We start from the raw sequence: 57671 nt of genomic DNA on the forward strand, positions 1-57671 counted from the left end.
GCTGAGGCAAAAAAATATAATGCTCCAATTTTGCCGGTAGATAGTGAGCATTCAGCAATCTTCCAGTCAATGAATGGAGAGAATCCGAAAAATATTGAGCGATTAATCATTACAGCTTCAGGTGGTAGTTTCCGTGATAAAACACGTGATGAATTAAAAGCTGTAACTGTGGCAGATGCACTTAATCATCCAAACTGGTCAATGGGTGCGAAAATCACAATTGATTCGGCAACAATGATGAATAAGGGATTAGAAGTCATTGAAGCGCACGTATTATTTGATATGCCTTACGATAAAATTGATGTGCTTTTGCATAGAGAAAGTATTATTCACTCTCTAGTTGAGTATCATGATACTAGTGTTATTGCACAGCTTGGTACACCGGACATGCGCGTACCGATTCAATATGCACTTAGCTATCCAGATCGTATCCCACTACATAACGGTCAGCGTCTCAATTTAGCGCAAATTGGTCAGCTTCATTTTAAAGAAATGGACTTTGAGCGTTACCCCGCACTACGTTTAGCGTACGAGGCTGGACGTATGGGTGGTACAATTCTAACAGCGATGAATGCGGCAAATGAAGCGGCAGTTGCGGCATTTTTACAAGGGAAAATTACATTCCTTGAAATTGATGAAACAATTGAGCGTGTGATGCAGGCACATAACAATATTTTAGTGCCGGATTTAGAGACGATTTTACATGTAGATAGTGAGACAAGAAAAACAGTGTTGGACATGGTAAAATAACGTAAGAAACGCGTCATCAACTATTCGCTATTGAAGGTGGGGTATTATGCAAACAGCTATTGCATTTATTTTTATATTTGGCTCGCTTGTCTTCTTCCATGAGCTAGGCCACTTCCTGTTCGCCAAACGTGCAGGAATAATGGTACGAGAATTTGCCATTGGTATGGGACCGAAAATTTTCTCTATAACAAAAGGGGAAACACTCTATACGATACGTTTACTACCTATTGGTGGGTATGTACTTATGGCTGGACAAGATATGGAAAGCACGGAATTACAACCAGGCTATCGTGTCGGACTTATTATTAATGATGATAATCTGGTTAAAAAAATTATTTTCAACCAAAATAATAGACAATTACCAGATCTTCTATTTTTAGAAGTGGAACGTGCTGATCTAGAGCGCGATTTGTTTATTGAAGGCTATGATGAAGAAGAACAACTCGTACGCTATAATGTGTCGAGAGACTGCGTGCTTGTAGAAAATGGTAGAGAAACAATCATTGCACCGTATGATCGTCAGTTTAATGCGAAGACTGTTGGTCAACGTGCGATGACAATTTTTGCAGGCCCCTTATTTAACTTTATTCTAGCATTTTTCATCTATTTACTTATCGGGTTATTAAATGGTGTTCCTACGTATGAACCAATCATTACGGAAGTCGTTAAAAATGATCCAGCAGCACAAGCGGGTATGATTGCAGGGGATAAGGTGACTGCGATTGACGGACAAGTGGTTGAAAAGTGGCAGGAATTAGCTGGAATTGTACAAGAAAGCGCTGGCGAAACGATTAATGTAACCATTGAACGAAATGGACAAACAGAAAATTTAGCGATGCTGGTGAAAGAAGTAACAATAGAAGGCAAGCGATATGGGCAAATCGGTGTCAAATATGAAAGTCCACGTGAGTTTAATCCATTAAAGGCCGTTGTCAATGGTGCGCAGGAAACTTACAATATGACTATGCGTATTTTTGAATTACTTGGGATGCTGATTACGGGTAAGTTCACGATTGACGCACTTTCAGGACCTGTGGGTATTTATAAAGCGACAGAAACAGTTGCGCAGTATGGTATTTACAATTTAATGACATGGGCAGCGATGTTAAGTATTAACCTTGGAATCATGAACTTATTGCCACTACCAGCACTTGATGGTGGACGATTGTTGTTCTTTGGTTATGAAGCGGTAAGAGGCAGACCGATTGATCGCCAAAAAGAGGGGATGATCCATTTTGTTGGGATCGTGCTACTCATGATCTTAATGGTGGTTGTTACATGGAACGATATTCAACGATTTTTCTTCTAGTGTAAAATAGCTTTGGGCGTGTATGATTCCAATCATTGCGTTCAAAGCTAAATTTGATTATGCTAGAGTATGAACTTATATATATTGAAAAAAGGTGGAACACTTAATGAAGCAAAGTAAAACATTAATCCCGACGCTACGTGAAGTACCTGCTGATGCGGATGTTAAATCTCATAAGCAATTACTACGTGCTGGATTTATCCGTCAAAATGCCAGCGGAATTTATTCATATTTACCTTTAGCTAAACGTGTATTAACAAAAATTGAGACAATTATTCGTGAAGAGATGGAAGCTATTAATTCTATCGAATTACTAATGCCTGCCCTGCAATCGGCAGAGCTATGGCAGGAATCTGGTCGTTGGGAAAAATACGGTCAAGAGCTTATGCGCTTGAAAGACCGTAATAATCGCGACTTCGCATTAGGTCCAACACATGAAGAAGTAATTACAACATTAGTACGCGATGAAATTAAATCTTACAAAAAGTTACCGTTAACGCTTTACCAAATTCAAACAAAGTTCCGTGATGAAAAACGTCCACGTTTCGGTTTATTACGTGGCCGTGAATTTATTATGAAAGATGCCTATTCATTCCATGCAACTCGCGAAAGCTTAGACGAAACTTATGATGATATGTACCGTGCATATTCAAATATTTTCTCTCGTCTTGGCTTAAACTATCGTGCAGTTATCGCAGACGCTGGTTCGATTGGTGGTAAAGGTACGCATGAATTCATGGTGCTTTCAGAAATTGGTGAAGATACAATTGCTTACTCAGATACATCAGATTATGCAGCAAATATTGAAATGGCTGAAGTAATCACTGAATACAAGGCACCTGATGCTCCATTAAAAGAGCTTGAAAAAGTAGCAACACCCGATCAAAAGACAATCGAAGAAGTATCTGCTTTCTTGAATGTGGATGCAGCGACTGTGATCAAATCATTAGTATTTGATGTAGATGGAGAGTTAGTCGTTGTACTTGCTCGTGGTGACCACGAAATTAATGATATTAAATTGAAAAATTCACTTGAAGCTGAGTCGGTAGAACTTGCAAGTGAAGCAGCAATACGCGACTTACTAGGTTGTGGTGTAGGTTCAATTGGACCGGTGAAATTACCAGTAGACGTGAAAGTTATTGCAGATAAAGCAATCAAATCAATTAGTAACGGGGTTGCTGGTGCAAACGAAGACGGCTATCACTTAGTAAACGTTAATCCAGAGCGTGACTTTGCTGTGAATGATTACTTAGATATTCGTTTCATTCAAGAGGGTGACCCTTCTCCGGATGGACAAGGTATCATCAAATTTGCAGAGGGTATTGAAGTTGGGCACATTTTCAAATTAGGCACAACTTATTCTTCAAAAATGAATGGTACGTTTTTAGATGAGCAAGGAAAAGCACAACCATTCATAATGGGTTGCTACGGTATTGGGGTTTCTCGTATTTTAGCAGCTGTTGCTGAACATTTCCAAGACGATAATGGATTTGTATGGCCAACACAATTAGCACCATACGATATTCATGTTGTGCCTGTTAATACGAAAGATGAAGCACAAGTGGGCTTAGCTGAAGAATTATATGGCTTATTAAAATCGTATCGCTATGATGTATTATTGGATGACCGAGTGGAACGTGCAGGGGTTAAATTTGCGGATGCAGATTTAATTGGTTTACCAGTACGTGTAACTGTTGGTAAAAAAGCATCTGAAGGCATCGTCGAAGTGAAAATTCGTCAAACTGGCGAAACTTTCGAATGGAAAAAAGAAGAGATTATTGATCACTTAAACGAATTTTTCCGTAAAAACTAATATTTCATGGAAGGAAGGTACACTTAGGGGTACTTTCCTTTCTTTTTCGATACTGGATTTTGAATTATATAGAAAGTAGGTGTCACCCCATTGGAACAGCAACAAGAAGCAAGGCTGCGATTTCAAATGCTCTTGCAACAGCTAGAGTTGACAGATGATGTGTATATGTCCTTTTTCGAAGGGGGCGAATTATCACGTTTAACAGTGCATAAAAAAAATAGACTATGGAATTTTTCCATTACACTCCGTGATATTTTACCTTTCTCGCTTTATCAATTATTCCGAACGCATTTATCGGAAAAATTTGCAGCCATCGCACAGGTTAATGTCACATTTGAAACGATTGAAAAAACAGTTACTGAAGAGCTTATTCAAGCGTACTGGTTAACCGTTGTCGAGCAGATTGATGATATGGCACCGACATTAAAAAGCGGTCTTATATCGCAAACGCCGACTTGGAATGGGCAGAAAATAACACTTTCTTGTATGCAAGAGATGGAGTTAATGATGCTTAAAACGAAGTATGCTGAAAAGCTTTCGGCAAGTTACGGGCAATTTGGGTTCCCTCCGATTGCGATGGATTTTATCCTACAAGAAGAGACAGATGAAATGCGTGCGGCACAAGAAGCATTTGTCGAGCAAAAACGTTTAGAGGAAATTGCACTTGCGCAGCAAGCAATGGAAGACTTCCAAAAGCGTGAGCAAGAGAAGAAAGAAAATCCCGCTGTTGCATCTCTTGGCGACCGCCCACTACAACTTGGTATGCACATTAAAGACGATGAAATTATGGAAATTAAGCGTATCGTAGAAGAAGAGCGTCGTGTGATTATCGAGGGCTTTGTATTCGATGCGGAGATTAAAGAGCTGAAAAGTGGTCGTTCTTTATTGCAAATAAAGATTACCGATTATACAGATTCAATCGTCGTAAAAATGTTCTCACGTGATAATGATGATGCTACACTCATGCAGCACTTGAAAAAGGGTATGTGGGTGAAGGTACGTGGCTCTGTCCAAACTGATACATTTATCCGCGATTTAATCGTAATGGCAAATGATATCAACGAAATTAAAAAAGAAACTCGCCAAGATTTAGCACCTGAAGGCGAAAAGCGTGTAGAACTGCATTTGCATACACCAATGAGTCAAATGGACGCTGTTACGCCAGTAGACCGCCTAGTAGCTCAAGCAGCGAAGTGGGGGCACCCGGCTGTTGCGATAACGGATCATGCTGTTGTGCAATCTTTCCCTGACGCGTATGCGGCCGGAAAAAAACATGGCATTAAAGTTATTTATGGTTTAGAGGCGTATTTAGTAAATGATGGTGTACCAATAGCTTATGCCTCTCAACATCGCTCCTTAGAAGATACGACATATGTAGTCTTTGACGTGGAAACAACAGGACTTTCAACTGCATACGATACGATAATTGAGCTGGCTGCTGTCAAAATTCAAGGTGGGCATGTCATCGATAAATATGAAAGTTTTGCAAATCCACATCATGCTCTATCCGCCACTACAATTGAATTAACAGGGATTACCGATGATATGGTGCGTAATGCACCGGAAGTGGAGCAAGTGATTAAGGAATTCCATGCATTTATTGGTGATTCGATCGTAGTTGCGCATAATGCATCATTTGATATGGGCTTCTTGTACACAGGTTATAGAAAGTTTGGCTTAGAAGGTGTCGTTCATCCAGTTATTGATACATTAGAGCTTGCACGATTACTTTACCCAACGATGAAAAACCACCGTTTAAATACGCTTTGTAAAAAATTCGGTATCGAATTAACGCAACATCACCGAGCTATTTATGATACAGAGGCGACGGGTTATTTGCTTCTTCATTTATTAAAAGAAGCGGATGAGATGGGCATCAAGTATCACGATGATTTTAATAAGCATATTGGCGGTGGCGATGCTTATAAAAAGGCTCGACCAATGCACTGTACAATTTTAGCAGTAAATAATGATGGCTTGAAAAACTTATTTAAAATTGTCACGCATGCACATACAAAGACATTTTACCGTGTGCCTCGTGTTACGCGTTCTACGTTAGAAATGTACCGTGAAGGGCTTATTATTGGATCTGGTTGTGATAAAGGTGAAGTATTTGAAACAATGATGCAAAAATCGCCTGAAGAAGCTGAAAAGGTAGCTGAATTTTATGATTATATTGAAGTTCATCCCAAACCAGTCTACGCACACTTAATTGAGCGCAATGTCGTGCGAGATGAATGGACGATTGAAGATATTATCCGTAAGCTTGTGAAACTTGGGAAGAAACTAGATAAACCTGTTGTTGCAACGGGAAATGTTCATTATCTAGACCCTACTGATGGGATGTTTAGGCAAATTTTAATCGGTTCACAAGGTGGCGCGAATATTTTAAATAAATCGAAGTTACCAGAGGTCCATTTTAGAACGACAGATGAAATGCTAGCAGAGTTCGATTTTTTAGGTCCAGATATTGCGAAGGAGATTGTTGTTACAAATACGCAAAAGGTTGCAGCGATGATTGGTGATGTGAAGCCGATTAAAGACGATTTATATACACCGAAAATCGAAGGCTCTGATGATGAAGTTACGAATTTAACATATGAAATGGCAGGCCATATTTATGGTGAGGAATTGCCGGAAATCGTTAAAGCACGGATCGAGAAGGAGTTAAAATCGATTTTAGGGCACGGATTTGGGGTTATTTATTTAATTTCGGCGAAACTCGTAAAAAAATCATTAGCAGACGGTTATTTGGTAGGTTCACGTGGTTCAGTAGGTTCTTCGCTTGTCGCAACCTTTATGGAAATTACGGAAGTAAATCCATTGCCGCCACATTATATATGCCCGAATTGTAAGCATTCCGAATTCTTTGATGACGGTTCGGTAAGTTCAGGCTTTGACTTGCCGAATAAGGACTGTACTGAGTGCGGCACACCGTATAAAAAAGATGGACAAGATATTCCGTTTGAAACATTCTTAGGTTTTAAAGGAGATAAAGTTCCCGATATCGATTTAAACTTCTCTGGTGAATATCAACCGCAGGCGCACAACTATACAAAGGTGTTGTTCGGAGAAGATTACGTATACCGTGCAGGAACAATAGGTACGGTTGCAGAAAAAACAGCATATGGTTATGTAAAAGGCTATGCAAATGACCATAATCTACATTTCCGAGGTGCTGAGGTAGACCGTTTAGTGCAGGGTTGTACAGGCGTTAAACGTACGTCAGGGCAACACCCAGGCGGGATTATCGTAGTGCCAGATTATATGGATATTTTTGACTTCTCACCTGTACAATTCCCTGCGGATGCACAGGATGCTGAGTGGCGTACAACACATTTTGATTTCCACTCTATTCACGATAATATTTTAAAACTTGATATTCTTGGCCACGATGATCCGACCGTGATTCGTATGCTACAGGATTTATCCGGTATTGATCCTAAAACGATACCTACGGATGATCCATTTGTAATGAAAATATTCAGCTCACCTGAATCACTTGGTGTGACAGAAAAGCAAATTGGCTGTAAAACAGGGACCCTTGGTATTCCTGAGTTCGGAACACGCTTTGTTCGCCAAATGTTAGAGGATACGAAGCCATCGACTTTCTCAGAACTTGTGCAAATCTCTGGCCTATCACACGGAACCGATGTATGGCTAGGTAATGCACAAGAGCTAATTCACAATGGTACATGTGTGTTAAAAGAAGTAATTGGCTGTCGTGATGATATTATGGTGTATTTAATTTATCAAGGGCTCGAACCTTCGCTGGCTTTCAAAATTATGGAGTCAGTGCGTAAAGGGAAAGGCTTATCGGATGAATTTGAAGCGGAAATGTTGGCAAATAAAGTACCAGCTTGGTATATCGATTCATGTAAAAAAATCAAATACATGTTCCCGAAAGCCCATGCTGCCGCTTACGTGTTAATGGCCGTACGTATTGCATGGTTTAAGGTGCATTTCCCAATTTTATATTACGCAGCTTATTTCACAGTGCGTGCCGACGATTTTGATTTAATCGCGATGACGCAAGGCTCACAAATGATTCGATCTAAAATCGACGAAATCAATATGAAAGGCTTGGAAGCATCGACGAAAGAGAAAAACTTATTGACTGTTATGGAATTGGCGCTTGAAATGTGTGAGCGTGGTATGAGCTTCCAAAAAGTTGATTTGTATCGCTCACAGGCGAGTGAATTTATTATTGATGGTAATTCATTAATTCCGCCATTTGATGCGATTCCTGGTCTTGGTACAAACGTAGCCAAAACAATTGTAGCTGCGCGTGCTGATGGTGAGTTTTTATCCAAAGAAGACTTACAGCAACGTGGTCGTGTATCAAAAACGTTAATTGAGTATATGGATCAGCTTGGCTGTTTAGAGGGAATGCCAGATGCGAATCAGTTATCGCTATTTTAAGTTTGATTTTTGTTAATTTATCAGTGGATGAACTTCATAAATTAGGAAGTTTGCAAATTTGCGCAAACTGTGCTATTCTTATGGTAATAATTTGTTGATAGTTTTCCAGCAAAAGAGTGGGGCATTCCCGCTCTTTTCTGTTGTTATACGTACCAAAACAAATTTTTTGAGACTAACAGCTGGTAAAACCGTCAAATTTCACCAAAATAACTGGTGGAATTTGTGTTTTATTATGCCAGAATTTGAAGAATGTCAGGAGGATACTATGAGCAAAGTACCATCTGTAATTGAAGAACTCGTTACACCAATCGTTGAAGAATTAAACCTCGAATTAGTGAATGTCGAGTTTGTTAAAGAGGGACGTGACTGGTTTTTACGTGTTTATGTAGATACACCTGAGGGTGGAATTGACATTAGCCAATGCGCTCAAGTAAGTGAACGATTAAGTTTACTATTGGATGAAAAAGATCCAATTACACAAAACTATTATTTAGAAGTATCGTCACCGGGGGCAGAACGCCCATTAAAAAAAGATACAGACTTTGAAAAAGCAATCGGGAAATTTATTTATGTGAAAACATATGAGCCCATTAAGGACATGAAAGAATTCCTAGGCTACTTAACATCGTATGATGAACATACATTAGTAATGGAAGTGCGTATTAAAACGCGCAAAATTACTGTGACAATTGAACAAAAAGAAATCGCATTGGCTCGACTTGCCATTGATTTTTCAGCATAATGCATATTTAGGAGTGAAAATAAAATGAGTAGTGATTTGTTAGATGCGCTAACTGCGCTAGAAGAACAAAAGGGAATTTCAAGAGATGTGTTAATCGAAGCAATCGAAGCTGCTTTAGTAACAGCTTACAAGCGTAACTTTAACCAAGCTCAAAATGTTCGTGTAGACTTAAACTTAGACAAAGGCTCAATGCGTGTGTTCTCACGTAAAGATGTTGTTGAAGAAGTGGACGACGAACGTTTACAAATCTCTCTTGAAGATGCAAAGGCTATCAATCCAGCATACGAACTTGAAGACATTGTGGAACAAGAAGTAACACCACGTAACTTCGGGCGTATCGCTGCACAAACTGCAAAACAAGTCGTAACACAACGCGTACGTGAAGCTGAACGTGGTATAATTTATGAGCAGTATGTAGACCGTGAAGACGATATTGTAACAGGTGTTGTAGAACGTCTAGATGCACGTAATATTTATGTTGGACTTGGGAAAGTGGAAGCGGCATTACCACAAAATGAACAAATTCAAGGTGAGACATATAACCCACACGACCGTATTAAAGTATATATTACTAAAGTAGAGCGTACGACACGTGGTCCACAAGTGATCGTGTCTCGTACACATCCAGGCTTACTTCGTCGTCTATTTGAAATGGAAGTACCTGAAATATACGAAGGCATCGTAGAGATTAAATCGATTGCTCGTGAGGCAGGAGATCGCTCTAAAATCTCTGTATTCGCACATAACGAGGAAATTGATCCAGTCGGTTCATGTGTAGGTGCAAAAGGTGCACGTGTGCAAACAATCGTCAACGAATTAAATGGCGAAAAAATCGACATTGTTGAGTGGTCAGAAGATCCAGTCGTATTTGTAGCGAATGCGCTTAGCCCTTCTAAGGTATTAGATGTGCAAGTAAATGAAGAAGAAAAATCAACAACTGTTGTCGTACCAGACTATCAATTATCATTAGCAATTGGTAAACGCGGTCAAAATGCTCGCTTAGCGGCTAAACTTACTGGCTGGAAAATTGATATTAAAAGCGAAACAGATGCACGTGAGTTAGGTATTTATCCATCTGCTACAAGCACATTCGTATTAGCTGAAGATGAAGAGAGCGACTATGAAAATGTAGCGGTTGACTTATATCAAGACGACGAAGAATAAGAAAGAAAACCAATGCTAGTAGACGAAAAAAGTATAGGGTATTTTGATTTAGCTTTTCGTCTAGCTTTAAGTGCCAACCCTTCGAGCTCGATTCACCTCTTCAATCGGAGAAAAACGTCTCTCTAACTAAGAGGCTTTAGGGTTTGTTGGGTGGGAACTGGCGCTTTTAGTATTTGTTTTTCATAAGGGAAAGGTGATTCTTATGTCGATTAATAGAAAAGTACCTCTTCGAAAATGTGTAGCAACTGGAGATATGCTACCGAAAAAAGAAATGATTCGTGTTGTTCGTTCGAAAGAGGGCGAAGTAAGCGTCGATGTTACAGGGAAAAAGCCTGGACGTGGCGCATATGTTTCAAAGTCAGAACAAGCGGTTGACATCGCACGTAAGAAAAATGTTTTAGGGTATCAACTTGATGTGAAAATTCCTGATGAAATTTATGAAGAATTATTGACATTGATTCGTAGGGAGTCAATTTTATGACGAATCAAGCAGTTTTTAATTTGCTTGGCATTGCGGCGAGAGCACGTAAAGTCACTTCAGGAGAAGAGTTAGTAGTGAGAGAAGTCAGAAACGGTAATGCTAAACTAGTACTGCTCGCAAATGATGCTTCTAAAAACTCTAGCAAAAAAATTCAAGATAAATGCACGTATTACAACGTTGAGTATCATGTGATTGGCGATCGTTATGATTTAGGACATGCTACAGGTAAAGAGGCCCGTGTGGCTTTAGCTATTACCGACCAAGGTTTTGCAAGCAAATTGTCTAGTCTACTCAACGAAAAATAATCGGGGGTGAGCAGATGACCAAAATTAGAGTTCATGAATATGCGAAACAAGTGAATAAATCGAGTAAAGAGGTTATTGAAGCACTAAGTAAAATAAATGTGAGTGTAACGAATCACATGTCGACGCTAGAAAACGACACTGTGACGAAGTTAAACCAAACATTTAAGAAACCTGCAGAAAAGCAAGAAGCTAAACAATCTACTCAAAGAGTTTCACAACAAGCTAATAAAGGGCAACAAAAACCACAGCAATCGGTGAAAAAACAAGAAGGTACTAAGCAACAACCTAATTCGTTTAAACCTCGTGCTAACAATCAACAACAAACGCAACAAAACTCAAATTCGTCTAACGAAAAATCTAAGAATGCAAAAGGTAATCAAAATAGAAATATGACACAAAATAATAATAATAACAATAATAATAACCGTAGAGGCGGCGGTTTCAATCAACGTCCAAAACCAGGAATTCATGGCGGTAAACGTCGTCATCCTAAAACACACCAACCTACATTACCAGTGAAACAAAAAGAATTACCAGAAAAAATTACTTTTGTTGAATCACTGTCTGTAGCAGAATTAGCAAAAAAATTATACCGTGAGCCATCTGAAATCATCAAAAAGTTATTCATGTTAGGTGTAATGGCTACAATTAACCAAGAGCTAGATAAGGATGCAATTGAGTTAATTTGTGCAGAATACGGTGTAGAAGTGGAAGAAGAAATTCGTGTGGATATTACGGATTTAGAAACGCACTTCGAACAAATTGAAGAAGTAAACGAAGCAGAATTATCAGAGCGTCCACCTGTAGTGACAATCATGGGGCACGTTGACCATGGTAAAACAACTTTACTTGACTCTATCCGTCATACAAAAGTTACGGCTGGTGAGGCAGGCGGTATCACACAACATATCGGTGCTTACCAAGTAACAGAAGGCGACAAAAAAATTACGTTCCTAGATACTCCTGGACACGCAGCATTTACAACAATGCGTGCACGTGGTGCAAAAGTAACGGACTTAACAATTCTAGTGGTAGCAGCTGATGATGGTGTAATGCCACAAACAGTTGAAGCGATTAACCATGCTAAAGCTGCAGAAGTACCAATTATCGTAGCAGTAAACAAAATGGATAAACCTTCAGCAAACCCTGACCGCGTTATGCAAGAATTAACAGAACATGGTCTTGTACCTGAAGCTTGGGGTGGCGAAACAATTTTCGTACCAATCTCAGCATTAAAAGGCGAAGGTATCGATACATTACTAGAAATGGTATTACTTGTAGCAGAGGTTGGAGAGCTTAAAGCAAATCCAAACCGTTTAGCACTTGGTACAGTAATCGAAGCACAGCTTGATAAAGGTCGCGGTTCAGTTGCAACACTTTTAGTACAAGATGGTACGTTGAAAGTCGGAGATCCTATCGTAGTCGGACATGCATTTGGTCGTGTACGTGCCTTAGTTAATGACAAAGGCCGTCGTGTTAAAGAAGCAGGTCCATCGACACCAGTTGAAATCACAGGTTTAAATGAAGTGCCACAAGCTGGTGACCGCTTCGTAGTATTCGAAGATGAGAAAACAGCTCGCCAAGTTGGTGAATCACGTGCGATGACAGCGATTCAAGCACAACGTTCTGAAAAACAACGTGTAACGCTTGATAACTTATTCGAACAAATGAGTCAAGGCGAAATGAAAGAATTAAACTTAATTGTCAAAGCTGACGTACAAGGTACGGTTGAAGCAATGGCTGCATCACTAATGAAAATCGACGTAGAGGGCGTAAACGTGAAGATTATTCACACAGGTGCTGGTGCAATTACAGAATCTGATATCTCACTTGCAGCTGCTTCGAATGCGATTGTTATCGGCTTTAACGTACGTCCAGATACAAATGCAAAACGTGCAGCTGAAGAAGAAGGCGTAGACATCCGTTTACACCGTGTCATTTATAAAGTAATCGAAGAAATCGAACAAGCGATGAAAGGGATGCTTGATCCAGAATTTGCAGAAAAAATTATTGGTCAAGCTGAAGTTCGTCAAACAATTAAAGTATCAAAAGTTGGTACAATTGCTGGTTCGTATGTAACAGAAGGTAAAGTAACACGCGATTCTGGCGTACGTGTCATCCGTGACAACGTCGTTATTTTCGAAGGTGAACTTGATACATTAAAACGCTTCAAAGACGAAGTGAAAGAAGTTGCAAGAGGATACGAATGTGGTATTACAATTACGAACTTTAATGATATTAAAGAGGGCGACATCATTGAAGCCTACATTATGGAAGAGATTAAACGTTCTTAATGATTGTATACGCAGAAGTTGAATTCATTATTCAAACTGCCCATTCGTTAAAGGAAAAACGCGCTGTACTGCAGCGAATGATTACCCGCACCAAGCAGAAATTTAATGTTTCGATTGCGGAAGTCGATCATCAAAATGTATGGCAACGTACGAAATTAGCGCTGGTGGCTGTTTCTTCTTCAAAAGAAGCAGCTGAGCGTGAAATCAATCATGCACTTCATTTTTTACAGTCGAATCCTGCATGGGAACAGCTTAATGTGTGGCGAGACTATTTATAGGTAGGAAAGGGTATTTGCGCTCGTCTTCGTGCGATAAATGCTTGTGGAATCCTGACAAGCGTGTAGCGCAAATATCTGGACAACGAAATTGAGGTGACTAACTATGTCTCTACGCTCAAACCGTGTTGCTGAGCAGATGAAAAAAGAGCTTGGCGATATTATTGGCCGTAAAATTAAAGACCCGCGTGTTGGTTTTGTAACTGTTACTGGTGTTGATGTAACAGGTGATTTACAACAAGCGACTATTTATATTACGTCTTTAGGTAATGAACGTGAACGTGAGGAAACATTAAAAGCTTTAGTAAAGGCTTCTGGTTTCATCCGTTCTGAAATCGGTTCACGTATCCGTTTACGTCGTACACCAGAGTTAATCTTTGAATTTGATTCATCGATTGAATATGGGAACCGAATCGATTCATTATTACGCGATTTACACAAAGAGTAAGAAAAGTGCTACAGCACCCGTCTATCCCTTTGTCGGCAAAACCGCCGCTTCCGTACGGCATTGCCGACATGACTCACATCGTGTGAGCCTCAAGCGTTAACCGCAAACACTCCACATCCTGTGGCGCTTGCGGCACTAACACATTCACCTGAGGGATTGAAACGACCTTGAGGAGATGGCGCTTTAGCCTAGACAAGAATAAGAAAAATGAAAAGTCTGCCACATGCATGTTCATGCAGGCAGACTTTTTTGTTATTAAAGAGGAGGAAAGACATGAACGGTATTTTACCACTTTGGAAAGAACGTGGCATGACAAGTCATGATTGTGTTTTTAAATTACGAAAAATTTTACGTACGAAAAAGGTGGGACATACAGGAACGCTTGATCCTGGTGTGGAAGGCGTGTTACCAATTTGTATCGGGCAAGCGACACGAATCGCTGAATACTTAACAGATTCAGGGAAGACGTATGAGGCAGTCATTTCTATCGGACGTACAACGACGACAGAAGATGCAGAAGGGGAAACAGTCGAAGAAAATACTACACGAAAGTCCTTCACTCGAACACAGCTACTTGAAGCTTTAGCGTCGTTAACAGGTGTGATTTCTCAAACACCACCAATGTTTTCAGCAGTCAAAGTAAATGGTAAACGCTTGTATGAATATGCACGAAAAGGTGAAACGGTGGAAAGGCCGACACGTCAAGTAACGATTCATTCACTTGAGCTATTAGATGATGCTGATTTATATGAAGGGCAAGAGATTACATTTCCTGTACGTATCGCATGTAGTAAAGGCACGTATATTCGTACGTTAGCCGTTCAAATTGGGGAAGCACTTGGCTACCCTGCACATATGGCAGAGCTTGTACGTACGGCGTCAGGTACATTTACGAAAGAGAACTGTTTTACATTAGCGCAAGTGGCGGAGCTTATGGAAGACGAGAACGTTGATGCCTGCATTTTACCGGTTGAATACGCGTTATCAGATTATCCGTATATCGAGATTGATAAGTCAAATGAAAAAGAAATTTTAAATGGACAAGTGCTTCCTAGCGATGCATTATTAAAGGTACATGATAAAATTGTATTTGGGATACAAGGGAAAGCATTTGCGGTTTATCAGGCTCATCCGACAAAGGAAGGGTTTATGAAGCCACATAAAATGTTCCCGACGATAGAGTAGGAGGAATTTTTGGTATGGAGGTTATTCATTTAAAATACCCACATCAATTACAGCAGCGAGATAGTATGCAGCCATACTCACTTGCACTTGGCTTTTTTGATGGTGTGCATTTAGGTCATCAGGCGGTAATTGCAGCTGCGAAGGAGGAGGGGAATAAGCGACAAATTCCAACGGCAGTCATGACGTTTGATCCGCACCCTTCATTAGTGCTAGGTGGACGCAATGAAAAAGTTTTTTACATTACGTTACTACAACAAAAACTGCAATTATTTGAAGAATTGGGTGTTGATAAGGTATTTGTCGTACATTTCACATCGGATTTTGCCAAGTTATCACCAAGTGACTTTATCGATACATTTATTCGCGCATTAAACATTCAGCATGTTACAGCGGGCTTTGACTTTTCATTTGGCGCGTTTGGAAAAGGGACAATGGAGGATATGCGAAAATTAAGCAATGGCGATTATGGTGTGACTGTTGTTGATAAAAAAGCCGATGATGTAGAAAAAATCAGCTCAACACGTATTCGCAAACTTCTACAAGAAGGCGATATGGAAGCAGCACGTATATTATTAGGCAGACCTTTTGAAATAACAGGCATGGTTGTACATGGGGATAAACGAGGTCGTACTATCGGTTTCCCAACAGCCAATGTACAAGCGCTAGAAGGGGTATTTATTCCTGCAAGTGGCGTGTATGCAGTGCGTCTAAACGTGCAAAACGAATGGTATGATGGTGTTTGTAATGTTGGTTATAAGCCGACATTTAAAGACCCAAATAACAAACAGTTATCCATCGAAGTACATATCTTAGACTTCGAAAAAAATATATATGGCGAAGAAGTAAAAGTGAGATGGTATCAACGTATTCGTAGTGAGCGTAAATTTGATGGTATTGAGGCTTTGAAGACGCAAATTGAGCTAGATAAAGAACAAGCAATCCAATATTTCAAGAACTTGAGTTAACTTTAGCCTGACGTAAAAAATGTTTTAGGTTGAGGTAAATTAGATTGCTTGCTTGACATATATTTTTATGGTAACATTCATAAGTGCATAAAGTGCTTAACCTTAGCTCGGTATATCGATGACTCCAACGTTTACTGTGCTAATGGGGATAAACAATTATTTAGGAGGTCAATAAAATGGCTATTACAAAACAACGTAAAAACGAATTAATCGCTGAGTTCCGCACTCACGAAAGTGACACTGGTTCTCCAGAAGTACAAATCGCAGTGTTAACAGCTGAAATCAATGCTTTAAACACACACTTACGTACTCACAAAAAAGATTTCCACTCTGAGCGTGGTCTTCTTAAAATGGTAGGTCGTCGTCGTCACTTACTTAAATATCTACGTGAAACTGACGTACAACGTTACCGTGAATTAATCACTCGTTTAGGCTTACGTCGCTAATTGACAAACAAAAAGCGGGATTATTCCCGCTTTTTCTTTATGCAAAAAAATGACTCCTAAATAAATTGGCAAGTATGAAAATCCAATGTATCATTAAATTAATGAAATATTTAGCATAGAACAAGCATTTTTGGTACACTTACTATTAATACATACAGATGAGTAAGTGTTTTTATAATAGAGAGGGGTTCATTGAATGAACGAAAAAAAGGTCTATTCATACGAATGGGCTGGCCGTCCACTAGTTATCGAAGTAGGACAGTTAGCAAAACAAGCAAACGGTGCAGCATTAGTACGCTATGGTGATACTTCAGTATTAGCAACAGCGACAATGTCAAAATCACCAAAACCATTAGATTTCTTCCCATTAACAGTAAACTACGAAGAACGTTTATATGCGGCGGGTAAAATTCCTGGTGGCTTTATCAAACGTGAAGGCCGTCCTTCTGAGAATGCGATTTTAACGAGCCGTTTAATTGACCGTCCAATTCGTCCAATGTTCCCAGATGGTTTCCGTAATGAAGTACAAGTTATATCTATGGTAATGTCAAATGATTCAGATTGTTCATCAGAAATGGCTGCAATGGTCGGTTCATCTTTAGCATTAGCTATTTCGGATATTCCGTTTGATGAACCAATTGCAGGTGTTCAGGTTGGCTATATCGATGGTGAGTTCGTAGTGAACCCAACTGTAGAACAGTCTCAACATTCAACTATTCAATTAACAGTAGCTGGGAATAAAGATGCAATCAACATGGTTGAAGCAGGCGCTTTAGAAGTTCCAGAAGAAACGATGCTTGAAGCAATTATGTTTGGTCATGAAGAAATTAAAAAGATTATCGCTTTCCAAGAGCAGATCGTAGCGGAAGTTGGTAAAGCGAAAAAAGAAATTACTTTATTCGAAATCGATGAAGCGATTCAAGCTGATATTAAAGCGGCATGTGAAACAGAAATGCATGATGCGATTCAAACAGTTGAAAAGCATGCACGTGAAGAAGCGATTCAAGCTGTAAAAGAACGTATTGTTGCTTCGTATGAAGAACAAGAAGCTGATGATGTAACGATGAAACAAGTACACACGATTTTAGATAAAATGGTGAAAGACGAAGTGCGTCGTCAAATTACAGAAGATAAAATTCGTCCTGATGGTCGTAAATTAGACGAAATTCGTGCACTTTCTTCTGAAACTGGTTTACTACAACGTACACACGGTTCGGCACTTTTCACACGTGGACAAACTCAAGCCCTTTCAATTTGTACACTGGGCGCATTAGGTGATGTACAAATTATTGACGGTTTAGGTATTGAAGAATCTAAACGTTTCATGCACCATTACAACTTCCCTCAATTCTCAGTAGGGGAAACTGGCCCAATTCGTGGACCAGGTCGTCGTGAAATTGGTCACGGTGCTTTAGGTGAGCGCGCATTATTAGCAGTTTTACCAGATGAAAATGCATTCCCTTACACAATCCGTTGTGTATCTGAAGTACTTGAGTCAAATGGTTCAACTTCTCAAGCGTCAATCTGTGCATCTACGCTAGCAATGATGGATGCAGGTGTTCCATTAAAAGCACCAGTTGCAGGTATCGCAATGGGTCTTATTAAAAAAGGCGAACATTACTCAATCTTAACAGATATCCAAGGTATGGAAGACCATCTTGGTGATATGGACTTTAAAGTGGCAGGTACAGCTAAAGGTGTAACAGCACTTCAAATGGACATTAAAATTGATGGTTTATCACGTAACATTTTAGAAGAAGCATTAACACAAGCGAAAATTGGTCGTATGCACATTCTAGAATCTATGCTAGCAACATTAGCACAGCCACGTGAGAAATTATCTACGTACGCACCAAAAATTGTTATTGTTAAAATTAATCCTGACAAAATCCGTGACGTTATCGGACCAGGTGGTAAACAAATTAACAAAATCATTGAAGAAACTGGCGTGAAAATTGATACAGAGCAAGATGGTACAATTTACATCTCTTCTGCAAATGAAGAAATGAACGCTCGTGCTAAACAAATCATCGAAGACATCGTACGTGAAGCAAAAGTTGGCGAGTATTACTTATCAACGGTTAAACGTATCGAGAAGTTCGGTGCATTCTGTGAAATCTTCCCTGGTAAAGATGGCTTATTACACATCTCAGAAATCCAAGAAGAGCGCACAAAACAAGTTGAAGACGTGCTAAAACTTGGCGATCAACTGTTAGTGAAAGTTATTGAAATCGACAAGCAAGGTCGTGTCAATATCTCTCGTAAGGTAGTCGTGAAAGAAGAAAAAGAACGCGCTGAGCAAGAAAAATAATTAAGTATAAACAAAAAGGCTGCGCTTTATACGCAGCCTTTTTTTATGGAAAGAGGGAGTTATTTGGTACAAGTACACACATGTCAAAATGGTGTGCGCATTGTATCCGAACAAATTGACCATGTACGATCAGTAACACTTGGGATTTTTGTGGATGCAGGCTCACGCTACGAATTACCAGAAGAAAACGGGATTACACATTTCATCGAGCATATGCTTTTTAAAGGGACAGCAACACGTTCTGCACGCCAAATTGCTGAAGCGTTTGACCGTATAGGTGGCGAGTTAAATGCCTTTACATCAAAGGAAAACACATGCTATTACGCAAAAGTACTAGATCATCATGCTGAACTAGCAATTACGATTTTAGCAGACATGTTCTTTCACTCTACATTTGCAAAGGACGAATTAGAGAAGGAACGCCAAGTCGTGCTAGAAGAAATTTTAATGAGCGAAGATGCACCAGACGATGACGTCCATGAAAAGCTTTGGCAAGTAATGTATCCAAACGATGCGCTAGGCCGTCCAATTTTGGGTACAGCAGAAACGTTAAAAACATTTACAGCCGAGACAATTCGTACATATATGGCAAAACATTATGGACCGAAGTCGGTAGTTATCTCAGTTGCGGGTAATATTTCAACAGAGCTACTGACAACAATTGAGCAACTATTTGGGCAGTATGAGGGGTCACCTTTAGCAATAGAGCCTGTGTTAACGACGCCAGAATTCAATCCAGGTGAAATTGTGAAGCTACGTGATACGGAGCAAGCACACCTAGCTATTTCTTACCCAGCAATTGGTGTGAAGGATCTAGATATGTATAGCTTTATAGCACTAAATAATATTATTGGTGGAAATATGAGCTCTCGTCTGTTCCAGGAAGTACGTGAGGAGCGCGGCCTAGCTTATAGCATCTTCTCGTACCAATCTTGCTATGCAGATGTGGGCGCATTTACGATTTATGGCAGTACGAGTCGTGAGCAATTACCACAGTTACAACATACTATTGATGCAACACTTTTAGACATCGTAGCAGGCGGTGTGACGGAAGAAGAGCTTGATAATGCCAAGGAGCAGCTAAAAGGAAGCTTTGTACTTGGTTTAGAAGGAACAGGCTCACGAATGAATCGTAATGGTACGAACGAACTTGTACATCGCAAACATCGATCAGTAGATGAGATTTTAGAAGCTATAGATGCCATTTCAATGGAATCTGTAGATCGTCTTATTGCGAAAATTTTAAAAGCCGAACCAGCGATTTCGATTATTGGACCAAAATTATAACTTTTAAGGGATTATTCACGGATATTCACGTGAATAATCCTTTTTTTACGAAAATCCTTCTCAATTAGCTATTGTCTTTCTCAATAAACTCTGATAGTATAAACGATATTGAAAATCATTATCATTTAATCGGGGGTTACTATTAATGAAGAAGTTTGCGGGTGTAGGTTTACTAGCGTTATCATTAGCGCTGTTTGGTTGTACAGAACAAGAAGTAAAGAATAAGGATTCAGTTGAAGTTGAATCTCAGGAACAAGCAGCAAAAGATCCTGTTGTAGCAGGTGAATTTGAAGATGGTGTTAACGAAGACAAGTTCCAAGAATTATTAGCATCGTTCCCAGAAATGGTACCGGACAAAATTGTTACAACTTCTGTTCCTTTAACAGAGATGCTTCACTTACTTGACATTGTACCTGTAGGCGTACCTACATCTACAAATCCGATTCCAACTGACTTTGATGCAATTACGCGTATTGGTTCACCGATGGCACCAGATTTAGAAGTAATTTCAAGCTTACAAACAGAATTAATTGTTGGTGCATCCGCTTTACAAGATACACTTGATAAGGCATTAGTAGGAATGAATTTAAAAACAGCATATTTACCAACAGAGTCATATGAAGATTTAAAACTAAGCTTTAAAGTACTAGGTACATACTTTGGAAAAGAAGAAAAAATGAATGAAGTATTGAAAAATATTGTAGCGAAAGAACAGGAGTTAGAAAAACTTGCGCAAGGAAAAGAATTACCATCTGTTATGTTGGTAATGGGTACATCTGATTCGTTTATGGTTATGAATGATAAATCTTATCTAGGAAGCTTAGTAGAGCGACTTGGTGCAGATAATATTGCAAAGTCAGCTTTAAAAACGGAATCAACGTATTCAGCGATTAACTTAGAACAAATTGTTGCTACAGATCCAGACATGATCTTTGTTTTAGCGTCAGGAGATCACGGAGCAAATGAAGATAAATTTAAACAAGAAGTTGAAAAAAATAGCGCTTGGATACAATTATCAGCGTACAAAAACGATAAAATTTATATGCTAGACTACAGTACCTTTGGCGTAACGTCAATTGCGAATGTCGATACAGCATTAACAACAATTTCAGATTATTTCTTTAACGTTAATCAGTAGTTATCTTCTCCTATATACGTAAATAGAAAAATAAAAGTTTTAGCTTTAATGCAGAGATGTTTGAACATAGAATGATTAAAGTTAAGCCTCCGGCGGATGTCACGGATTTTGAGAGGAGTTAATTATGTAGGTATAATTAAAATCCGGACGCAATTACGCTGAGGCGAAATTGATATAAAATGAGGAGCTTCACATGATAAGTACAACAAGAAGTCGCACAATTGTCATTATAACGTTTGTGCTGGCGATTATTGCAGCGATTGTAGCAATGGGATTAGGCAGTGTGCACATTTCAATTCCCGATATTTTAAAAACGATTTTTAATGGTCGTGAGGAAGGTGTCTATACAACGATAATTTGGGATATTCGCTTGCCTCGTGTTCTATTAGCACTCATTATTGGTGCAAACATAGCCATTTCAGGAGCCCTGTTACAAGCAGTAATGGGCAATCCACTTGCCGATCCTGGGTTAACTGGTGTGACGAGTGGTGCTGCAGCTTGTGTGTTACTCATTATGCTGGCAAATCCGGAATATACACATTTAATCCCAGTAGCTGCATTCGTAGGTGGATTAATAGCAGCCAGTATTGTATACGCTCTTGCTTGGCGCCGTACAGGCATTTCACCAATTGCCATTATTTTATCTGGGGTGGCCGTTAATGCCTTATGTGGCGGGGTTATTGGCTTCTTATCTATCTTATATAGTGACCGTTTACCATCGGCAGTGCAATGGTTGAATGGCAGTTTAGCTGCAAAGGGGCATGCTTCATTACAAATGATCTATGTGTATGCCATTATCGGTTGGATTTTATCAATTTTTGCGATTCGCAAAGCGAACATCATTCGTTTAGGTGACCAAGTTGCAACGAACTTAGGTGAAAATGTGACACGCATACGTATCATGCTGTCTATTTTAGCCGTATTTTTAGCAGCTATTTCTGTAGCAGCTATTGGCATGATTGGTTTTGTCGGTTTAATTGTTCCACATATGGCACGTTTACTAGTCGGCTCGGATTATAAATATATGTTACCGATGAGTATGGCAATGGGGGCAATCATCTTATTAATTGCCGATACAGGTGGTCGTACTTTGTTTGCACCGCTTGATATTCCAGCGGGGATATTAATGGCAGTCATTGGTGGGCCGTACTTTTTATACTTAATGAGAAAGAAGGCGTTTTAATGTTAAAAATTGAACAGCTATCGGTTCGTTACGAGCAAAAAGAAGTTGTCCATGATTTTTCATTTGATGTCAAAAAAGGTGAAGTATTATCGATTATCGGACCAAATGGCTCAGGTAAGTCCACGATTTTAAAAGCAGTTGCACGCATGCTGCCATATAGTGCAGGTACTGTTACATTTGACGGAGAAAATATGCGGAAATTATCGTCAAAGGAAATTGCCAAGAAAATGTGTATTTTAAGTCAGCGTAATCAAGCACCTTCAGATATTACCGTGCGTAATTTAGTATCATATGGTCGTTATCCTCATAAGAAGTGGTTTGAGCGTTTAGATGAAGATGATTATGCGATAGTTGACTGGGCACTTGAAAAAACGCAACTGACTAAGTATAAAGATCAATCGATTGCTGCATTATCAGGTGGGGAATCACAGCGTGCCTGGATTGCGATGGCATTAGCTCAGAAACCACAAATATTGTTATTAGATGAACCGACAACCTATTTAGATATTGCACATCAACATGAGGTGTTAGAACTGGTTCGCGAACTTAACCGCGATACGGGGATGACTGTTGTTATGGTGCTCCATGATTTAAATCAAGCTTCAAGTTATAGTGACCGAATTGTCGTTGTAAAAGATGGACATCGTGCACAAATTGGTACGCCTGATGATGTTATGACAGAGTATATGATACAGTCCATTTATAAAATGGAAGCAGAAATTCAGCACGTTACGTGGGATACTGCGCCACGAATTCAATTAAAAAATACAGTGAAATGTTAGGAGCTTAACTATGCAAAAAACAATTGATATTGAACAAATTAGAAAAGATTATGAGGCATTTATTCAAGGGAGAAAGAGCTTTGTGCTTAGCTTTGTAGATAAAGAAGGAATGCCATTTAGTAGTTCAGCAGCTTTTGTACAAGTAAATGGTAAGTTTTATGTATATGTTAGTCGCATTGCTGAACATCATCTGTTGCTTGATCAAGCACAAGTTGTAGATGTATTGTGTGTAGCAGATCAAGCCGTGACACAAAATCATTTTGCGACAGAACGTGCACGTTGGCAATGTAAGCCTAAAAATTTAGGCAATGAAGGGCATGAAGAAGTATATGCAGCATTTGATGAGGTACATACAGCAAACATGATGAAACTATTACGTACACTTGATTTTTCATTATTTGAGCTAACACCATTAAAAGGACGCTATGTTGTAGGATTTGGAAAAGCATTTGACATTGATTTTGCAGAAGATACGTTAACACATGTAGTGATTGATAAAAAATAGGTTGCCATTGGCAACCTATTTCAGAGTGTCGACAAACTAAATTCGTATCAAAAAGTTATCATATGTGGGCATTTAATTTTAGTTTTCTATGTTCAAACGTTTTTCCGCCCCCTTGAAAATAAAGGGTTTGGAAAATCTAAAAAGAATTGTGCTTATAGCCGCTCAATTTAAAAATAATAGACAAAGTCGAAAAAATCGACTTTGTCTACAGTCTGAAATAGGTTGCCATTGGCAACCTATTTTTTTGCGGTCTTTCGGATTAGTGATGAAAGTAGTCGTTTCCATCACTAATCCTCCTAAAAATCTTTTTTTTCGTAAATAGCAGTTGAGATTAGAGATGATAGCCATAAAATAACTAGCCCTGCAATAGGTGCGAAAAAGCTGAGGTTTTGCAATTCCAAAAATTTTGGTAAAAACTGTGCAATATGATCTTCCAGTAGCCCAACTAAAAAACCTGGTACGAAACAAGCAGCAATGAGCACCATTCGGCCTTTAACGGAGCCGAATTTAATGTAAATTGGTAGCAATAGTGCCAGCAAACAAAAAGCTGCTGTGACAATTAGACTGAAAGTTAGGAAGAAATTGATCGTTTCCCCTTTATCAGCAATATAACTAATTAGAAAGGCAAAAGGAAGAGCGATCGTTAAACCTATGAGCATAAGGGCAATGCCGAGCAAGTACTTACTAAGCACGATATCACTTTTAGTAATTGGTAAAGTATTTGCGAACTTATCCCAATTGCATAACTCATCATAAGTTAACGCGGTAATTGCTTGCGTCGCCGCTATAAATGTAATGAAAGCAAAGAGTATGGGTCCTTGTTGCATAAAAGCCGCAATGAATAAAATGATGATAAGAAAAAAAGACTGTGCCTTTAGTTGACGCTGAATCGTCATTAAATCTTTTAAAACAAGAGCCATCATTTTGCACCACCACCCTTTACATAAAATAGCATAATCTCCTCAATGGAAGGCTTACTTAACATAAACGCGTTGCTTACTTCGTTTTTTTTCACTAGGAGCTCAAGGCCGAAAGTAGATTCACGCCAGCCAATTACGGCATGTTCTGGCAATGCTTCTGCAGATTCTCTTGACCCTTTAAAAATACCGTACTCATACAGTAATACATCCTTACTCTCACTAAATAAAATTTCGCCATTATGGATAAATGTTATATAATCTGCAATCTTCTCTAAATCACTCGTAATATGTGAAGAGAATAAGATACTATGTGTTTCATCTTGCATAAATTCTAAAAATAGGTCGAGAATTTCATCACGAATAATGGGATCTAACCCACTTGTCGGCTCATCTAAAATGAGGAGCTTTGGATGGTGTGCCAGTGCCAGTGCTATAGATAGCTTCATTTTCATCCCACGTGATAGTTCTTTTACTTTTTTCTTTGTCGGCACTTTAAATTGATTAAGGCGTTCAAAATAGTATACAGAATCCCAATTCTTAAAAACCTTTGCCATAAATTTATCGAGCTGCGTGGCATTTAACACTTCTGGTACATGTAAATCATCGAAGACAACACCAATTTCACTTTTCACCTCAAGTTCATGTTTGATGTGATTTTTACCAAATAGTAAGATTTCTCCACGTTTCTTCTTTAGTAAATTGAGCACACATTTAATGGTCGTTGATTTGCCTGCACCGTTTTCACCGACAAAACCCATTACTGTTCCCTGTGGTAAAGAAAAGCTAACATCTTTGAGTGAAAAACCGTCGAAAGTTTTATGTAAATCGTGAATTTCAATGGCGTTCATTTATTATTCCTCCTCTAACATCAATGATAATAACTCCTGTAATTCCTCTTTTGCGATTCCAGCAGTTTTCGCTGTTTTTACTGCCTTTTGCAAATGTTCCTCAATCTGTCGTAGTAATTCTTCCCGTAAAAAATCCTGATTGCGTTCTGTCACGAAACTCCCTTTTCCTGCAACAGTTTCAATAAAGCCATCTCGTTCTAAATCAGCATAGGCTCTCTTAGTAGTCATGACGCTAATTTTCAACTCTTTTGCAAGTGAACGAATAGAAGGAAGTGCATCGCCTGCCAGCAATTTATTCGCTAAAATCGCTTCTTTTATTTGCGTGGTAATTTGCTCGTAGATCGGTTTATCGCTGGCATTGCTTAAATGGATATACATTATAAAATATTCACCTCACAAATAATAATTGTATATACACACTATACACAGTTGGTGAGAATAATACAAGTAATATGTCATTCTAAAGTTGGGCACGAATTGCAAAAAGGTGGCATATATTGGGGTAACGGCTCAAGGAGGGAGATGAGGCATGTTACTATCAGAAATGGTGGATAAAGAATTAATTCAAGTAGAAGGTGGCGTACACTTTGGCATCCTGGCTCATACAGAATGTCTATTAGATGTGCAAACTGGAAAAATTCATGGTTTTGAAATTTTGAAAGAAAAAGGCCCATTCCAAAAAAAGAAAATGAAAGTTAGCGAAATGATTCCGTGGCAAGAAATTATTTTAATTGGTGAAGATCGAATATTGTTCAATAAGACAACTACGGTTCAGTCAGAATTTTTAGATTGAGGTGAGCATTTGGAAAACGAGAAATGGCTTGTAATTGGAGAAGACTCGAGGCTTAAGGAATTAGCGACAATGCTGCGAAGTCCTTCACGTACTGTGTTCTATAAAAGAACAACCGTGTGGAATGAAGAATTAAATAAACTCGTGCTGGAATTCCAGCCAAATAAAATAATTTTACCGATACTTCCGTTAAAAATAGAAGTCGAGCAGTTATACGGAATATCAAGAGTAAAGTTCTATACAGGAAGACTTACAATGCATTGGAAGCAATTATTAGAAAAGAATCAAACGACTAATTATTTACAACAAGAATCGTTTATTTGGCAAAATGCGCGATTGACAGCGGAGGGATTTATCGCCACGTTTTACGGGCTCGAGCAAAAGTGTATTTACGGACAAAACTTTACAATCGCAGGCTTCGGCCGTATCGCAAAAATGCTCGCTTCTTTACTCGTGAAGATGGGCGCTAATGTTCATATTGTTGCTCGCTCTGTTGTCCAAGTGAGCGAGGCGAAGGCATATGGCTATAAAGCGACAAATTTAGATGATCGTAAGTGGTCCATTCATGACAGCATCTTTATTAATACGATTCCGGCTAAGTGGGTAACAGAATCGTTTGAAGAGCATGTACCCGCTGTAATGTATGACTTAGCATCAGAACCTGGTTGTTTAGATATAGACTCTGAACAGTTGCAGACATATGTACTATTGCCGTCATTACCTGGGAAATACTTTGCGCATGATGCGGCTGAGATTTTGTGCAAGGCAATAGAGGAGGAAGAAAATTGCTAACGGGGAAACGGATTGGTTTAGGCATTACGGCTTCACATTGTACGTATGAAGATGTTGTGCCTAAAATTCAAAATTTCATCGATGCTGGTGCAACGGTTATACCGATTATTACGCATTCGGTTTTACATGCAGCAACACGTTTTGGGACAGGTGAGGAATGGATTGCAAAAATAGAGGCATTGACGGGTGAGAAGGTCGTTTCTTCCATTAAAGAAGCGGAGCCGTTTGGACCATCAAATCCACTAGATGCAATGGTCATTGCGCCGATGACAGGCAATAGCATCAGCAAATTTGCGAATGCTGCAACTGATAGTCCGGTGTTAATGGCAGCAAAAGCAACGTTACGCAATGGTTCGCCTGTAGTATTAGGCATCTCTACAAATGATGCACTTGGTTTAAATGGGCAAAATATTATGAAGCTTATTAATTCAAAGAACATTTATTTCATTCCGTTTGGGCAAGATTCTCCTGAAGGTAAGCCGAACTCATTAATTTCTGATTTCAATCAAATGGTAGAGACCGTTCATGCAGCAATTACGCATAAAAAGCAATTACAGCCGATGTTGATACAATATTTCAAATAATTCCACTATTACACACAATTCTCAGTATTTTTGTGATACAATAGCACACATTATACAACTTGTATTCAAGGAGAGATGCCAGATGACAAAGCAGTTAACAGTTGCCGTTGTAGGTGCAACAGGTGCAGTAGGTTCAAAAATGATGGAGCAGTTAATAAAGCGTAAGTTCCCTATCGGAAATATTAAGTTTTTAGCTTCTGCTCGTTCAGCAGGTAAACCAATCGAATTTAATGGTCAGACATATACAATAGAAGAAGCAACACCAGAAGCTTTTGAAGGTGTAAATGTTGCATTATTTTCTGCAGGTGGTTCAGTATCAGCAGTACTTGCACCGGAAGCAGCAAAACGAGGGGCAGTTGTTATCGATAATACGAGTCATTTCCGTATGGATCCGGATGTACCGCTTGTAGTACCTGAAGTAAACCGCGAAGATCTTGCAAAACATAAAGGGATTATTGCTAATCCAAACTGTTCAACAATCCAAATGGTTGCTGCACTTGAGCCAATTCGTGCAGCATTTGGATTAACTAAAGTATTGGTATCCACATACCAAGCTGTTTCAGGCGCAGGTATTTCTGCAATAGAAGAATTAAAAACACAAAGTGGAAACTGGGATGCAGGTAAAAACGTAGAAGCAAACATTCTACCTTGTGGAAGCGACGAACGTCACTATCCAATCGCTCGTAATGTCATTCCGCAAATTGACAAGTTCACAGATAATGGATTTACATATGAAGAAATGAAAATGATCAACGAAACGAAGAAAATTATGCACGCACCTGAACTTTCAGTAGCAGCAACTTGTGTACGTGTACCAGTCGTTTCAGGACACTCTGAATCTGTTTATATTGAACTAGAGAAAGAATCGACAGTACAAGAGATATCTGATGTATTACGCAATGCACCTGGTATTGTGTTAGAAGATGATATCGCAACACAAACTTACCCTATGCCAATTTACGCTGAAGGGCAAGACGCTACATTTGTAGGCCGTATTCGACAAGATTTAGATAATAAAAAGGGCTTCCATCTATGGATCGTATCTGACAATCTATTAAAAGGTGCCGCACTAAATTCTATTCAAATTGCAGAAGCAATGCTTGAGGATAACTTACTATAAGAGGGGTGTAAGGATGAATATAGGTCGAATTGGAACGGCAATGATTACGCCGTTTAAAGAAGATGGTACGATAAATTATCCAGAACTTGAACGAATTATTAATCACTTAATTAATAACGGTACGGATTGTATCGTTGCTTGTGGTACAACATCTGAAAACCCAACAATGACAACAGAAGAGAAAATCGAGGTTGTTCGTTTCACAGTTGAAAAAGCGGCAGGTCGTGTACCAGTAATCGCTGGAACAGGTGATAATGAAACGGCTTATTCGATTGCCATGACACATAAAGCTGAAGAAAACGGTGCTAATGGTATTATGCTTGTAGCTCCGTATTATAATAAGCCAAACCAACGTGGGATTTATGCTCACTTTGAAAAGATTGCAAAAGAAACAAAGCTTCCAGTAATGCTGTACAATGTTCCAGGACGCACAGGTATTAACGTAACGTATGAAACATCTGTTGCGTTAAGTAAAATTCCGAATATCGCATGGATTAAAGAGGCAAGTGGTAATTTGGATCAAATGGGCGATATTATTGAGAATGTTGACGATGCAGATGATTTCTTAGTGTATAGCGGTGATGATGGATTAACATTACCATTACTAGCGATTGGTGGTGCTGGTATCATTTCAGTAGCTTCCCATGTTGTCGGTAATGACATGCAGTTAATGATTAAAGCATTTAATGAAGGTAATCATGAGCTAGCAGCAAAAATCCACCGTGCATTACTACCACTTGTACGTGCATTATTTGCACAGCCAAATCCATCGCCAATTAAATATGCGATGACAAAGCTAGGCTTTGATACATTAAATGTTCGCCTACCAATGGTAGAAATGACAGATGAAGAAAAATCTAATTTCGACCAAATTTGGGATACGTACCAAGAGAAGGCGAAGAATTATAGATAGTGTATGGGCGGGGTTGATTACTATCAACTCCGCTTTTGTTAGTTGTTGGCGAGAAAAATGACTCAAAATGACAAGGAATGCTCCTTTGGAGAGAGCAGTGATCCGGAACGTAAGGGAAAGCTCCGTTTGCAGGCAAATTCAAACATATACTAGATCTCGGCAACGTATCGAGAGATATTTCTACATAGAATCTACAACAAAATAGCAGTAGATGAAATAAAATACATGTTTCCAACGTGAAACATGTATTTTTAATTTGTGCAAAAGCTTTCCAAACCGTATAATGAAAAATAAGTGGTTGCTGTTCGGGATATTTTTTAGGAGGAAATAAATTGACAAAAAAGAAAAATGAAATGATTCGTATCATTCCACTTGGTGGTGTGGGCGAAATCGGAAAAGCAATGTACGTTGTAGAAATCGATGAAGAGCTCTTCGTTGTGGATAGTGGTTTAATGTTCCCAGAAGACGAAATGCTTGGTATAGACATCGTGATTCCTGATATTACGTACCTAGAAGAAAATAAAGAGCGTGTGAAAGGGATTTTCTTAACACATGGACATGAAGATGCAATTGGTTCAATTGCATATGTTTTACAAAAAATTAAAGCGCCAGTGTATGGATCGAAGTTGACAATTGCACTTGCAAAAGAACATTTAAAAGAATTACCTGCACCACATCAGGTAAAATTCTTTGAAGTAACAAATCGAAGCCGTATGAATTTCAACTCGACGTATGTGACATTCTTCCATACAACACATAGTATTCCCGACGCATTAGGGGTTGTGTTCCATACTTCTGAGGGTGCGATAGTGCATACAGGCGAATTCAAATTTGACCAATCAGCTACAGGTAAATTCAAACCGGATTTAGCGAAAATGGCGCAATTAGGTGAAGATGGCGTGTTCATTTTACTATCTGAGTCATGCGAAGCAGAGCGTCCAGGTCATACAACATCTGAAACTGTTATTGAAGAACAATTATCAAAAACATTCCATTCCGCACCAGGGCGTATTTTAGTAGCTGTATATGCATCGAACTTTATTCGAATTCAACAAGTGTTTACACAAGCGCAAAATTCATTCCGTAAAGTAGCAATTGTAGGGAAACCTTTAGAAAAAGCAGTTGATTTAGGTGTGCAACTAGGCTACTTATCAGTAGAAGAAGATTCGATTATCTCAATTTCAGATATGCATAAATATCAAGAAGATGAAATCATTATTATCGCGACAGGTAACAAAGGTGAACCACTTGATGCACTGGAAAAAATCGTGCGTAAACATCATCGTGATATTAAAGTGAAAAAAGATGATACAGTGCTTATTACATTTACACCGTCGCCAGGTATGGAAGTACAAATGGCGAATACGATGAATCAGCTTGCAAAAGCAGGAGCTGAAATTTTAACTTCAAGCAAAAATGTCCATGTTTCAGGGCATGGTAGTCAAGAAGATTTGAAATTAATGTTAAACTTAATGCAACCGAAATATTTTGTTCCTGTACAAGGTGAATATCGTATGCTGATTGCGCACTCTAAGCTTGCTCAGCAACTTGGAATGCAAAAATCTCAAATTTTCATCGCTGATAAGGGCGATATCGTCGAATACAAAAACGGAAAAATGCGTATGAGTGGTCGTGTACAAGCTGGTAACATCTTAATTGATGGTATTGGAGTTGGCGATGTAGGTAATATTGTGTTACGTGACAGAAAACTATTATCTCAAGATGGTATTTTCATTGTCGTTGTGACATTAAATCGTGCACAAAAGAAAATTGCCTCAGGTCCAGAGATTTTATCTCGTGGTTTCGTATATGTACGTGAATCAGAAGCGTTAATGACTGAAGCGTCAGAAATCGCAAAAACAGTTATTGAAAAATACGTAGGTAAAGACACGTTTGAATGGACAAACATTAAACAAGAAATTCGTGATACATTAAATACGTATTTATTCCAAAAAACAAAGCGCCGTCCAATGATTATCCCAATCATTATGGAATATTAAAGGAAAAGCTCCAAACGCCCGTAGTGGTGAAGCAATGCATGAAAAAGGATTTTCTAACCGAGAGTTACGGTAGAAAGTCCTTTTTTTTGAAAGAAAACGGTTCTACATGTTATTATTCGCTACATATATAAGAATGGATTGCAAAAGAAGGTGAAGAGATGGCTAGTAGCAAAAGGAAGAGCACAAATAAAGCAAAATCAACTAGTGATAAAAAAGAAATGCACCCACTTATGTACGAAATTTTAGGGGTAGTCTTTATTGCCGCTGCAATTATTATGATTTTTGAATATGGAATGATTGGGCGTATTTTACAAACGATGGCGATGTTCCTTTTGGGCAATTTACATTTTGCCGTTCCGTTTATGTTAATTTTCATCGCTGTGTTATTGATGATTGGACGTAAAAAGGTGTCATTAAGAGATCGACTTATTGTCGGTATGATGTTGATTGTTAGCAGTTTAACGATTTTTAGTCATAGCATCCTATTTGAACAATTATCAAAATCGAGCGGTCTTTTATCTGAATCGGTCCTGAGAGAATCGTGGCGTATTTTAATTGAAGCGGAAGGAGTAGTCGGCCGTAGCAATATGCTTGGAGGCGGGATGCTAGGAGCTTTACTCTTTAGTGCACTCCATGTATTATTTGAAGCAACTGGCGCAAAGGTCGTCGCATGGGTAGTTTTATTTATCGGCTTAATTTTAGTAACTGGAAAAGCACTTGTACCGTTCCTAGTTGAAAAAACGCCCACTCTATTTGGAAAGTGGCAAAAAAAGCGACAAGAAAAGAAAAAAAGTAATCCGAAAAAACCAAAAAGTAGTCGTCGTTCAAGAGTAGATGGAGCAGATGAAGTTGCTGCAGACAGTGATACTATCCCCACCCAACAGGAAGAGGAGTCGTATGAACCGATAATTTCTGCATTTACACAAAATGTTACACATCAATATGAAGAAACGTTTACTAATTCACCAAGCGGGGAAATGGAAGAAGTAGAGTTAACAGATGATGTACACATTGAGAGCACGACAACGGTCGAAAATGCAGATTATCAACTTCCTACATTTAATCTTTTACAATTACCACCACAGCACGATCAGAGTGGTGAATATTCTGTTATTCAAGCAAATGCGAAAAAGCTAGAGCAAACATTACAAAGTTTTGGTGTAAAAGCGAAGGTTACGGAAGTTCACTTAGGACCAGCAGTAACGAAATATGAAATACTGCCAGATATCGGTGTGAAAGTAAGTAAAATAGTGAACTTGCAAGATGACTTAGCGTTAGCACTAGCTGCAAAAGATATTCGTATGGAGGCGCCTATTCCAGGGAAATCTGCGATTGGTATTGAAGTGCCAAATAGTGAAGTGGCCATTGTGACATTAAGAGAAGTATTAGAATCAAAAGAAGGCGTGAAGCAAAATGCATTGTTGCAGGTAGCGTTGGGTCGAGATATAACGGGACAAGCCGTACTAGCTGAGCTCAATAAAATGCCCCATTTACTTGTGGCCGGTTCTACAGGTAGTGGGAAAAGCGTATGTATAAACGGAATTGTTGTATCAATACTAATGCGTACAAAGCCACATGAAGTAAAACTCATGATGATTGACCCGAAAATGGTCGAGCTAAATGTTTACAATGGTATTCCACATTTACTTGCGCCAGTTGTGACAGATGCTAGAAAAGCCTCACAGGCACTCAAAAAAGTCGTGTCTGAAATGGAACGACGCTATGACTTATTCTCGCATACAGGGACAAGAAATATTGAAGGTTATAATGCCCATGTGAGGAGAGTCAATGAGGAATCAGCAGAGAAACATCCAAAACTACCATATATAGTAGTTATCGTAGATGAATTGGCAGATTTGATGATGGTTGCGTCAAGTGATGTAGAGGACTCCATAACCCGCTTAGCACAAATGGCTCGTGCGGCAGGCATTCACTTAATTATTGCGACGCAGCGACCGAGTGTAGATGTGATTACAGGTGTCATAAAGGCAAATATTCCTTCACGGATTGCTTTTGCGGTTTCATCTGCAATCGACTCCAGGACAATTTTAGATATGGGCGGAGCAGAGCGACTTCTTGGACGAGGTGACATGTTGTTTTTACCAGCAGGTGCTTCGAAGCCAACGCGAGTACAAGGAGCATTTTTGTCGGATGGAGAAGTTGAAGCGATAGTTGATTTTGTTATAGAACAGCAGAAAGTTCAATATCAAGAAGAAATGATACCGACAGAGGAACCAGAAATATTAGAAGAAACAGATGATCTATTTGATGAAGCTGTGCAATTAGTAGTCAGTATGCAAACCGCATCGGTATCGATGTTACAAAGACGTTTCCGAATTGGCTATTCCCGTGCGGCTCGAATCGTTGATCAGATGGAACAGCGCGGAATTGTTGGACCACCAGAAGGTAGTAAACCTCGACAAGTATTGGTACATGAGTATGATCATTAAAAAATCCATTTATAAAAAGTGATAGTATTTTGATGAATTTTTCGAAATGAATGAAAATAAATGTCTATTCTACAACAGATTTAAGCAAAACTATTTATTTAACTATTTAAAAATGTTATATTAATGAACGATTAGTAGGAATGTTGTACATCAGATGTCTGATCTCTAAGTTTGGTGGTGATTGTAAGTGACTATTAAAACTGATCATCGTCATCTCTATCTTCAAGTAATTGATCGTTTGAAATCGGATATAGAAGCGGGTATTTTCAAAGAAAATGAAAAATTACCTTCTGAATTTGAATTATCAAAATCACTTGGAGTCAGTCGGGCGACGCTAAGAGAGGCGCTTCGATTGTTGGAAGAGGAAAATGTCATAGTACGTCGACATGGGGTAGGGACTTTTGTTAATCCTAAGCCATTGTTTACATCCGGCATTGAACATTTATCAAGCATTTCTTCAATGATTGAAATGGCAGGTATGGAACCGGGCTCACGCTTTTTAAAAGCAACTGAGTCCGTACCTTCTGAAGAAGAAATAAAACGCTTCCAATGTGATGATGAAGATAAAATACTCACGATTGAACGTGTCAGAACAGCGGACGATGAGCCAGTAGTTTATTGTATTGATAAGCTTCCAGCGAAATCCCTGCCTACTGACTTTGTAAACAATAAAGAAGTTTCACTTTTTTCTGCACTTGAACAATCGGGCAAAATTCACGTTGAATATGCTGTGACCTACATAGATCCAGTAGGGTATCATGAGCAAGCATCACCGATTTTAAATTGTGGACGTGAGACGGCACTTTTAGTATTAACACAATTGCATTACGATGATCACGATCAAGTAGTGCTCTATTCGAAAAATTATTTCCGAGCTGATAAATTCAGCTTTCATGTAGTACGAAAACGGGTGTAGAACATTTCTAAAGAATTTCCTGCTAATTACAATATCTTTTGGGGGGACCAAAAATGAGAAAACGTAAATTTGGTTTAGTATTATCATCAGTATTAGCTGCAGGCGCTATTTTAGGTGCTTGTGGTACGAAAGATGAAGAACCTAAAAAAGAAAACGAAAACGCTTCATCGGGCGAAACAAGTAATGAAGATGCATTCTCAATTGCAATGGTAACAGATGTTGGTGGTATCGACGATAAATCATTCAATCAATCTGCATGGGAAGGTGTCAAAGCTTACGGTAAAGAACACGGTCTAACAGAAGGTAACGGTGGTTTTGCCTACTTACAATCAAAAGATCACGCTGACTATGATCCAAACTTAAACGCATTATTACGTCGTGACTTTAACTTAATTTTTGGTGTTGGCTATATGATGGCTGATGCTATTGAAGCTATAGCTTTAGATAATCCAGAAGCTAAATTTGCATTAATTGATCATGAAGTAAAAGCTGATAACGTTGTTTCTGTAAAGTTTAAAGAGCAAGAAGGCGCATTCTTAGCAGGTGTTGCTGCTGCAAAAATGTCTAAATCAGGAATTATTGGCTTCGTAGGTGGAGGCGATATTCCAGTAATCAATCGTTTTGAAGCTGGTTTCGTTGAAGGTGCTAAAGCTGTTAATCCAGACATTAAAATTCAACGTAAATACACAGGTTTTTTTGATAAAGCTGATTTAGGAAAAATCACAGCGAATAGCATGTACTCTTCAGGTGCAGACGTTATCTTCCATGCTGCAGGTCAAACTGGTAACGGTGTATTTTCTGAAGCAAAAGAACGTAAGAAAAAAGACCCGAATGCAAATGTATGGGTAATCGGTGTTGACGCTGACCAATATGAAGAAGGAAAAGTAGATGATACTACAAATGTTACGTTAACGTCAATGTTAAAAGGTGTTAATACTGCAGTAATAGAAATTTCTAACAAAGCGAAAAATGGTAAATTCCCTGGTGGAGAAACACTAACTTATGGTTTAGCTGAAGATGGTGTAAAACTGGCTGATTCTCGTGGTGCGATCCCAGAAGATGTTCAAGCAGTAATTGATGAATATAAAGAAAAAATTGTTAGCGGTGAAATCGTAGTTCCTGAAAAAGTGGGAAAATAATTCATCTCTTAATCATCATAAGGGCCTTCCCTAAGACCCTTATGATGATTTTTCTAATCTATCGTTATTTTCAGATAATTTATAATTATCTGTGTATATATAATGTAGACGAGTTTGACTTGTCAAATACATATAGAAGCAGTTTTATATGAAAATATCGTAAGTTTAAGATAAAGAAAGAGCAAGTTAGTAGATGAAAGGTTTCTAACGATGACTTTTCATGTATTAATTTTTTATTACAAATAGTGCCTAAGGGAGTGAATATATTGGAATACGTGATTGAGATGCTTGGAATCCGTAAAGAATTCGGTGATTTCGTAGCTAATAATAACATCACCCTCCAGCTAAAGAAGGGCGAAATCCACGCGCTGTTAGGAGAAAACGGTGCTGGGAAATCGACTTTGATGAACGTACTTTTTGGTTTATATCAACCAGAAGGCGGCGAAATTCGTGTTCGAGGGAAGGCTGTGAAAATAACTGACCCGAATGTTGCCAATGATTTAGGGATTGGGATGGTGCATCAGCACTTTATGCTTGTGGAAAACTTCACAGTGACAGAAAACATCATTTTAGGCTCAGAGCCTACAAAAATGGGTGTCGTCAACATTAAAGATGCGGCAAAGAAAGTAGCGGAGCTTTCAGAAAAGTATGGGCTTGATGTAGATCCATATGCAAAAATTGAAGACATCACAGTTGGAATGCAACAACGGGTAGAGATTTTGAAAACGCTTTATCGTGGTGCGGAAATTTTAATCTTTGACGAACCGACTGCCTCATTAACACCACAAGAGATTTCGGAGTTAATCCAAATCATGAAACGTCTGATCGCTGAAGGAAAGTCAATTGTGCTAATTACGCATAAATTAAAAGAAATCATGGAAGTATCGGATCGTGTGACAATCATTCGTAAAGGGGAAGGCGTTGGAACAGTCGTGACGGCTGAAACAAATCCTGACCAATTAGCCGAATTAATGGTTGGACGTCAAGTGGAGTTCAAAACAGTTAAAACAGAAGCACATCCAACAGAGGAAGTATTGTCAGTCGAAAGTTTAGTTGTGACGGATTACCGTAACATTGATAAAGTGAAAGGTTTGAACTTAAACGTTCGCAGAGGCGAAATTGTTGGTATTGCCGGTATCGATGGAAATGGTCAAACAGAATTAATCGAGGCGATTACAGGTCTTAGAAAAGTAAAAAGTGGTACTGTGAAGTTGAACGGTAAAGATGTCACAAACATGAAACCGCGAAAAATTACAGAAGAAGGCGTTGGGCATATCCCACAAGACCGTCATAAGCATGGTCTTGTACTTGATTTCCCAATTGGTCACAATATTGTCCTTCAAACGTATTACCAATCACCAATCGCAAAAGGCTTTGTCATGGATTACAAGAAAATATCAGAAAAAGCTCGTCATATCATTGAAGAATTTGATGTGCGTACTGGGAATGGTGAAATGACACCAGCTCGTGCCCTATCAGGTGGTAACCAACAAAAGGCTATTATCGGTCGTGAAATTGATCGTAACCCAGATTTATTGATTGCAGCTCTGCCTACACGCGGTCTTGACGTAGGGGCGATTGAATTCATTCACTCAAGATTAATCGAACAACGAGATAATGGAAAAGCGGTCCTGTTGATTTCATTTGAGTTAGATGAAGTTATGAACGTTTCTGACCGAATTGCAGTTATTTATGATGGTCAAATCGTAGACGAGTTAAATCCAAAAGAAACAACAGAGCAAGAGCTTGGTTTATTAATGGCTGGGCAAAGTAAAAAAGGAAACGCGAAATTATCGAAGGAGGGGAACGGCTAATGTCGAATCGTGTCATTAATATACTCGTTCCTATCATCTCCATTATTATCGGTCTGATTGTTGGAGCTATCGTTATGTTAGTCAGTGGTTATGACCCTGTGGAGGGTTATCTAGCATTATGGACAGGTATTTTTGGAGATTCATATTCAATCGGGAACACAATCCGCCAAATTACACCATATATTTTGGCTGGTCTAGCAGTAGCATTTGCTTTCAGAACAGGATTATTCAACATCGGGGTTGAAGGTCAGCTAATTATGGGTTGGCTAGCAGCTGCATGGGTAGGGTATGCATTTGAACTACCTAAAATTATACACTTACCTTTAGCATTATTTGCAGCTGCGGCGGCAGGTGCAATATGGGCCTTTATTGCAGGTTTCTTAAAAGCGAAATTTAAAGTGCATGAAGTAATTGCGACAATTATGTTAAACTACACAGCGCTTTACATTACGAACGCTGTGATTAAAGAATTGTCAGACGGCAGCTTTAAAACAGAACGTATTCATGAGACAGCTTCACTACGTTCTCCGTTTTTAAGAGAGCTTACAGATAATTCAAGCCTTCACTATGGAATCATTGTTGCGCTAATTATGGTAGCAGTAATGTGGTTCATTTTAGAAAAAACAACACGTGGTTATGAATTAAAAGCTGTTGGTTTCAATCAACATGCAGCTGAATATTCAGGTATGAGCGTCAATAAAAACATTATTTTAGCGATGACAATTTCAGGTATGTTTGCAGGTCTTGGTGGGGCAATGGAAGCACTTGGTACATTCCAAAATGCAGCGATACAATCAGGCTTCACAGGTATAGGTTTTGACGGGATTGCGGTTGCCTTACTTGGTGCGAACACGCCACTTGGAGTCATATTCGGAGCGTCATTGTTTGGTTCACTAAAATACGGTGCACTAAATATGCCAAATGCTGCAGGTATCCCAGAGGAAATTGTGTCGATTATTATCGCATTAATTATCTTCTTCGTAGCATCAGGCTATATTATTCGCGTAGGTTTACAAAAGTTACGTAAGAAAAAGGAGGGACAATAACATGAGCTTTTTAGAAATGTTATACTTCATCATCCCTTCTGCGATTCTTTATGCAACACCATTAATATTCACAGCAATTGGTGGGGTATTCTCTGAACGTTCAGGTGTTGTGAATATTGGTTTAGAAGGTTTAATGATTGTTGGAGCATTCGTCGGCATTTATGTGAACTTAGAGTATGCAGCTACATTTGGGGCTGCGACAATTTGGATAGCTATGCTTGCGGCTGTAATTGTAGGTGGGATTTTCTCTCTTTTACATGCTGTGGCATCGATTTCCTTCCGTGCCGATCAAACGGTATCTGGGGTTGCCATTAACTTATTAGGATTGGCTGTGTCGGTATTCTTAGTAAAGCTGATTTATGGTAAAGGGCAAACAGATATGATTACCCGTCCGATTGAGCGTTTTGCGATTCCTTATTTAGAAGATATACCGTTCTTTGGTCCATTACTATTCAAAGATGTTTACAGTGCATCCATTTTGGCCTTTGCTGTTGCAATTGGTGCATGGTTTATTATTTTTAAAACACCGTTCGGCTTACGTCTTCGTGCAGTGGGGGAACACCCAATGGCGGCAGATACTATGGGGATATCCGTAAATAAAATGCGCTATATCGCTGTTGTTATATCTGGTGCACTTGGTGGTCTTGGCGGTGCGGTTTATGCACAAATAATTACACGTGATTTCTCACATGCTACGATTGCTGGTCAAGGTTTCATGGCGCTTGCGGCAATGATTTTCGGGAAATGGCATCCAATTGGTGCACTCGGTGCAGCGTTATTCTTCGGTTTAGCGCAAACATTAAGTATTACCGGGGATCAAATTCCATACGTGCAAGACATTCCAGCTGTATACCTACAAATTCTTCCGTATGTCTTAACAATTTTTGCGTTAGCAGGATTTATTGGAAAGGCAAATGCACCAAAAGCAAGTGGGCAACCATATATTAAAGGGAAGCGTTAATCGCCTTTGCTTTTGATGTATGTAGCGAAAAAATAAATGGCCGGGCCTTGTGCTCGGCCTTTTTGGTACATATATGTAATTCTTTTTGCAATTGTAGATAGTAGACATGTATAGTATTTGTAGAACATTGTTATATTAAGAAAGATAGGAGGGTTCCATATGTTTAAAACAATACCTTTTGCCAAAGGTGTCAACCTGCATATACGACAAACGACCCAATTTAAAACTGTGAATTTTTCAATTAAATGGAGAAGCCCATTAACAGCCGAGAGCGCATCTGAGCGTACGGTGTTAACAAATGTTTTACAACATAGCAATGCAAAATATACGACAACAGCCGCATTTCGTAGTTTTTTAGATGATTTATTTGGCACAGTTCTTTATTTTGATACATCAAAACGTGGTAATGAACATACAGTGCTCATGAACGTAGAAACGGTGAATGATCAATATTTAGCAAATAGCAATGTGTTAAGTGAAGTGTTGGATTTATTACACACAGCTATTTTTGAACCGAATTTAGAAAATGGTGTGTTTAAGGAATCGATTGTGTCACGTGAAAAGCAAATGGTTATTCAACGTATTGAATCCATTTTTGACGATAAGTCACGTTTTGCCCAACAACGACTTCAACAAATCTTACGTCCAAATGAACCTGCTTCAATCTCGGCAAATGGTACGGTGGAGGATATCAACAAAATTACTCCGTCATCACTATTTGCAGGTTACGAAGCAATGATGGCAAATGATAAGATCGATATTTATGTAGCTGGTGACGTCAATGAGGATGAAATAGTAGCAAAATTAAAACAGGTGCTACCATTTAAAGATCGTACACCTGAAGAAATACCAGCTGTTTTACCGCAGCAACATCCAAAAGATGACTATGTCCGCGAGCAACAAGACATGAAGCAAGGGAAACTACACATTGGCTTTAGTACACCCGTACGTTTTGGTGATGCTGATTTTGCGAAAATGCAAATTTTTAACGGCGTATTTGGTGGTTATCCGCATGCCAAATTATTTATGAATGTTCGTGAAAAGGAAAGCTTAGCATATTATGCATCAAGCTCATACGCATCGCATTACGGCTTAGTATTCGTTGTGTCGGGGATTGAAGCGAAAAACGAAGAAAAAGCCCTTACTCTTATTAAAGAGCAATTAGCTGTCATGCAAGCAGGCGATATTTCAGATTTAGAATTAGAACAAACAAAAGCGATGCTTACGAATCAGTTAAAAGAGGCGTTGGATTCTGCACGCGGTCAAATTGAGATTTTTGATCAATATAAAGATTTACCTGAGAATTTTTCTGTAGAAGCTTGGGCAAATAGATGGAAAGCTGTAACGAAAGAAGATGTCATTGAAATGGCGAAACAAGTTAAACTTGAAGCGGTCTATTTCTTATGTGGGAAGGAGCAAGCCGCACAATGAAAACAATTGAATTTAAACAGTTAGATGAAACACTTTACTATGAAAAATTAGAAAATGGTTTAGATGTCTATATATTACCGAAAAAAGGGTTTTCAAAAACGTTTGTGACGTTTACGACAAAGTATGGATCAATAGATCGTACTTTTGTGCCAATCGGTGAAACAGAAGCAATTACTGTACCAGATGGTATTGCCCACTTTTTAGAACATAAAATGTTTGAAAAAGAGGACGGCGATGTATTCCAAAAGTTTAGTGAGTACGGTGCTTCAGCAAATGCATTCACGTCATTTACACGTACAGCGTATTTATTTTCTTCAACAGACCATATTTATAAAAGTACAGAAACATTATTGAACTTCGTGCAAGAGCCATATTTCACTGAGGCGACGGTCAATAAGGAAAAAGGAATAATTGGTCAAGAGATTACAATGTATGATGATCAACCGGACTGGCGTTTATATTTCGGAACGATTGCGAATATGTATCACAATCATCCCGTAAAGATCGATATTGCTGGGACAATCGAGTCTATAGATGGCATTACTGCTGATCATTTATACACTTGCTATAATACGTTCTACCACCCATCAAACATGCTTCTTTTTGCAATTGGTGCAGTTGATCCAGAAGAAATGATGACGTATATTCGTGAAAATCAAGCGAAAAAACAATTCGAAGCACCAACACCGTTGCAACGCTTTTTTGATGAAGAACCGTCAGACGTCGCTGTCAAAGAAGATTCGTTGTATATGGATGTTCAAAAGCCAAAGGTATATGTAGGCCTTAAAGCGAAGGAAACGGATCTTTCAGGTAGTGCAATGCTAAAACATGAGCTAGCGGTGCAAATCGCATTAGAGCTTATTTTTGGTCGTACTTCTGAGTTCTATACGCATGTGTATGATGAGGGCTTGATCGATGAAACGTATGCCTTTGATTTTACGCTTGAAAAAGGCTTTGGTTTTGCGATGATTGGTTCAGATACGACGGAACCAGATGTTCTTGAAAAAGCGATTAAGGCTGAACTTGCTAAATATGAAGGTAAATCATCATTTATCAGTGCTGATTTAGAACGCATCAAGCGTAAAAAAATTGGTTTCTTCTTACGTGCCTTAAATTCCATTGAATTTATTGCAAATCAATTTACGCGTTATTCTTTTAACGACATGAATTTATTTGATGTTGTACCGGAATTAGAAGCTTTAACAGTTGAAGATATAACTGAGGCTTTCAAAACAATTCAGGGCGAATCACAGCAAACTGTTTTTAAAATTTTGCCGACAGAGAAGAATGCATAATGAAAAAGTTTGCACTTGTGCTAGGAGCTTCGGGGGAAATTGGTCGTACTATTTGCCGAAGCCTAGCAGAGGATGGTTGGTCCCTTTATTTACACTTTACGCATAACGAGAAAGCTATGAATGATTTATATCATTCGCTTTCTTTCGATTTTCCAACACAGGAATTTATGATTGTACAGGCTGATTTTACTGATAACATGGCTGCAGAAAAACTCGCGTCGCAAATTTTTAGTTTGCAGGCGCTTGTTTTTGCAAGTGGGCAAGCACATTATGCATTACTCGAAGATACAACTACAGCTGACATGGAAGCGTTATGGCGCGTTCATGTACAAAATCCTATGCGCCTTACAGCTTTACTTTCAAGCAAGCTACGTGTACATAAAGTTAGTTATGTGCTCTTTATTGGGTCAATTTGGGGTGAAGCAGGCTCAGCAGGTGAATCCTTATATGCAACCGTTAAAGGTGCTCAACACGCGTTTGTGAAGTCCTATGCAAAAGAAGCTGCATTATCAGGTATTCGTGTAAATGCGATTGCACCAGGTTTAATAAATACGTCGATGAATGGCCATTTAAGCGATGAAGAACTTAGCTATATTTTAGATGAGATTCCACTTGGAACAGTTGGACAAACGAAGGATGTTGCAGAAATGGTCCGCTTTTACTTATCAGGGCATGCAGATTATGTGACTGGGCAAATTATAAGATTAAACGGTGGCTGGTACATATAATTTCTCTTTAAGCACATACTAGGTGTGAAAAGGAGGAGAAGTTATGAGCATTTTAGACAACTGGCAAAAATGGACTTCTTTTTTAGGACAAAATGTGACACAGGCAGAATCAAATGGGATGCCAAAGAAAGTGATTCAGGAGGCAGCTGTTCAAATTGGTGAATATTTGGCGACAAATGTTGATCCGAAAAATGAACAAGAGCGAGTTCTTTCTGATTTATGGGCTGTTGCATCCGATGATGAGAAGCATGCACTTGCTAATTGTGTTGTGAAGCTTGTTCAAAATAAGCATGTGCAGTAAGATTGGAGCAGCTGTTCGATAAGTCAAGTTGACTTATCGAACGGTTGCTTTTTTATATAAAAGGAATATATATCCTTTATTAGGATAATAAGTGGTTTTGTGTGGTGTTATAATTTGCTCTTTTAAAAAAAATACAAGTATTTTATAAATAACCCTAGAAATCGTTGCATTCTAACTTTCCATTACATAAAAAATCCGCTATGATGGAACTTATAAAGGTTTTTTTACGTTAACTAATAAGAAGGGGACGATTACATTTGAGCGATTGGTACTTTGAATATGAAATTCAGGTGAATCGTCCAGGATTATTGGGGGATATTGCTTCACTTTTAGGGATGCTTCGTGTCAATATTATATCAATCAATGGTGTCGATGAAGAACGTCGTGGAATGTTAGTGCATACAGACAATGATGAAGCAATTGAGCGCTTTCGAACAATTGTTTCGACAATGGAACATATCCATGTTACGAAATTTCGACAACCTAAACTACGTGACCGTTTAGCCATCAGACATGGTCACTATATTCCTCGAGATGCAGATGAAAAAAATACATTCCGTTTTGTACGTGATGAACTAGGTATTTTGGTTGACTTCATGGCTGAATTATTCAAAAAGGACGGCCATAAATTAATTGGAATACGTGGAATGCCTCGTGTTGGTAAAACCGAATCGATTGTAGCTGCGAGTGTTTGTGCCAATAAAAAATGGATTTTTTTATCATCGACAATGATTAAGCAAACAGTAAGAAATAAACTAGCTGGAGATGAGTTCAGTAACAATAATATTTTTATATTAGATGGTATTGTAACCCGCCGCTCGACAGATGAACGTCATTTGCAGCTTGTTCGAGAGATAATGCGAATGTCTTCAATTAAGGTAGTAGAGCACCCAGACATGTTTGTACAGCATTCAGAGTATAAGATTGAGGATTTCGATTACATTATTGAATTACGTCATGACCCGAATGAAGAAATTACTTACGAAATAATGGAAAAAAATCAAATGATGTCCGAGTCCAATTCGTTTGGTGGATTTAATTTTTAATTTTATTCAGTGGTATCTCCTCATATATTGGATAAAAGATAAATGCAATTATTGTAAAAGGTTCAGTAGACTTAATAAATGTCAACTGAAGAAATTTAAAGCCTCTGGCAGATGCCATAAATTTTCATAGGAGATAATGGTGCAAGCATGATTAAAAATGGAGCATCAAATGAAGCCAAGGTGAATTTGATATTAAAGTAGGTGTTAATTGTGACTGAATTAGGTACTCGACTGAAAGAGGCGAGACTGTCCAAAGGCTATAGTTTGGATGATTTACAAGAAATAACGAAAATTCAAAAACGTTATTTAATGGGTATTGAAGAAGGCAACTATTCAATGATGCCAGGTACATTTTATGTGCGTGCATTTATAAAACAATATGCGGAAGCTGTTGATTTAAACGCTGAAGAGTTATTAGAAACATACAAAGGTGACGTGCCAGGTGCTCCAAACGAGCAGGTGTCACAATCAATATCACAGATACCGAGTAGACGTAAGCTAACTAAGGGTCCTTCCAATAGAATGATGGAATCGATGCCAAAAATAATTGCCGCTCTATTTATTATCGTGATTATTGTAATAATGTGGATTTTATGGCAGTCTAAAAGCAATGCGGGTACACCGGTGGTGGAAGATAAACCACCGGTGATGGAATATGATAAAAATCCTCAACCAATTGATAGTGACAAAGAACAACAAGATAAAGAAAAACTAGATAAAGAAAATGCATCAAAAGAAGATACTGATAAAGAAGAGGATAAACCGGAAGAAGATGTCGAAGATGTTAAACAAGCCATTTCTCCTGGTACAATCGAAGCTGATGGTGAAACAACTTCGTATACATTAACTGGTACAGATGTATTTAAACTTCGTATTGAAGTATCAGGTCCAACCTGGGTCGGTATTCGTGATCAAAGCAAAACAGAATTACTAGCAGATACGCGAGCATATAATGCAGGAGAAGTTGTGGAATTTGATGCAACGGCTCAAAATTATGTACGTATTCGTCTAGGGAATTCAGCAAATGCAAAAGTATATATTAATGACGAGCTTTTAACGTATGCACAACAAAGAGTAACGCAAAACATCGTCATCAATTTCAATAAAGAACAGTAGTCACCTAATGGTGACTACTTTCTTTCATCATGAAAGGTGTTAGTGAAATGAATATTCCAAATAAAATTACCATCTCTCGTATTTTACTTATCCCGTTTTTTGTCATTGTAATGATGTATGACTTTGGATGGGGGACAATGTCGTTATTTGGCGCAGAAATGCCTGTTCATCATTTTATAGGTGCCCTTATTTTTATTATTGCTTCTACAACGGACTGGGTAGATGGATATTATGCGCGTAAATATAATCTTGTCACAACGTTCGGGAAATTTTTAGATCCACTTGCGGATAAATTACTTGTTTCTGCGGCGTTTATTTTAATGGTAGAGCTTGATATGGCATCAGCTTGGATTATTATTATCATTATTAGTAGAGAGTTTGCTGTAACAGGATTACGCCTAATTTTAGCAGGTGGTGGTGAAGTCGTAGCGGCAAACCAACTTGGTAAAATTAAAACATGGGCACAAATTGTTGCGATTGCAGCAGCACTCTTACACAATACAATTTTCACATTAATTGGTATTCCATTTGATACAATCATGTTATATATTGCATTATTCTTTACACTTTGGTCAGGATGGGATTATTTCTATATAAATCGTCGTGTGTTACTTGAGTCTAAATAAGAGGGGTCTTGTGGGTCATGAATGCTGAAATTATTGCGGTTGGTTCAGAGTTGCTTTTAGGTCAAATTACGAATACCAATGCGAAATTTATTTCCAGTCAATTATCTGAGCTTGGGATAAACGTGTTTTATCATACAGTAGTTGGAGATAATTCGAATCGTCTAGTGGAGGCGATTACGGTAGCTGAATCGAGAGCGGATTGTATTATTTTTTCTGGTGGTCTTGGTCCAACGAAAGATGATTTAACGAAAGAAACAATTGCACGACATTTAAATCTCGATTTGGAATTTGATAAAGCTGCTTTAACATCGATAGAACATTTTTTTTCAAAACGTGGTCGGCCAATGACAGACAATAATCGAAAGCAGGCACTTGTGTTAGCAGGTAGTGATGTACTAGCAAACCACCATGGCATGGCTCCTGGGATGATTCTCTCGAAGGCTGGGCGTACATATATTTTACTACCTGGTCCTCCGAAAGAGTTGGAGCCAATGTTCCAATATGAAGCAAAACCAAAACTGGTTGCTTTGTTAAATGCTGGTGGGGTTATCATATCTCATGTAATGCGCTTTTATGGCATTGGTGAGGCTGAGTTAGAGGATCGTGTGCAAGATATTTTAGATGCGCAAACAAACCCAACAGTTGCACCGTTAGCATCTGATGGAGAAGTGACATTACGTGTGACGGCAAAGGCAGAAACAGAGGTTGAAGCACAGCAGCTCATTGCGGCGAAAGTGACTGAAATTCAAGCAATTGTAGGCGATTACCAATATGGTATCGACGATGATTCTCTGGCATCTAAAACAGTAGAAATGCTGTTAGATAATAATCTCACAATTTCTGCAGCAGAAAGCTTAACTGCAGGTTTATTTCAATCAGAGCTTGCAGAAATTCCAGGTGTAGGAGGCACGCTCATTGGCGGGGTTGTCACTTATACAGAGGATACAAAGGTTAAGCAACTTGGCATTTCGAAAGAATTACTTGATACCTATGGAATTGTCAGTAGTGAATGTGCATCAGCAATGGCTAGTGCCGTTCGCGCTAAGTTCAATACGAATATTGGCATCGGTCTTACTGGTGCAGCAGGGCCAACAGCTCATGACCATCAGCCTGTAGGTACTGTTTGGATAGGCATTGCTATTGATGATGAAGAACCAATTACGTACCTACTACATTTATCGGGCATGCGTAATACAAATCGTTTACGTGCGGTGAAGTTTACATGTCATTATTTAATGCAATTGCTCGGGGACCGTGGTTTTTCAAAACGATAATGAAATAGTTGAAAATGAGAATTTGGATAGGGAGAACTTATCCAAATTTTTATTTTGAAGAAAAATCGAATAAACGTTCGCTTTTTTCTTGCGTGTTTTCTCAAAAACAAGTATAGTAGAGATAGACAAAAACAGTGAACGTTTTCAAAGGAGGAAATACATTGAGTGATCGTAAAGCAGCCTTAGAACAGGCGTTAAAACAAATTGAAAAGAATTTCGGTAAAGGGTCAATTATGAAACTTGGCGAAAAAACAGATTTAGAAATCGCAACATCTTCAAGTGGTTCATTAGCACTTGACGCAGCATTAGGTGTTGGTGGTTATCCTCGTGGACGTATTATCGAAGTGTACGGTCCAGAATCTTCTGGTAAAACAACAGTAGCACTTCATGCGATTGCTGAAGTACAAGCAAATGGTGGCCAGGCTGCATTTATCGATGCAGAGCACGCACTTGATCCAATCTATGCACAAAAATTAGGTGTCAATATTGACGAGTTACTGCTTTCTCAGCCAGATACTGGTGAACAAGCGCTTGAGATTGCTGAAGCATTAGTACGTAGTGGTGCCATTGATATTATTGTCATCGACTCTGTAGCAGCACTTGTACCAAAGGCTGAAATTGAGGGTGATATGGGTGATTCGCACGTTGGTTTACAAGCACGTTTAATGTCACAAGCATTACGTAAGCTATCAGGTGCTATTAATAAATCAAAAACAATCGCTATTTTCATTAACCAAATTCGTGAAAAAATCGGTGTAATGTTCGGGAATCCAGAAACAACTCCTGGTGGTCGTGCCCTTAAATTCTACAGTTCAGTACGATTAGAAGTTCGTCGTGCAGAAGCGATTAAACAAGGAAATGACATTATGGGTAACCGTACAAAAATTAAAATCGTGAAAAATAAAGTAGCACCGCCATTTAGAACTGCAGAAGTCGATATTATGTATGGTGAAGGTATTTCTAAAGAAGGCGAAACTGTAGATTTAGGTGTTGAATTAGACATCGTACAAAAAAGTGGTTCTTGGTATGCATATGGTGACGAACGTCTAGGACAAGGCCGCGAAAATGCCAAGCAGTATTTAAAAGAGAACACTGCTGTATTAGAGGAAATCGCCAATAAGATCCGTGCATCTTATGGTATTGCGGCTTCATCTTACACAATCGCAGCACATGATGAGGAAGAAGAGGACGAAGAATTACTACTTCTTTTAGAGGAAGATAAATAAAAATTTTGAAAACACCCATCGCGATGATGGGTGTTTTTGTGTCTAAATTTATTTATAAATCTATACATACACTTTTTGTGAGAAACATATAAGTAATTAATGGTTTTGTGTTTGATATTTTTTGCTTTTTTTGTTTTTACTGATAAAACCAAAAAAGAAGGTGATGCAAATTATGTTAAAGAATATCCCAATGTCGCTTTCACCAGAGTTATTAAAAGTGTTAATGGAAATGGGACATGGTGATGAAATTGTGTTAGCCGACGGAAATTTTCCAACATACTCACACACAAACAAAGCAATTCCGTTATCTGGTGTGTCAATTCCTACTGTGCTGGAAGATATATTAACACTGTTCCCTTTAGACTCCTATGCTGACTTTGCCGTTGTGTATATGATGCATGGACCAGAAGTAGAAACACCAGAAATTTGGTCAACCTACGCAAAAATACTAGAGAAGACTGATAATAATCAATTTTTACCGTACAAACTAGGACGCTTAGCATTTTATGAAAGAGCTAAAAAAGCATATGCCATAGTAGCGACGAGCGAAGCCGCAATTTATGCGAATGTAATTTTAAAAAAGGGCATTATTGCAAAGGAGCCTAAGCGCGTTGATAGAAATGAGGAAGATATATGTTAGCAATTGAAAGACAAAAGCAAATTATATATAAGGTGAACAAGCAACAAAATGTCAAAGTATCGGCGTTAAGTAAGCTTTTTCAAGTTACAGAGGAAACGATTCGTAGGGATTTAGAAAAGCTTGAAGCAGAAGGGAAGTTAGCAAGAACACATGGTGGGGCAGTTTCCGTGGAAGCTGATGAATTCGAACTGCCTTTTGTACAACGAGAAATACTGTTTCAGCAAGAGAAAGATGCAATTGCAACAGCAGCCGTTCAGTTAATCCAAGAAAATGACATATTATTTTTAGATGCTAGTTCAACAGCTTTATATATGGCAAAAAAACTCCCTAACATCTCATTAATCGTATTAACGAATGCGCTATCGATTGCTATCGAGCTAGGGAGGCATTCAAATATTCAAGTCACAGTTCTAGGAGGGACCTTGTCAAAAACATCACCTGCATTATTCGGTCCTCAAACAATTGAAGCAATTGAAAAGTATCATGTCGATAAAATGTTCTTTTCATGTGAGGGATTAGATGAAAAGTGGGGAATAAGTGACTCCAATGAACAGCAAGCAATGATAAAACGAAGAATGGCCCTAAATGCAAATGAAAAAATATTATTAATGGATCACAGTAAGTTAAACAAAAAAGCATTTTCCTGTATTGGTAGCCATCAACTCATTACAAAAGTTGTAGTTGATGAAGCGGCCAATAAGCAAATACTAGAGACCCTATTAAAAGGAAGAGAAGTTATATATGCAAAGATGCAATAGTAGATGTTTTGGATAGATGAAAAAAGAATTTCAAAATTCCTTTACAGAGAAACCAACATGCATACAAAGCGAGGTGGTAAAGTGGAGCCCATACTGAAAATTGAAAACGTTTCCAAGTCATTTCCGGGTGTCAAGGCATTGTCAAATGTACATTTAACGCTTCATGCGGGAGAAGTATTAGCGTTGGTCGGTGAGAATGGTGCAGGAAAATCCACATTAATGAAGATTTTATCTGGCATCTATAAAAAAGATGAGGGCAGTATTCAATATTTAGGGAAAGAAATTGAGGTGCTTTCTCCTAAGCATGCACAAAAATTAGGGATATCGATTATTCATCAAGAGTTGAACTTAATGAAAGATTTAACGATTGCTCAAAATATTTTTATCGGGCGAGAGCCGAAGAGCGCCAATTTATTTGTGAAAGATAAAAAACTAAATCAAGATACGAAAGAGTTATTTGAAAGATTGGGGATTCAGTTAGATCCAAAGATGAAGGTGCAACATTTATCCGTGGCAAAACAACAAATGGTGGAAATTGCGAAAGCGCTATCATTGGATGCGAAAATTATTGTGATGGATGAACCGACAACTGCTTTAACAGATGCGGAGATTGATGCCTTATTCAATATAATTGAAGATTTAAAGCGGAAGGGCGTCGGTATTATTTATATTTCCCATCGGATGGATGAACTCAAAAGAATATCTGACCGAGTCATGATTATGCGGGATGGTTGTTATATCGATACGCTTGAAATGAAAGGTATTGATATGAATCATGTTATTAAGTTGATGGTTGGTCGAGAGGTTTATATTGAATCTAAGCCTCAAACAGATAGTAATACAGAGGAGAAGATTTTAGAAGTTCGCAATATTTCGACGAAATCTCATTTAAAAAATGTTTCTTTCGAATTACATAAAGGTGAGATTTTGGGCTTTTCGGGATTGATGGGGGCAGGACGAACTGAAATCGCACGCGTTATTTTTGGTGCGGATAAATGCTCCGAGGGTGAAATTTATATGCATGGCAAGAAAGTGAAAATAAAATCACCATCGGATGCAGTGAAATTAGGAATTGGCTATTTATCAGAAGATCGTAAACAATACGGGCTACTTGTGAACATGGACGTAAAATCGAATATGGTCTTGCCAACCATTAGAAACTTTCAATCGAAACTTGGCTTTATTAACAATCATAAAATAAAATCCATTTCGAAGGATTTTGTAAAGCGGCTCAATATTAAAACACCATCTATTGATCAGGAAATTAGGCTGTTATCGGGTGGGAATCAGCAAAAGGTCGTAATAGCAAAATGGCTTTATCGTAACTGCGACATACTTATTTTCGATGAACCGACAAGAGGCATTGATGTTGGAGCAAAAGGGGAAATTTATAAACTATTAGATGAACTAGCTTCAGAGGGAAAGGCGATAATTATGATTTCTTCGGAGCTACCAGAAATTTTACGGATGAGTCATCGCATTATGGTGATGGCAGAGGGAGAAATTCGTGCAGTTATAAATGCTGAAGAGGCAACGCAAGAACTGATTATGAGCTATGCAACGAACTTAACTTAATTCAGTAGAAAATCGTGATTTTTATAGTCTGTGAAAGAAATGTAGGTTTTGACTTTACTTAGTGAGCGTTCAAACACCGACTGAATAAAGTCAAAGCCCCCAGCGAATATCACAGATTTAACAGGTAACTTAGATAAAAAGCGTAAGGAGGAGTGAGTATGACCAATCCGATTGCAGTCACGACGAATACAGAAAAGAAGAAAATGATTCCTGTTGGTGCTCTTCAGCAAACATTAGCATTTGCTAGTTTAATAGCATTAATACTATTTTTTTCGATTGCTTCGAGTAACTTTTTACAGTGGAGTAATATCATCGGTATTTTACTATCGACCGCTGTAATAGGCATTCTCGCATTAGGTGCAACATTCGTCATTATTACAGGTGGTATTGATTTGTCTGTAGGTACAGTGATGACGTTGTCTTCTGTTATGACAGGCGTACTTGTTGTTAACAGTGGTTTACCAATTATTATCGGTGTTATGGGTGGTATTGCTACAGGCGCATTTTGTGGATTGCTGTGTGGTGTGATGATTACCAAGTTAAAAATCCCACCTTTTATTTCTACTTTGGCTATGATGATGGTCGCGAAGGGGCTAGCATTAGTGATTTCAAATGCAGCACCCATCTACTTCTTAGAGTATGAATGGTTTACGAAAATAGCATTGGGTTCAATTATTCCTGGTGTTAATATTCCAAATGCTGTTCTTATATTTTTCATAATGGCTATTATAGGTAGCGTTATTTTATCAAAAACAATTTTAGGGCGGTACAACTTTGCGATTGGAAGTAATGAAGAAGCAACTAGACTTTCAGGCGTAAACGTCAACTTTTGGAAGATCGCTATTTATACATTAGCGGGTGCATTTACAGGAATTGCAGGGGTGTTAATGGCAGCCCGTTTAAATTCTGCACAACCGGCATTGGGGCAAGGCTATGAGCTAGAAGCTATTGCAGCAGTCGTGATTGGCGGCACATCTTTAAGTGGAGGAAAGGGTTCTATTGTGGGAACAGTTATCGGAGCTCTTATTATGAGTGTGCTGACAAATGGTTTACGTATATTATCGATTCCGCAAGAATGGCAAACCGTTGTCGTAGGTTTAGTAATCATATTAGCTGTTTTTATTGATGTTGTAAGAAGAAGAAATGAATAAATAAAGAGTATTAGGTCTATTTGACATCAAAATAAAAAAGTTAAAGGGGTAGAGTGGATGAAGAAAAAGTTTTGGTTGGTAGGTGTACTGTTCGTCATGGTTTTGGCATTGGTGGCGTGTAATACTTCAACTGAAGATACAGCAGAAAATGGGGATAAAGAAGGTACAGATACAAATGATGCGACAGTTGAAACAAGCAGTGAAAAGCCATATGTTGCTATCGTCTCCAAGGGTTTTCAGCATCAGTTTTGGCAAGCGGTAAAGCAGGGAGCAGAGAAAGCTGCGGATGAATTTGATGTTACGATTACATTTGAAGGACCTGAAACGGAGTCTCAAGTAGATAAACAAATTGAAATGTTACAAGCTGTGCTTGATAAAAAGCCAGCAGCATTAGGTTTTGCTGCACTAGATTCAAAAGCAGCAATTCCCTTACTAACAGATGCTGATGCGAAAAATATTCCTATTATTGCGTTCGACTCAGGGGTAGATAGTGATTTACCGTTAGCAACAGCTTCTACTGATAATACAGCTGCGGCAGCATTAGCGGCCGATAAAATGGCTGAAGCAATTGGGAATAAAGGAAAAATTGCATTAATCGTGCATGACCAAGTATCTGTTACTGGTGCAGGACGACGAGATGGCTTTAAAAATCAAATAGAATCAAAGTATCCAGATATTGAAATCGTGGATATTCAGTATGGTGGCGGGGATCACTTAAAATCAACCGACTTAGCAAAGGCTATTATGCAAGCACATCCAGATTTAAAAGGTATTTTCGGCTCAAACGAAGGTTCAGCGATTGGTGTTGTGAATGCTGTTCAAGAATTAAACAAAACAGGTGAAATTGTTGTGGTCGGATTTGACTCAGGCAAACAACAAATTGATGCCATTAAGAGTGGCTTAATGGTTGGAGCTGTGACGCAAAATCCAGTAGGTATTGGCTATGAAACGGTGAAAGCAGCAGTTGCAGCAATAAAAGGCGAGTCCGTTGAGAAAGTAATTGATACTGGTTTCTACTGGTATGACAAAGATAATATCGATTCTGCAGAAATTAAAGCTGCTATTTATGAATAATTAATAAAAGTGGAGGCGGAATTTTGTGCCTCCCTTTTTTACAAACGGAGTGTGATGATATGGTGCAGAATATTGAAGAGCTGAAAAAATATGCTCATAAATTAGTAGTAGGTGGATTAGTAGTAGGTGCAGGCGGAAATTTGAGTTTGCGTGAGGGTGATTATATGTATATTTCACCTAGTGGTTATGATTTACAAGAAATTGAGGATCATCAATGGGTGAAGGTGCATATTGCAACGGGCAAAGTAAAGGGGGATTTAAGACCATCCTCAGAAGTGCTCATGCATTTAGCGTGCTTTCGAAAAAATCCACATATAAATGCTGTATTACATGCACACCCAACATATTCAGTTGCTGTTTCATCAGCTGGTAAAGAGATTCCACCGATGTTTCCAGATTTTCCGGCGATGGTCAACAGTGTTGGTTATTTGGACTACATTATTCCAACAACCGAATTATTGGCAGATGCAGTGGGTGAAATAATTACTGAACATGAGGTCATAGTAATGCGCAATCACGGCGTATTAACAGTAGGTAAAACGCTGAAAGAAGCGTACTTTTATATGCAATTAACGGAGGAATCTGCAAAGGTTTTAACGATTAGTACATTATTTGGGGGACCACGCATATTAACAAACGAAGAATGTAAGGAATTACGAAATCTTTCCGCAGAGCGTTATCGCTCGAAATTGTTGCAGGAGTAGGAGGGCGAACCATGCGGACTGTTTTAGCTTTTGACTTAGGTGCTTCAAGTGGTCGATTAGTTGCCAACCATTTTGATGGACGAATCATCACTAGTGAGGAGATCCATCGTTTCTCTAATAAACCTGTTCATATAGGATCTCATTTTTATTGGGATGATCAATTTATCATCAGACAAATGAAGCAAGCACTTGAGCAGGCACCTTCTAATGCTTGTACAGTTGGTATTGATACGTGGGGTGTAGATTTTGGTTTATTGGGAAAGAACAATCAGCTTTTAGCGCAGCCATTTTCTTATCGAGATCCACATACCGAAGTAATGGTGAACACACTGCAACAACATATGACACCATTTGAATTGTTTCAACGAACAGGCAATGAAGTGGCTTCAATCAATACATTATTTCAGCTAATGGCAATTCAAGAAGATCAACCGCAGTTATTAAAGGAAGTAACTGAAATTTTACTCTTGCCTAACTTATTTTCGTATTACTTAACGGGCATCAAAAACAATGAATTTACGATTGCTTCAACTACGCAATTGATGAATCCTTCGACTAAAGCTTGGGATCGTGCATTAATACAAGATATTTTTGGGCAGGATTTGCCGTTATGCGATATTGTACAGCCTCATCAAATAATAGGACCACTGGATCAGTTTCCTACGCTACAAATGGTTGCTGTACCTGGACATGATACAGCAAGTGCATTATCAGCGCTACCCATCGAGGAGAGCGAGGCGCTATTTATGAGCCTTGGTACTTGGGGGTTAGTCGGTAAAGAGGTGCAGGAGCCAATAGTTAGTATTGAAGCATTTAACGGAGGATTTACTAACGAAGGAACGAGTGAAGGCACATATCGTTTTCAAAAAAATGCAATGGGCTTTTGGTTACTCCATCGTTTGCGTGAAGAATGGCAACAACAACAGATTACGCTGAGCTATGAGGATGAAAAAAGATTATTTTATGAAAATGAAAATTTTTCGACGTTCATTGATCCGAATGATGAAAGCTTCTTTAATCCAGCGAATATGCAACAGGCTATTCAACACTATTGTAGAATGACCAATCAGCAAGCTCCTGAGACGGTTGGTCAGTATATTCGGTGTATTACACTGAGTCTGGCACTGAGCTATGCCACGATTGCTGAACAAATTGAGCAAATGACGGCAAATGAAAAAGGTACGATTTATATAGGGGGCGGTGGTGCAGAGAATGAGCAACTTTGCCAAATGCTTGCCAATATAAGTGGGAAACAAATTAGTGCGGGACCAACTGAAGCAAGTTCATTAGGCAATGGTCTGTCGCAACTAAGAGCTTTAGGTGAAATTCATTCATTGCAGGAAGGAAGAGACATAATTAAAGCCTCTTATCTTGTAAAACGTTATGAACCACAAGTAATGGAGCAAAAGGAATTATACTTGGAGAAATTTCGCCAGTTATTTCGCCCATATAAACATTCATAAAAAGGGGATAGATATATGCTACAACATCGATTTATCGGCAATTTACCGAAAATAGGTATTCGTCCAACGATTGACGGCAGAAGAAATGGTGTGCGCGAATCGCTAGAAGAAACGACGATGAGTTTAGCTCAAAATGTCGCACAGTTTTTATCAGAAAACCTTCGATATTTTACAGGTGAGCCAGTAGAGTGCGTCATTGCGGATACGTGTATTGGCGGAGTAGCAGAAGCGGCTCAAGCTGCAGAAAAATTTAAGCGTGAAGGCGTAGGGATTTCTATTACAGTAACACCTTGTTGGTGCTATGGGAGCGAAACGATGGATATGGATCCACATATACCAAAGGCCGTTTGGGGATTTAATGGTACAGAAAGACCAGGTGCAGTATATTTAGCGGCTGTGCTTGCTGGATATGCACAAAAGGGTTTACCGGCTTTCGGTATTTATGGACGTGATGTGCAAGATTTAACAGATAGCTCAATTCCTGAGGATGTACAAGAGAAATTATTGAAGTTTACAAAAGCGGCACTAGCGGTAGCGACAATGAAAGACAAATCGTATTTATCGATGGGTTCCGTATCGATGGGCATTGCAGGCAGTATCGTGAAGGATGATTTTTTTCAAGAATACTTAGGGATGCGTAATGAATATATCGATTTAAGTGAGTTTATTCGCCGAATGGATTTGAAAATTTTCGATGAAGAAGAATTTGCGAAGGCACTTGAGTGGGCAAATGAAAAGCTAATCCGAGGGGAGGATAATAATAAAGAAGCGTTTAAGCGAACTGATGAAGAAAAGGAAAGTGATTGGCAACGTTCTATTCAAATGACGTTGATTGCAAGAGATTTAATGATTGGGAATGAAAAACTTGCCGGAAAGGGCTACGAAGAAGAAGCACTTGGACGTAATGCACTTATTGCTGGTTTTCAAGGGCAGCGTCAATGGACGGACCATTTTCCAAATGGGGATTTTTTAGAGGCGATTTTAAATTCATCATTTGATTGGAATGGTAAGAGAGCGCCCTATATTATTGCTACTGAAAATGATTATTTAAATGGTGTATCTATGGCATTTGGGCACTTATTAACGAATACAGCGCAAATATTTGCAGATGTGCGTACGTATTGGAGCCCAGAAGCAGTAGAACGAGTAACAGGAAAAGCACCAG

53 protein-coding genes (2 of these 53 running past the window's edge) are annotated in these 57671 nt (G+C 38.7%); 49 read left to right on the forward strand and 4 right to left on the reverse strand.

Annotation, left to right across the window (positions count from 1 at the left end):
• The 20 genes from dxr to ACIQZG_RS03510 all read left to right on the forward strand — a co-directional run.
• A protein-coding gene (dxr, locus tag ACIQZG_RS03415) for a 1-deoxy-D-xylulose-5-phosphate reductoisomerase (RefSeq protein ID WP_402753762.1) crosses the window boundary here: on the forward strand, positions 1 to 750 show its 3' portion. 396 nt of this gene lie to the left of the window's left edge; only the last 750 of its 1146 coding nucleotides appear in the window; the start codon falls outside the window, past its left edge; its stop codon occupies positions 748 to 750.
• Between the two features lie 46 nt (positions 751 to 796).
• Entirely contained in the window at positions 797 to 2059 is a 1263-nt protein-coding gene (gene rseP / locus ACIQZG_RS03420; RefSeq protein WP_402753763.1) for an RIP metalloprotease RseP, read from the forward strand.
• A gap of 106 nt (positions 2060 to 2165) precedes the next feature.
• Positions 2166 to 3872: a proline--tRNA ligase gene (locus tag ACIQZG_RS03425; protein WP_402753764.1), complete on the forward strand. Its 1707-nt coding sequence runs from the start codon at positions 2166 to 2168 to the stop codon at positions 3870 to 3872.
• 90 nt (positions 3873 to 3962) lie between these two features.
• Positions 3963 to 8294, forward strand: a complete 4332-nt coding sequence (locus ACIQZG_RS03430) for a PolC-type DNA polymerase III (RefSeq protein WP_402753765.1) — start codon at positions 3963 to 3965, stop codon at positions 8292 to 8294.
• 265 nt (positions 8295 to 8559) lie between these two features.
• The gene (gene rimP / locus ACIQZG_RS03435) at positions 8560 to 9036 is read left to right on the forward strand and encodes a ribosome maturation factor RimP (protein WP_402753766.1); all 477 of its coding nucleotides are present in this window, start codon (positions 8560 to 8562) and stop codon (positions 9034 to 9036) included.
• A 24-nt stretch (positions 9037 to 9060) separates the two neighbouring features.
• Positions 9061 to 10200 (forward strand): transcription termination factor NusA, encoded by a 1140-nt coding sequence (gene nusA, locus ACIQZG_RS03440; RefSeq protein ID WP_402753767.1) that lies wholly within the window; start codon positions 9061 to 9063, stop codon positions 10198 to 10200.
• Positions 10201 to 10402: 202 nt separating this feature from the next.
• Positions 10403 to 10681, forward strand: coding sequence for an RNase P modulator RnpM (gene rnpM / locus ACIQZG_RS03445; RefSeq protein ID WP_053584302.1), 279 nt, complete (start codon positions 10403 to 10405; stop codon positions 10679 to 10681).
• Complete coding sequence (locus tag ACIQZG_RS03450) at positions 10678 to 10986, forward strand: YlxQ family RNA-binding protein (RefSeq protein WP_402753768.1); 309 nt, start codon at positions 10678 to 10680, stop codon at positions 10984 to 10986. The genes rnpM and ACIQZG_RS03450 overlap by 4 nt, the downstream gene beginning before the upstream one ends.
• 14 nt (positions 10987 to 11000) lie before the next feature.
• Entirely contained in the window at positions 11001 to 13280 is a 2280-nt protein-coding gene (gene infB / locus ACIQZG_RS03455) for a translation initiation factor IF-2 (protein WP_402753769.1), read from the forward strand.
• On the forward strand, positions 13280 to 13558 hold the full coding sequence (locus tag ACIQZG_RS03460; protein ID WP_402753770.1) for a DUF503 domain-containing protein: 279 nt from the start codon (positions 13280 to 13282) through the stop codon (positions 13556 to 13558). The genes infB and ACIQZG_RS03460 overlap by 1 nt, the downstream gene beginning before the upstream one ends.
• Before the next feature lie 103 nt (positions 13559 to 13661).
• The gene (gene rbfA, locus ACIQZG_RS03465) at positions 13662 to 14003 is read left to right on the forward strand and encodes a 30S ribosome-binding factor RbfA (RefSeq protein WP_205441992.1); all 342 of its coding nucleotides are present in this window, start codon (positions 13662 to 13664) and stop codon (positions 14001 to 14003) included.
• A 273-nt stretch (positions 14004 to 14276) separates the two neighbouring features.
• Entirely contained in the window at positions 14277 to 15188 is a 912-nt protein-coding gene (truB, locus tag ACIQZG_RS03470; RefSeq protein ID WP_402753771.1) for a tRNA pseudouridine(55) synthase TruB, read from the forward strand.
• Between the two features lie 14 nt (positions 15189 to 15202).
• Positions 15203 to 16153, forward strand: coding sequence for a riboflavin biosynthesis protein RibF (ribF, locus tag ACIQZG_RS03475; protein ID WP_402753772.1), 951 nt, complete (start codon positions 15203 to 15205; stop codon positions 16151 to 16153).
• 176 nt (positions 16154 to 16329) lie between these two features.
• Positions 16330 to 16599 (forward strand): 30S ribosomal protein S15, encoded by a 270-nt coding sequence (rpsO, locus tag ACIQZG_RS03480; RefSeq protein WP_402753773.1) that lies wholly within the window; start codon positions 16330 to 16332, stop codon positions 16597 to 16599.
• A 196-nt stretch (positions 16600 to 16795) separates the two neighbouring features.
• Entirely contained in the window at positions 16796 to 18910 is a 2115-nt protein-coding gene (pnp, locus tag ACIQZG_RS03485; protein ID WP_402753774.1) for a polyribonucleotide nucleotidyltransferase, read from the forward strand.
• A 63-nt stretch (positions 18911 to 18973) separates the two neighbouring features.
• Positions 18974 to 20197 (forward strand): M16 family metallopeptidase, encoded by a 1224-nt coding sequence (locus tag ACIQZG_RS03490; RefSeq protein ID WP_402753775.1) that lies wholly within the window; start codon positions 18974 to 18976, stop codon positions 20195 to 20197.
• 145 nt (positions 20198 to 20342) lie between these two features.
• Positions 20343 to 21335, forward strand: coding sequence for an ABC transporter substrate-binding protein (locus tag ACIQZG_RS03495; protein WP_402753776.1), 993 nt, complete (start codon positions 20343 to 20345; stop codon positions 21333 to 21335).
• A gap of 193 nt (positions 21336 to 21528) precedes the next feature.
• Complete coding sequence (locus ACIQZG_RS03500; protein WP_402753777.1) at positions 21529 to 22518, forward strand: FecCD family ABC transporter permease; 990 nt, start codon at positions 21529 to 21531, stop codon at positions 22516 to 22518.
• Entirely contained in the window at positions 22518 to 23300 is a 783-nt protein-coding gene (locus ACIQZG_RS03505; RefSeq protein WP_402753778.1) for an ABC transporter ATP-binding protein, read from the forward strand. Before ACIQZG_RS03500 ends, ACIQZG_RS03505 begins: the two co-directional genes overlap by 1 nt.
• A gap of 10 nt (positions 23301 to 23310) precedes the next feature.
• The gene (locus ACIQZG_RS03510; RefSeq protein ID WP_402753779.1) at positions 23311 to 23805 is read left to right on the forward strand and encodes a pyridoxamine 5'-phosphate oxidase family protein; all 495 of its coding nucleotides are present in this window, start codon (positions 23311 to 23313) and stop codon (positions 23803 to 23805) included.
• A 162-nt stretch (positions 23806 to 23967) separates the two neighbouring features.
• Here the strand turns inward: ACIQZG_RS03510 and ACIQZG_RS03515 are convergent, their stop codons facing one another.
• Genes ACIQZG_RS03515 through ACIQZG_RS03530 form a run of 4 tightly spaced genes read right to left on the reverse strand, consistent with a single transcriptional unit; the run spans position 23968 to position 25951 of the window.
• The gene (locus ACIQZG_RS03515; RefSeq protein WP_402753780.1) at positions 23968 to 24090 is read right to left on the reverse strand and encodes a hypothetical protein; all 123 of its coding nucleotides are present in this window, start codon (positions 24088 to 24090) and stop codon (positions 23968 to 23970) included.
• 11 nt (positions 24091 to 24101) lie between these two features.
• Positions 24102 to 24725 carry an ABC-2 transporter permease gene (locus tag ACIQZG_RS03520; protein ID WP_402753781.1) on the reverse strand — a complete coding sequence of 208 codons (624 nt, stop codon included), beginning with the start codon at positions 24723 to 24725 and terminating at the stop codon, positions 24102 to 24104.
• Positions 24725 to 25573 carry an ABC transporter ATP-binding protein gene (locus ACIQZG_RS03525; RefSeq protein ID WP_402753782.1) on the reverse strand — a complete coding sequence of 283 codons (849 nt, stop codon included), beginning with the start codon at positions 25571 to 25573 and terminating at the stop codon, positions 24725 to 24727. Before ACIQZG_RS03525 ends, ACIQZG_RS03520 begins: the two co-directional genes overlap by 1 nt.
• 3 nt (positions 25574 to 25576) lie before the next feature.
• A complete protein-coding gene (locus tag ACIQZG_RS03530; protein ID WP_402753783.1) occupies positions 25577 to 25951 on the reverse strand; it encodes a GntR family transcriptional regulator in 375 nt (124 codons plus the stop codon).
• A gap of 151 nt (positions 25952 to 26102) precedes the next feature.
• On the opposite strand from ACIQZG_RS03530, the gene ACIQZG_RS03535 reads away from it, so the two are divergent.
• The 29 genes from ACIQZG_RS03535 to ACIQZG_RS03675 all read left to right on the forward strand — a co-directional run.
• Positions 26103 to 26366 carry a YlmC/YmxH family sporulation protein gene (locus tag ACIQZG_RS03535; protein WP_402753784.1) on the forward strand — a complete coding sequence of 88 codons (264 nt, stop codon included), beginning with the start codon at positions 26103 to 26105 and terminating at the stop codon, positions 26364 to 26366.
• A gap of 9 nt (positions 26367 to 26375) precedes the next feature.
• The gene (locus ACIQZG_RS03540; protein WP_402753785.1) at positions 26376 to 27155 is read left to right on the forward strand and encodes an NAD(P)-dependent oxidoreductase; all 780 of its coding nucleotides are present in this window, start codon (positions 26376 to 26378) and stop codon (positions 27153 to 27155) included.
• Positions 27149 to 27739 (forward strand): dipicolinate synthase subunit B, encoded by a 591-nt coding sequence (locus ACIQZG_RS03545; RefSeq protein WP_402753786.1) that lies wholly within the window; start codon positions 27149 to 27151, stop codon positions 27737 to 27739. The genes ACIQZG_RS03540 and ACIQZG_RS03545 overlap by 7 nt, the downstream gene beginning before the upstream one ends.
• Positions 27740 to 27821: 82 nt before the next feature.
• A complete protein-coding gene (locus ACIQZG_RS03550; RefSeq protein WP_402753787.1) occupies positions 27822 to 28859 on the forward strand; it encodes an aspartate-semialdehyde dehydrogenase in 1038 nt (345 codons plus the stop codon).
• A 13-nt stretch (positions 28860 to 28872) separates the two neighbouring features.
• Positions 28873 to 29772, forward strand: coding sequence for a 4-hydroxy-tetrahydrodipicolinate synthase (gene dapA, locus ACIQZG_RS03555; RefSeq protein ID WP_402753788.1), 900 nt, complete (start codon positions 28873 to 28875; stop codon positions 29770 to 29772).
• Positions 29773 to 30104: 332 nt separating this feature from the next.
• Complete coding sequence (locus tag ACIQZG_RS03560) at positions 30105 to 31772, forward strand: ribonuclease J (RefSeq protein ID WP_402753789.1); 1668 nt, start codon at positions 30105 to 30107, stop codon at positions 31770 to 31772.
• Positions 31773 to 31930: 158 nt separating this feature from the next.
• Positions 31931 to 34222 carry an FtsK/SpoIIIE family DNA translocase gene (locus tag ACIQZG_RS03565; protein WP_402753790.1) on the forward strand — a complete coding sequence of 764 codons (2292 nt, stop codon included), beginning with the start codon at positions 31931 to 31933 and terminating at the stop codon, positions 34220 to 34222.
• 187 nt (positions 34223 to 34409) lie between these two features.
• A complete protein-coding gene (locus ACIQZG_RS03570) occupies positions 34410 to 35138 on the forward strand; it encodes a GntR family transcriptional regulator (protein ID WP_402753791.1) in 729 nt (242 codons plus the stop codon).
• A 53-nt stretch (positions 35139 to 35191) separates the two neighbouring features.
• A complete protein-coding gene (locus tag ACIQZG_RS03575; RefSeq protein ID WP_402753792.1) occupies positions 35192 to 36277 on the forward strand; it encodes a BMP family lipoprotein in 1086 nt (361 codons plus the stop codon).
• A 266-nt stretch (positions 36278 to 36543) separates the two neighbouring features.
• Positions 36544 to 38091: an ABC transporter ATP-binding protein gene (locus ACIQZG_RS03580; RefSeq protein WP_402753793.1), complete on the forward strand. Its 1548-nt coding sequence runs from the start codon at positions 36544 to 36546 to the stop codon at positions 38089 to 38091.
• Positions 38091 to 39137 carry an ABC transporter permease gene (locus ACIQZG_RS03585; protein ID WP_402753794.1) on the forward strand — a complete coding sequence of 349 codons (1047 nt, stop codon included), beginning with the start codon at positions 38091 to 38093 and terminating at the stop codon, positions 39135 to 39137. Before ACIQZG_RS03580 ends, ACIQZG_RS03585 begins: the two co-directional genes overlap by 1 nt.
• Before the next feature lies 1 nt (position 39138).
• Complete coding sequence (locus ACIQZG_RS03590; RefSeq protein ID WP_402753795.1) at positions 39139 to 40098, forward strand: ABC transporter permease; 960 nt, start codon at positions 39139 to 39141, stop codon at positions 40096 to 40098.
• A gap of 159 nt (positions 40099 to 40257) precedes the next feature.
• On the forward strand, positions 40258 to 41529 hold the full coding sequence (yfmF, locus tag ACIQZG_RS03595; RefSeq protein ID WP_402753796.1) for an EF-P 5-aminopentanol modification-associated protein YfmF: 1272 nt from the start codon (positions 40258 to 40260) through the stop codon (positions 41527 to 41529).
• Positions 41526 to 42824: an EF-P 5-aminopentanol modification-associated protein YfmH gene (gene yfmH, locus ACIQZG_RS03600; RefSeq protein ID WP_402753797.1), complete on the forward strand. Its 1299-nt coding sequence runs from the start codon at positions 41526 to 41528 to the stop codon at positions 42822 to 42824. The genes yfmF and yfmH overlap by 4 nt, the downstream gene beginning before the upstream one ends.
• Positions 42824 to 43552 carry an elongation factor P 5-aminopentanone reductase gene (gene ymfI / locus ACIQZG_RS03605; RefSeq protein ID WP_402753798.1) on the forward strand — a complete coding sequence of 243 codons (729 nt, stop codon included), beginning with the start codon at positions 42824 to 42826 and terminating at the stop codon, positions 43550 to 43552. The genes yfmH and ymfI overlap by 1 nt, the downstream gene beginning before the upstream one ends.
• A gap of 43 nt (positions 43553 to 43595) precedes the next feature.
• Positions 43596 to 43853 carry a DUF3243 domain-containing protein gene (locus tag ACIQZG_RS03610; RefSeq protein ID WP_402753799.1) on the forward strand — a complete coding sequence of 86 codons (258 nt, stop codon included), beginning with the start codon at positions 43596 to 43598 and terminating at the stop codon, positions 43851 to 43853.
• A gap of 257 nt (positions 43854 to 44110) precedes the next feature.
• Positions 44111 to 44899, forward strand: coding sequence for a DUF3388 domain-containing protein (locus tag ACIQZG_RS03615; RefSeq protein WP_402753800.1), 789 nt, complete (start codon positions 44111 to 44113; stop codon positions 44897 to 44899).
• A 201-nt stretch (positions 44900 to 45100) separates the two neighbouring features.
• The gene (locus ACIQZG_RS03620; protein WP_402753801.1) at positions 45101 to 46015 is read left to right on the forward strand and encodes a helix-turn-helix domain-containing protein; all 915 of its coding nucleotides are present in this window, start codon (positions 45101 to 45103) and stop codon (positions 46013 to 46015) included.
• Between the two features lie 47 nt (positions 46016 to 46062).
• Positions 46063 to 46641, forward strand: a complete 579-nt coding sequence (gene pgsA, locus ACIQZG_RS03625; protein WP_402753915.1) for a CDP-diacylglycerol--glycerol-3-phosphate 3-phosphatidyltransferase — start codon at positions 46063 to 46065, stop codon at positions 46639 to 46641.
• Between the two features lie 17 nt (positions 46642 to 46658).
• On the forward strand, positions 46659 to 47915 hold the full coding sequence (locus tag ACIQZG_RS03630) for a competence/damage-inducible protein A (protein WP_402753802.1): 1257 nt from the start codon (positions 46659 to 46661) through the stop codon (positions 47913 to 47915).
• Positions 47916 to 48076: 161 nt separating this feature from the next.
• Entirely contained in the window at positions 48077 to 49141 is a 1065-nt protein-coding gene (recA, locus tag ACIQZG_RS03635; RefSeq protein WP_402753803.1) for a recombinase RecA, read from the forward strand.
• Between the two features lie 172 nt (positions 49142 to 49313).
• Entirely contained in the window at positions 49314 to 49781 is a 468-nt protein-coding gene (locus ACIQZG_RS03640) for an RbsD/FucU family protein (RefSeq protein ID WP_402753804.1), read from the forward strand.
• Positions 49775 to 50539, forward strand: a complete 765-nt coding sequence (locus ACIQZG_RS03645) for a DeoR/GlpR family DNA-binding transcription regulator (RefSeq protein ID WP_402753805.1) — start codon at positions 49775 to 49777, stop codon at positions 50537 to 50539. Before ACIQZG_RS03640 ends, ACIQZG_RS03645 begins: the two co-directional genes overlap by 7 nt.
• A gap of 57 nt (positions 50540 to 50596) precedes the next feature.
• Entirely contained in the window at positions 50597 to 52114 is a 1518-nt protein-coding gene (locus tag ACIQZG_RS03650; RefSeq protein ID WP_402753806.1) for a sugar ABC transporter ATP-binding protein, read from the forward strand.
• A gap of 158 nt (positions 52115 to 52272) precedes the next feature.
• Entirely contained in the window at positions 52273 to 53265 is a 993-nt protein-coding gene (locus ACIQZG_RS03655) for an ABC transporter permease (RefSeq protein ID WP_402753807.1), read from the forward strand.
• Between the two features lie 57 nt (positions 53266 to 53322).
• Complete coding sequence (locus ACIQZG_RS03660; RefSeq protein WP_402753808.1) at positions 53323 to 54339, forward strand: ABC transporter substrate-binding protein; 1017 nt, start codon at positions 53323 to 53325, stop codon at positions 54337 to 54339.
• Between the two features lie 59 nt (positions 54340 to 54398).
• Positions 54399 to 55043: a class II aldolase/adducin family protein gene (locus ACIQZG_RS03665; RefSeq protein ID WP_402753809.1), complete on the forward strand. Its 645-nt coding sequence runs from the start codon at positions 54399 to 54401 to the stop codon at positions 55041 to 55043.
• An 11-nt stretch (positions 55044 to 55054) separates the two neighbouring features.
• The gene (locus ACIQZG_RS03670) at positions 55055 to 56506 is read left to right on the forward strand and encodes a rhamnulokinase (protein ID WP_402753810.1); all 1452 of its coding nucleotides are present in this window, start codon (positions 55055 to 55057) and stop codon (positions 56504 to 56506) included.
• Positions 56507 to 56521: 15 nt separating this feature from the next.
• Positions 56522 to 57671: the 5' portion of an L-fucose isomerase gene (locus ACIQZG_RS03675; protein ID WP_402753811.1), read on the forward strand. Its footprint extends 635 nt past the window's final position; only the first 1150 of its 1785 coding nucleotides appear in the window; it begins with the start codon at positions 56522 to 56524; its stop codon lies beyond the right edge, outside the window.

The organism is Lysinibacillus sp. NPDC096418 (assembly GCF_044762775.1).
In the GTDB taxonomy this organism is placed as follows: domain Bacteria; phylum Bacillota; class Bacilli; order Bacillales_A; family Planococcaceae; genus Lysinibacillus.

Coding starts and splice junctions, on each gene's coding strand:
- rseP (WP_402753763.1), top strand. CDS start 797: ATGCAAACAGCTATTGCATTTATTTTTATATTTGGCTCGCTTGTCTTC.
- ACIQZG_RS03425 (WP_402753764.1), top strand. CDS start 2,166: ATGAAGCAAAGTAAAACATTAATCCCGACGCTACGTGAAGTACCTGCT.
- rimP (WP_402753766.1), top strand. CDS start 8,560: ATGAGCAAAGTACCATCTGTAATTGAAGAACTCGTTACACCAATCGTT.
- nusA (WP_402753767.1), top strand. CDS start 9,061: ATGAGTAGTGATTTGTTAGATGCGCTAACTGCGCTAGAAGAACAAAAG.
- rnpM (WP_053584302.1), top strand. CDS start 10,403: ATGTCGATTAATAGAAAAGTACCTCTTCGAAAATGTGTAGCAACTGGA.
- ACIQZG_RS03450 (WP_402753768.1), top strand. CDS start 10,678: ATGACGAATCAAGCAGTTTTTAATTTGCTTGGCATTGCGGCGAGAGCA.
- infB (WP_402753769.1), top strand. CDS start 11,001: ATGACCAAAATTAGAGTTCATGAATATGCGAAACAAGTGAATAAATCG.
- ACIQZG_RS03460 (WP_402753770.1), top strand. CDS start 13,280: ATGATTGTATACGCAGAAGTTGAATTCATTATTCAAACTGCCCATTCG.
- rbfA (WP_205441992.1), top strand. CDS start 13,662: ATGTCTCTACGCTCAAACCGTGTTGCTGAGCAGATGAAAAAAGAGCTT.
- truB (WP_402753771.1), top strand. CDS start 14,277: ATGAACGGTATTTTACCACTTTGGAAAGAACGTGGCATGACAAGTCAT.
- ribF (WP_402753772.1), top strand. CDS start 15,203: ATGGAGGTTATTCATTTAAAATACCCACATCAATTACAGCAGCGAGAT.
- rpsO (WP_402753773.1), top strand. CDS start 16,330: ATGGCTATTACAAAACAACGTAAAAACGAATTAATCGCTGAGTTCCGC.
- pnp (WP_402753774.1), top strand. CDS start 16,796: ATGAACGAAAAAAAGGTCTATTCATACGAATGGGCTGGCCGTCCACTA.
- ACIQZG_RS03495 (WP_402753776.1), top strand. CDS start 20,343: ATGAAGAAGTTTGCGGGTGTAGGTTTACTAGCGTTATCATTAGCGCTG.
- ACIQZG_RS03500 (WP_402753777.1), top strand. CDS start 21,529: ATGATAAGTACAACAAGAAGTCGCACAATTGTCATTATAACGTTTGTG.
- ACIQZG_RS03505 (WP_402753778.1), top strand. CDS start 22,518: ATGTTAAAAATTGAACAGCTATCGGTTCGTTACGAGCAAAAAGAAGTT.
- ACIQZG_RS03510 (WP_402753779.1), top strand. CDS start 23,311: ATGCAAAAAACAATTGATATTGAACAAATTAGAAAAGATTATGAGGCA.
- ACIQZG_RS03515 (WP_402753780.1), bottom strand. CDS start 24,090: ATGGAAACGACTACTTTCATCACTAATCCGAAAGACCGCAAAAAAATA.
- ACIQZG_RS03520 (WP_402753781.1), bottom strand. CDS start 24,725: ATGGCTCTTGTTTTAAAAGATTTAATGACGATTCAGCGTCAACTAAAG.
- ACIQZG_RS03525 (WP_402753782.1), bottom strand. CDS start 25,573: ATGAACGCCATTGAAATTCACGATTTACATAAAACTTTCGACGGTTTT.
- ACIQZG_RS03530 (WP_402753783.1), bottom strand. CDS start 25,951: ATGTATATCCATTTAAGCAATGCCAGCGATAAACCGATCTACGAGCAA.
- ACIQZG_RS03535 (WP_402753784.1), top strand. CDS start 26,103: ATGTTACTATCAGAAATGGTGGATAAAGAATTAATTCAAGTAGAAGGT.
- ACIQZG_RS03550 (WP_402753787.1), top strand. CDS start 27,822: ATGACAAAGCAGTTAACAGTTGCCGTTGTAGGTGCAACAGGTGCAGTA.
- dapA (WP_402753788.1), top strand. CDS start 28,873: ATGAATATAGGTCGAATTGGAACGGCAATGATTACGCCGTTTAAAGAA.
- ACIQZG_RS03565 (WP_402753790.1), top strand. CDS start 31,931: ATGGCTAGTAGCAAAAGGAAGAGCACAAATAAAGCAAAATCAACTAGT.
- ACIQZG_RS03575 (WP_402753792.1), top strand. CDS start 35,192: ATGAGAAAACGTAAATTTGGTTTAGTATTATCATCAGTATTAGCTGCA.
- ACIQZG_RS03585 (WP_402753794.1), top strand. CDS start 38,091: ATGTCGAATCGTGTCATTAATATACTCGTTCCTATCATCTCCATTATT.
- ACIQZG_RS03590 (WP_402753795.1), top strand. CDS start 39,139: ATGAGCTTTTTAGAAATGTTATACTTCATCATCCCTTCTGCGATTCTT.
- yfmF (WP_402753796.1), top strand. CDS start 40,258: ATGTTTAAAACAATACCTTTTGCCAAAGGTGTCAACCTGCATATACGA.
- yfmH (WP_402753797.1), top strand. CDS start 41,526: ATGAAAACAATTGAATTTAAACAGTTAGATGAAACACTTTACTATGAA.
- ymfI (WP_402753798.1), top strand. CDS start 42,824: ATGAAAAAGTTTGCACTTGTGCTAGGAGCTTCGGGGGAAATTGGTCGT.
- ACIQZG_RS03610 (WP_402753799.1), top strand. CDS start 43,596: ATGAGCATTTTAGACAACTGGCAAAAATGGACTTCTTTTTTAGGACAA.
- pgsA (WP_402753915.1), top strand. CDS start 46,063: ATGAATATTCCAAATAAAATTACCATCTCTCGTATTTTACTTATCCCG.
- ACIQZG_RS03630 (WP_402753802.1), top strand. CDS start 46,659: ATGAATGCTGAAATTATTGCGGTTGGTTCAGAGTTGCTTTTAGGTCAA.
- ACIQZG_RS03640 (WP_402753804.1), top strand. CDS start 49,314: ATGTTAAAGAATATCCCAATGTCGCTTTCACCAGAGTTATTAAAAGTG.
- ACIQZG_RS03645 (WP_402753805.1), top strand. CDS start 49,775: ATGTTAGCAATTGAAAGACAAAAGCAAATTATATATAAGGTGAACAAG.
- ACIQZG_RS03650 (WP_402753806.1), top strand. CDS start 50,597: ATGCATACAAAGCGAGGTGGTAAAGTGGAGCCCATACTGAAAATTGAA.
- ACIQZG_RS03655 (WP_402753807.1), top strand. CDS start 52,273: ATGACCAATCCGATTGCAGTCACGACGAATACAGAAAAGAAGAAAATG.
- ACIQZG_RS03660 (WP_402753808.1), top strand. CDS start 53,323: ATGAAGAAAAAGTTTTGGTTGGTAGGTGTACTGTTCGTCATGGTTTTG.
- ACIQZG_RS03665 (WP_402753809.1), top strand. CDS start 54,399: ATGGTGCAGAATATTGAAGAGCTGAAAAAATATGCTCATAAATTAGTA.
- ACIQZG_RS03670 (WP_402753810.1), top strand. CDS start 55,055: ATGCGGACTGTTTTAGCTTTTGACTTAGGTGCTTCAAGTGGTCGATTA.